This window comes from bacterium (assembly GCA_040755755.1).
Lineage (GTDB): Bacteria > SZUA-182 > SZUA-182 > DTGQ01 > DTGQ01 > DTGQ01.
This window is the reverse complement of the sequence record JBFLZW010000033.1, coordinates 115,344-173,014: the sequence shown is the minus strand read 5'-3', so window position 1 is coordinate 173,014 and position 57,671 is coordinate 115,344. Positions and strand designations below refer to the sequence as shown.

The 57,671-nt window shown below is 49.8% G+C and carries 35 protein-coding genes, 1 tRNA gene and 1 pseudogene (2 of these 37 cut by a window edge); 5 read left to right on the top strand and 32 right to left on the bottom strand.

All coding sequences use genetic code 11. The features are described 5' to 3' along the window. Positions 1 to 199: the 3' portion of a hypothetical protein gene (locus AB1611_11625; protein ID MEW6380239.1), read on the top strand. It extends 1,862 nt beyond the left edge of the window; 199 of the gene's 2,061 nt are visible here — the last part of the coding sequence; its start codon lies off the left edge, out of view; the stop codon is at positions 197 to 199. Positions 200 to 292: 93 nt separating this feature from the next. Here AB1611_11625 and AB1611_11620 read toward each other — a convergent pair whose 3' ends face one another. The 28 genes from AB1611_11620 to AB1611_11485 form a co-directional block, all read right to left on the bottom strand. Beyond that, entirely contained in the window at positions 293 to 853 is a 561-nt protein-coding gene (locus AB1611_11620; GenBank protein MEW6380238.1) for a UDP-N-acetylglucosamine 2-epimerase, read from the bottom strand. A 317-nt stretch (positions 854 to 1,170) separates the two neighbouring features. Continuing rightward, complete coding sequence (locus tag AB1611_11615) at positions 1,171 to 1,887, bottom strand: methyltransferase domain-containing protein (protein ID MEW6380237.1); 717 nt, start codon at positions 1,885 to 1,887, stop codon at positions 1,171 to 1,173. 48 nt (positions 1,888 to 1,935) lie between these two features. Next, the gene (locus AB1611_11610) at positions 1,936 to 3,117 is read right to left on the bottom strand and encodes a hypothetical protein (GenBank protein ID MEW6380236.1); all 1,182 of its coding nucleotides are present in this window, start codon (positions 3,115 to 3,117) and stop codon (positions 1,936 to 1,938) included. Between the two features lie 162 nt (positions 3,118 to 3,279). Next, positions 3,280 to 4,581 (bottom strand): hypothetical protein, encoded by a 1,302-nt coding sequence (locus AB1611_11605; GenBank protein ID MEW6380235.1) that lies wholly within the window; start codon positions 4,579 to 4,581, stop codon positions 3,280 to 3,282. Between the two features lie 2 nt (positions 4,582 to 4,583). Further along, on the bottom strand, positions 4,584 to 6,068 hold the full coding sequence (locus AB1611_11600; GenBank protein MEW6380234.1) for a polysaccharide biosynthesis C-terminal domain-containing protein: 1,485 nt from the start codon (positions 6,066 to 6,068) through the stop codon (positions 4,584 to 4,586). Between the two features lie 13 nt (positions 6,069 to 6,081). Beyond that, on the bottom strand, positions 6,082 to 7,710 hold the full coding sequence (locus tag AB1611_11595; protein ID MEW6380233.1) for an MraY family glycosyltransferase: 1,629 nt from the start codon (positions 7,708 to 7,710) through the stop codon (positions 6,082 to 6,084). A gap of 2 nt (positions 7,711 to 7,712) precedes the next feature. Then, entirely contained in the window at positions 7,713 to 9,314 is a 1,602-nt protein-coding gene (gene xrtD, locus AB1611_11590; GenBank protein MEW6380232.1) for a VPLPA-CTERM-specific exosortase XrtD, read from the bottom strand. Between the two features lie 13 nt (positions 9,315 to 9,327). Next, positions 9,328 to 9,861 carry an acyltransferase gene (locus AB1611_11585; GenBank protein ID MEW6380231.1) on the bottom strand — a complete coding sequence of 178 codons (534 nt, stop codon included), beginning with the start codon at positions 9,859 to 9,861 and terminating at the stop codon, positions 9,328 to 9,330. Positions 9,862 to 9,875: 14 nt separating this feature from the next. Continuing rightward, complete coding sequence (locus AB1611_11580; GenBank protein ID MEW6380230.1) at positions 9,876 to 11,036, bottom strand: glycosyltransferase family 4 protein; 1,161 nt, start codon at positions 11,034 to 11,036, stop codon at positions 9,876 to 9,878. Positions 11,037 to 11,039: 3 nt separating this feature from the next. Beyond that, complete coding sequence (locus AB1611_11575) at positions 11,040 to 12,167, bottom strand: glycosyltransferase family 4 protein (GenBank protein MEW6380229.1); 1,128 nt, start codon at positions 12,165 to 12,167, stop codon at positions 11,040 to 11,042. A 22-nt stretch (positions 12,168 to 12,189) separates the two neighbouring features. Beyond that, a complete protein-coding gene (locus tag AB1611_11570; protein ID MEW6380228.1) occupies positions 12,190 to 12,879 on the bottom strand; it encodes a polysaccharide biosynthesis tyrosine autokinase in 690 nt (229 codons plus the stop codon). Between the two features lie 32 nt (positions 12,880 to 12,911). Continuing rightward, the gene (locus AB1611_11565; GenBank protein ID MEW6380227.1) at positions 12,912 to 14,696 is read right to left on the bottom strand and encodes a hypothetical protein; all 1,785 of its coding nucleotides are present in this window, start codon (positions 14,694 to 14,696) and stop codon (positions 12,912 to 12,914) included. Between the two features lie 15 nt (positions 14,697 to 14,711). Further along, entirely contained in the window at positions 14,712 to 15,929 is a 1,218-nt protein-coding gene (locus AB1611_11560; GenBank protein ID MEW6380226.1) for a hypothetical protein, read from the bottom strand. Between the two features lie 13 nt (positions 15,930 to 15,942). Continuing rightward, positions 15,943 to 16,536 (bottom strand): polysaccharide biosynthesis/export family protein, encoded by a 594-nt coding sequence (locus AB1611_11555; GenBank protein MEW6380225.1) that lies wholly within the window; start codon positions 16,534 to 16,536, stop codon positions 15,943 to 15,945. Positions 16,537 to 16,560: 24 nt separating this feature from the next. After that, a complete protein-coding gene (locus AB1611_11550; GenBank protein MEW6380224.1) occupies positions 16,561 to 18,897 on the bottom strand; it encodes a tetratricopeptide repeat protein in 2,337 nt (778 codons plus the stop codon). A 98-nt stretch (positions 18,898 to 18,995) separates the two neighbouring features. Further along, positions 18,996 to 19,661, bottom strand: coding sequence for a CpsD/CapB family tyrosine-protein kinase (locus AB1611_11545; protein MEW6380223.1), 666 nt, complete (start codon positions 19,659 to 19,661; stop codon positions 18,996 to 18,998). A gap of 6 nt (positions 19,662 to 19,667) precedes the next feature. Further along, entirely contained in the window at positions 19,668 to 21,431 is a 1,764-nt protein-coding gene (locus AB1611_11540; protein ID MEW6380222.1) for a GNVR domain-containing protein, read from the bottom strand. 18 nt (positions 21,432 to 21,449) lie between these two features. Beyond that, complete coding sequence (locus AB1611_11535; protein MEW6380221.1) at positions 21,450 to 22,067, bottom strand: PEP-CTERM sorting domain-containing protein; 618 nt, start codon at positions 22,065 to 22,067, stop codon at positions 21,450 to 21,452. Positions 22,068 to 22,105: 38 nt separating this feature from the next. Beyond that, the gene (locus tag AB1611_11530; protein ID MEW6380220.1) at positions 22,106 to 22,876 is read right to left on the bottom strand and encodes a dockerin type I repeat-containing protein; all 771 of its coding nucleotides are present in this window, start codon (positions 22,874 to 22,876) and stop codon (positions 22,106 to 22,108) included. Positions 22,877 to 22,945: 69 nt separating this feature from the next. Then, positions 22,946 to 24,412, bottom strand: a complete 1,467-nt coding sequence (locus AB1611_11525; GenBank protein ID MEW6380219.1) for a putative porin — start codon at positions 24,410 to 24,412, stop codon at positions 22,946 to 22,948. 10 nt (positions 24,413 to 24,422) lie between these two features. Beyond that, a complete protein-coding gene (locus AB1611_11520; protein ID MEW6380218.1) occupies positions 24,423 to 34,187 on the bottom strand; it encodes a filamentous hemagglutinin family protein in 9,765 nt (3,254 codons plus the stop codon). 66 nt (positions 34,188 to 34,253) lie between these two features. Further along, the gene (locus AB1611_11515; GenBank protein ID MEW6380217.1) at positions 34,254 to 35,906 is read right to left on the bottom strand and encodes a POTRA domain-containing protein; all 1,653 of its coding nucleotides are present in this window, start codon (positions 35,904 to 35,906) and stop codon (positions 34,254 to 34,256) included. Continuing rightward, on the bottom strand, positions 35,888 to 37,885 hold the full coding sequence (locus AB1611_11510; GenBank protein ID MEW6380216.1) for a thioredoxin family protein: 1,998 nt from the start codon (positions 37,883 to 37,885) through the stop codon (positions 35,888 to 35,890). The genes AB1611_11515 and AB1611_11510 overlap by 19 nt, the downstream gene beginning before the upstream one ends. A gap of 129 nt (positions 37,886 to 38,014) precedes the next feature. Further along, positions 38,015 to 39,220, bottom strand: coding sequence for a hypothetical protein (locus AB1611_11505; protein MEW6380215.1), 1,206 nt, complete (start codon positions 39,218 to 39,220; stop codon positions 38,015 to 38,017). A 99-nt stretch (positions 39,221 to 39,319) separates the two neighbouring features. Next, entirely contained in the window at positions 39,320 to 40,021 is a 702-nt protein-coding gene (locus AB1611_11500; protein ID MEW6380214.1) for a hypothetical protein, read from the bottom strand. Between the two features lie 363 nt (positions 40,022 to 40,384). Then, positions 40,385 to 42,610: a choice-of-anchor U domain-containing protein gene (locus AB1611_11495; GenBank protein MEW6380213.1), complete on the bottom strand. Its 2,226-nt coding sequence runs from the start codon at positions 42,608 to 42,610 to the stop codon at positions 40,385 to 40,387. A 25-nt stretch (positions 42,611 to 42,635) separates the two neighbouring features. Next, complete coding sequence (locus AB1611_11490) at positions 42,636 to 42,872, bottom strand: hypothetical protein (GenBank protein MEW6380212.1); 237 nt, start codon at positions 42,870 to 42,872, stop codon at positions 42,636 to 42,638. 9 nt (positions 42,873 to 42,881) lie between these two features. Continuing rightward, complete coding sequence (locus AB1611_11485) at positions 42,882 to 45,263, bottom strand: tetratricopeptide repeat protein (protein ID MEW6380211.1); 2,382 nt, start codon at positions 45,261 to 45,263, stop codon at positions 42,882 to 42,884. Between the two features lie 514 nt (positions 45,264 to 45,777). Between AB1611_11485 and AB1611_11480 the strand changes: the two genes are divergently transcribed. Continuing rightward, positions 45,778 to 46,209, top strand: coding sequence for an arsenate reductase ArsC (locus tag AB1611_11480; GenBank protein MEW6380210.1), 432 nt, complete (start codon positions 45,778 to 45,780; stop codon positions 46,207 to 46,209). 473 nt (positions 46,210 to 46,682) lie between these two features. Further along, positions 46,683 to 47,519 (top strand): annotated as a pseudogene (locus tag AB1611_11475) (tyrosine-type recombinase/integrase). Positions 47,520 to 47,563: 44 nt separating this feature from the next. Here the strand turns inward: AB1611_11475 and AB1611_11470 are convergent. After that, positions 47,564 to 47,639: transfer RNA gene (locus tag AB1611_11470), tRNA-Arg, on the bottom strand. A 127-nt stretch (positions 47,640 to 47,766) separates the two neighbouring features. On the opposite strand from AB1611_11470, the gene AB1611_11465 reads away from it, so the two are divergent. After that, positions 47,767 to 48,099, top strand: coding sequence for a hypothetical protein (locus AB1611_11465; GenBank protein MEW6380209.1), 333 nt, complete (start codon positions 47,767 to 47,769; stop codon positions 48,097 to 48,099). Here AB1611_11465 and AB1611_11460 read toward each other — a convergent pair. Next, complete coding sequence (locus tag AB1611_11460) at positions 48,096 to 48,764, bottom strand: hypothetical protein (protein MEW6380208.1); 669 nt, start codon at positions 48,762 to 48,764, stop codon at positions 48,096 to 48,098. The genes AB1611_11465 and AB1611_11460 overlap by 4 nt on opposite strands. A 147-nt stretch (positions 48,765 to 48,911) precedes the next feature. Further along, positions 48,912 to 54,866 carry a carboxypeptidase regulatory-like domain-containing protein gene (locus tag AB1611_11455; protein ID MEW6380207.1) on the bottom strand — a complete coding sequence of 1,985 codons (5,955 nt, stop codon included), beginning with the start codon at positions 54,864 to 54,866 and terminating at the stop codon, positions 48,912 to 48,914. Positions 54,867 to 55,159: 293 nt separating this feature from the next. Between AB1611_11455 and AB1611_11450 the strand changes: the two genes are divergently transcribed. Next, entirely contained in the window at positions 55,160 to 55,291 is a 132-nt protein-coding gene (locus tag AB1611_11450) for a hypothetical protein (GenBank protein ID MEW6380206.1), read from the top strand. Between the two features lie 294 nt (positions 55,292 to 55,585). On the opposite strand, the gene AB1611_11445 is transcribed toward AB1611_11450, so the two are convergent. Continuing rightward, positions 55,586 to 57,671: the 3' end of a carboxypeptidase regulatory-like domain-containing protein gene (locus tag AB1611_11445; protein ID MEW6380205.1), read on the bottom strand. It continues 2,876 nt past the right edge of the window; 2,086 of the gene's 4,962 nt are visible here — the last part of the coding sequence; the start codon falls outside the window, past its right edge; the stop codon is at positions 55,586 to 55,588.

The following is a 57,671-nucleotide window of genomic DNA, read 5'->3' as shown; positions in this document are numbered from 1 at the left end:
GTTCAAAATATTGGATTTACTCAATAAAGGAGAACAAGCCTTTTATCAATTAGAAAAAAGTGATTATGTCCCCTGGAATGGGGGCATCGATTTTCTTGGATGCAAGGATAACCTTATTGATGAATTAAACAAATTACCAATTCCACCTGACAGGCCCAAAAACGTTATCCTGAGATATCTGCAAAGACGGCTTCATTGAGCTTGACAGAAAGAGTATCGTTGGGTGCAGGTAAAAACGATCATTTGTGGAGCTGTGTTTCTGCCTGCATGAGCGGGATCCTTGAAAATGTCATCATGCCCATTGTTCGACAATGGCGGCAATGCGCTCACTCGCCTTGCCATCCCACAGTGGAGGCACCGAACCTTTTCTACCTGTCCCGGATAAAATTCTCTCCACCTCCTCCTTAAGACGGCTCATGTTCTGTCCTACCAGTACGTTTGTGCCAATGGTGATAGTAACCGGACGCTCAGTATTCTCCCTGACTGTCAGACAAGGTACACCAAGGAAAGTTGTCTCCTCCTGGATCCCTCCTGAGTCGGTAATAACTAGCCGTGCCTGCCGCTGCAAAGCCAAAAACTGCACATAGCCGATCGGCTCAATCAGTTTAAGACGCGGACTGTCAATGGTAATACCCAGGCCCTGCAGCCTGTGCTGAGTTCGGGGATGAATTGGAAAAATGACGAAAAGGGACTGGCTGATCTCCTGAAGAGTCTTCATGATATTAGCCAGCATATCAGGCTCATCAACATTTGAGGGCCGATGCAGAGTGACCAGGGCATAAGAGCCAGGACAACAGGATGATCCATTCAGGGCAAGTTCATTCAGCACTACTTCATTATCCGCTTTTGGCAAAAGCCTCAGCAGCGTGTCAATCTATAATATAGAGAGGACACAAAGCACACAGGGAAAAAAGATCTCCCGCAGAGACGCAGAGACGCAGAGAACAACCAATCCGGCAAGGTCCTGATGAAAGTCGGGATATATCGATGTGTCAACGGCCTGGAAGCAAGCAAAAAGTAAAAAGGCACAAGGAGGAACTTATTTTACTTTTACTTTTCAATGATATCCTCTGCGTCTCAGCGTCTCTGCGGGAGAATTACTAATTCTTATGTAAGTGCCATTCTCCTTAAGCGTAATATGTTGACACGTCACTCTGCACGTTAGCAAAATTACTTTTTAACTCCTCGTATCACATATACACCGCATTGGAGATTTAATAATGGGATTATCTCGATAAGAGCTTCCATCATATAATTCACTTTGAGGAGAAAGTGAGGGGTATGGGAAAAGGGAGAAGTAAATAGGATATGTTTATGCCTGATATCTCGAAAGTCAGTCTCTTTGAATAGTCTCCGGATCTGGTACACGCTGTAGAGCTTCTCTCTCTTGGATCCGAAATATATAAATCTCACAAGTTCGGAAAAGAAACTCAATTTATTATGGTCAGAGATTACTATTGTGCCACCCCTCTTTATGACCCGAAATACTTCTCTGAGCACCGCTGGCAGATCCTCAAGGTGATGTATCATTTCATCAGCTATGACAAGATCAAAACTTCCATCCGGAAAAGCAAGAAATTGAGCGCTCATGGGTAAAAAGCTGATGTTATTGATGCCGAGACTACCGGCAAAATTGTTTGCGTTCCGAATGCGTTCGTAATCCACATCGATCCCGACAATCGATTTTACTCCTTTTTTCGCAATACCTGCTGTCCTGAAACCCATACCGCATCCGATATCCAGTACACTTTTCCCTTCAAGCCCCTCTGCCAGGTTTTCAATTGTTTCCAATCTGCGCAGATATGTATGTCTTGCCCGCTCAGTGCCCATTACTGCCTTAAAATAGGCATCGTATGCTGTTGTATTATTTATAGATTCAGAATGCACGATGGCTCCTCACTTCTTGTTATTGAGCGCAAACTTCCGTCAAGGTGCTCAGGAATTTCCTTTCCTTATCTCTTTCAAATGACTTTCCCCTACACCAATAACTGCCCCGGTTAAAAGCGCCCAGGGCACCAGGGCAATGATGCATGACGAAACATTTGCCATATTGAGGCTTAAAAAAATAAAAAACCCGCTTATTGCAAGCAAATTATAAGCTATCAAGTCTGAGCTCTGGGCCTTTTTTACTCTATGCTGCAAAAGCCTGAAGATACTGAATAAGATTGATACATAGATTAAAAAGCCGACGATTCCACATCCGGTCAGTATTTCCGCAAAGTCGTTATGGACGAATTTCCGGGTTCCCAGAAAGGAATATGTTGATCCCAGACCCGCTCCAAAAATTATTTGCGCTTTCGAGGCCTTGTGGAAAAAATAGTCATGAAAACTCATCAATCCGCCAACCCGGCCAGAACCTATCTTTTCAATCTGTCCTTCTGAATAATTTTTGCTTATTTCAACCCAGCGGCTCATATAGGGAGATTCATGAAAAAATTTAAATAGTAAAAAGACACTGGATGTTAATAAAAATAACAGCGCTAGTGCCATCAGGGAGCTTTTTTTCCCATAACGTGCACTATAATATTGATAGGCAACATATCCTATTAAGAGAGCAAAGATCGGCGCTCGGGTGAAATTGAGAATGATTACCACCAAAGATAAAAATATCAACAGCTTTGAGATAAATTTGTCAATAAATGAGTTACTTACATTTTTTACCGCAATGACTGGTATGGCAAACGCCAGGTAATACCCAATTACCTTCACATTAGCAAACCCGCCGGAATATGATTGAACGCCTGTTTCGTAAGTCACCTGTTTCCCGAAAAAACCTGATCTTGACAGGATAAAGGACACTATTACCAGCATCGCAGCAATGGCGACAGCGTTGCCAATCTCACCTATTTCCTTTTCTTTTTTGAAGATTTTTGATGCGGATAATAATACAAAAAGCCAGGTGGCAATTTTCAAACTCCACGATATGCTTTCAAGAGGTATGGGAGAAAAAATGCAAATTACCAGAGAATACACCACAAACAATATACCTGCGATCTCCAGCCAGGAATTTTTTGAAGAATACAGGAAAAAATCAACAGCCGTTACGCCAAGAACGATAAACCCGAAAATCATGGATGGGTTTAACGATAAACCCAGTATATCGACCTTGGCATTCATCGATTGACCTATAATGGGATAGATGACGATAGTCGAGTAATAGTAATATTTCCTTTTGATGACGTAGAGAAAAGGAGGAATAATAGAGATGAATAAAAATATGAGCAAAAGTATATTTTGCACTTTGAATGCCTGCCGGTTCTTATCTAGGTATCTCAATAATCAATGAGTCAGCAGTCGGTCGCACAGTGCTGCAAGCTTTCCAGTTGTAAAGTATGATTCATACTCCCTGATGTTATCTTCGGATAAGGTATAGGGGATTTTTTGAACAGAGATCCGATTATAAAGCTCCTCCAGGGTCCGGGCTGCCTGGTTATGATCCCGAGGATCAACAGTCGTGCCTGCATGAGTTTTTTGAACTGCTCTTTTGAGTGCTCCATCCTCTGCAAGACAGAGGATTGGTTTGCGTATTTTTAAATAATCGAAGAACTTAGCGGGGATGAATATATCATGGCCAGGACCGTAGGAATTTATCAGTAAAAGCAGGTCAGCTTCAAGAAGCCTTTGCACTAATTCGTTCTGAGGGATTCTGGGGCAGAGGTTGACCAGGGAAGTGATCTGTAATTCATGAATGATTTTTTGTACACCCTGATGGTCATAATTCCCATAGAAGTAGACCTTTACCCGGTGAGCAAAATTTTTATTCCGTGTTGCAGCTAACGAAAGACCCTTGAGGAATATTTCCGGATTTCTGGTACCATAAAAATTACCTGCATGAACAATAACAAATTTTTCCCTCTGCGTATCTGCCTGAGTGTCTGTTTGAATGTCTGCCTGGTGTTTAAGAGAATTTCCTTCGAAAGAATTCGTAATGACATGCAGCTTATCTCTCCCGATACTGTTTTTAAACCCATGATATTGAAAATCAAGGGCTTCGTCAGATACTGCCACGACAGCATCCGCCTGCCTGAGTACGGCTTCTTCAAGTCTCCTTTCACATTCCCGCCGTATTTTCGACCCTTTATAAAAAGGGTTCAATATCCATGGATCCCGATAATCAAGGATTAATTTAAGATCCCTGTTCTGCGATAGCCTTTTGATAAGACAGGCGATAATAAAGGTCGAAAATGGCTGGCCCGAGGCAAAAACTACTTCTACCCCTTCTTTTTCGACCAGGCGTAAACCCTCTAAAGTTGCACTTGGAATCCAGGAAGCAGCACCGTCCGGGAGAGCTATCCGGTTCCATACACGCCAGAGAAGTTTATGCAACTTTTGGGATTTTTCCATAGGCAATTCTCTCAGGAAATTAAAGGGCAGCAGGAAAGATGACCGGTAAACGGTACACTTTTTTCTTACGGCATTCTCCGCCTTGCTATCGTAAGAAAAATACACTCCGTTGCGAGGGGTGAGGACAATTGGATACCATCCAAACGTTTCCAGGTTTTTGATAAACTTTACCGGGCGGTACGAGCCTACATCATTGCAGGGGGGAAACTGGTAGAGTACCATCAGGAGTTTTTTCATATTCACCCTTCACTCATTACTCTTCGAGTGCGCATTTTCCTGGGTATCAGTGTATTGGCCAACATGAGGATTCTTCTTTCCAGGATTGAAATTGAAAATACATAGACAAAAAATCCGATACAAATTTTATAGACAAGTGATAGAGCGTTCCACTTCAGGCCAGGCAGGAAGTAAATGACCAGGCTCATGATACAACAGGCGATGATGGCCCTGGAGCCGATTCCCCACGGAAACTCCCATGCTATTAGTTTCCGTCCGAACTTTACGGATAGTAATAAGCTGACAAAATATGCGGCACAGGTGGCGACTCCTGCGCCTTTATTCCCCAGGGATGGTATTAAGAGGAAGTTTAACAGAATATTCACCAGTGAAGCCACGATTAACAAATAGAGTAGCTTGAGGTTTTTTTCTTTAAGCTCAAAGCTTTTATTAAAATACAACCCGAGTCCCTCAAAAAATATCCCGGCCGATACCCAGGGAATAATTAAATATGCGTCGAGGTATTTTCCTCCCATTACAACTTTGACGATGTCCCTGGATAAGGTCGATATTCCAAAGACAATCGGCAGCATCAAAACCAGAAAGCAGCTCAGGAGGTCTTTCATCAATGCCTTGGTTTCCAATTCCCCCTCCTGTTCAAATGTCTTAATGAGTACCGGAAAAGAAGCTAACATGAGAAACGAAATAAAGAGAAAGACACTCGTTTCGGTAAATCTATAGCCGGCTGAATATACACCGACAGCAGATGGCCCATGGAAAAAATTAATGAAGTATCGGTCGGATGATGAGAGGATAATATTGCCTCCGGCAAAACCGACAATAGGAAGTCCATAGAGGGCAAAGGACTTTAAAATATCTCTGTTGCAATATCTCAAATGCGGCCGCCAGCTTTTCGATAACCGGAAAAGCTCAATGGTGAAAACAAAAGCTCCTGCTGCGGTAATGCCCAGGAGAATACCCTCTGCGCCAAATCCGAAAAAGTAAATAAGCCCTACACCACAGAGCAGTCGTATCAGGGCATCGATCGACTTTTGAAAAGAATATCGCAAGCTCTCTCTCTGCGCCCGCAACAGGGTATACATCAGGTTGCTGCCCGAATCAAAAAAGATTACAACCGGACCGAGGAAAAGTAATTTCCAGAACCTCAGATCGAAATAGTTTGCAAAGACCCGGAGAATTACCAGCCAGGCAATTGAAACTCCAGAAGCGATCGAAAGAAATCCAGACAGGCAGCTCGAAAAGTAAGTTTGAACATTGTCTTTTTTGTACCGCTCATAATACCGTAACGATGACTGATCGAGCCAACTGAATGAAAACGTTTCAACAAATATAACCGTAGTAAAAATGAGGCTGTAAAGTCCATATTCATCGGGAGATAAGAGCCTCGTATACAGGGTAACTCCGATAAATCCCAAAAAAGAAGGAATAACTACCGATGGAATATATCGAATCAGATCACTGAAGGTAGACTTTGTCGATTGCCGCATTGATTACTCCCTATCATGAAAAACAGAAGGCCAGGGTACCTGTTGCCATGAGAGTCAGGCAGATAGGCCACAGCAGCTTTCGTTCCTTGTACTTACTAAATATTAATTCAATGAAAAAGAAGGTAAAAAGCGTATGGTTTACAATGCTCTCAACACCAGCGAGCCAGGGAAAGGTTTTCGAGAGGAAGAAGACCAGAATTATCACCCCGAAAAACAGGCAATCCATATTAAAAAAGGGGATGCTCTCCACAGAGGCGATAATATACACGAGGTAACAGATGCCCATTCCCATAAACAGGGTATTATAGAGAGACAGCATGGGCCTGGTCTGGCAATCCAGTGCGTAAACAAGATACAGACAGATAAAATAAGCTGACAGCTTCAAAAGCTGTCGAATATATTTTGAATTCATCCGGTTGAGGAAGAGAATACCAGGAATAAGGCCCAAGGATATGAATCCGATATCTTTGGGTATACTCGATCTCACTGCCAGAAGAGCTGACAGGCAAAACAGGAACATCCCGCCGATGAGCGCATGCCAGGCCACGGAACTTACGGTATTCCTTGAGAGTAATTGATGATTCCTGTGCTCCTGCTTCTGTACCTGCTCCTGCTTCCCGTGTATCCGGGGAATGGTGATCTCTTTTTTTTTAAATGCCAGCAGAAAGAGGACGGCCGTAGTAATCAGGAAAAGGTAAATACCGAGCATGACTCCATCCGGGGTCATCCACAGGAGCCAGGCCAGAACGATCATAAGAAGCTGCATTCCATAGATGATCATGACAGCCTCGTTATGTTTGAACCCGATTTTTAACAACCTGTGGTGGAGGTGGTTCTTGTCAGGCTGAAAAATTGGCCGCTTGTCCATGTATCGGTCGAGAATTACCAGGGAAGTATCGATAATGGGAACACCGATGATGAATAGCGGGGTGATGGGACTGGTTATTCTATCGATTGCATACAGCAGGATCATGCTCACACCCACGGCATAGCCGAGAAATAAGCTCCCGGTATCACCGAGAAAGACAATGGCCGGATAGGTATTGTAGCGCATGAATCCAATCAGCCCGCCCATCATGCACATGCACAAAACAACGACCAGGTAGTTTTCTGAAATGAAGGCAAAAAACGCCGTACAGCAGAAGATAAGCAGGCAGATACCGCTGGCCAGACCATCCAGTCCATCGGCCAGGTTGATGATATTGATCGATGAAACCAGGAACAGAAAATAGAAGGGAAGACTCAACAGCCGGAAATTTATGCTCAGCCCGGACCGGAGCTGGATGCTGATAGGGGTCCTGATCCGAAACACCAGGAGCGTGATACATACTGCAACCAACTGCCCCAAAAATTTCCACCGGCAGTTAAGCTCCCGGATATCGTCTATTGCTCCGACAACGAAAATGCAGCCTGCCCCCAAGGCTATACCCAGCAGCAGCCGGTTCTTGGGGGCATATAGGGCAAAGGGTATCATGCTTCCGAAAAAGACCGCGAACCCGCCGGTTCGCGCGATCGGATTGGTATGCACTTTTCGTGCGGTCGGCTTGTCGATTATCCCGTATTTTTTCCCTGTCTTTATAAAGAGCGGGACAAGGACCGTGGTCAGGAGGAAGGCGAAGGATAGGAGTATGAAGCAGTCCATGTCTATGTCCTGCTCTCGGTCTGGTTCGCAGCGAGAAACCGGCCAAGAGTTGTGATCGTTTTTCTGGTAAATCCATCGAGATACTGCTGCGCATCCTCCGGTTTCTGGTCATGCCTCAGCGGGGATATCAGCCTGAAAAAAATATCATGGGTGTTATCTCTGGCCAGAGCGTGCAGCGTAAGATGCCAGCGGTTAATGTTCACGTCGCATGCAGTACGGCTCCTGGTCTGGAACCAGTAATACACCAGACATCGCTCGTTCATTTTCTCAATCAGCATCTTGCGAACTGCAATGGAGCCGAATTGCGGGACATCAGTGATCGTATGAATGCTACTGGCGAGGACTTTCCATCCTGAAGAGGGTAAACAGACATCAGGGCTGTGAAAGAAGTTTTCATTTTCAGTGAAAGGAGATCCACGATAGCCGAGATAGAGGGAAACGATATTTCCCTCCGGTGATCGATACGTTCCACTGAAAGAATCTTCAGCCCCGGATTTCTCCTCGATCTCAGGTTCGATATAATCCATTCTGCCGTGCCATTCCTGAATGGAAAGCGGAAACGAGGAGAGGCCATTCCGGATAGCGAGTCTTGGGAGTGCTGCGGCCGCAAATCCGAGCATTGCTCCGATAGAAAGCAAAGCTGCGGTCAGGACTGCCGGGAGCAGGCTGCACTTTGAGCCGGGCGTGTTCCCGTTGTGTTCTTCTGTGCTCCGGCTGTTATCTTCTGTGACCGGGGACGGGACTTCTATTTTCGCTGGCCGGTGAAAAAATACCTTCAGTATCCGATGGAAAACAACCAAAACGACCAGAGCAAACATAAATACAATCCATCCGGAGAATCCGTGAAAAAAACCCTGTGCTACTTCCGGCCCCCATTTATCAGCAAGAATACCGGTTAAACCAATCCGTATACCATTGACTATGATGGCAACAGGGACTGTAATTGCCACCAGCGGTATCCGCTTGAGTGTGTTCTTCTCAAAAAAATAGGCAAACAGGACCCCGATGGTAAGAAGGGGTAATATGTAGCGAAGCCCGCTGCAGGCATCGACCACCTCAAGCTTGGTAGAGCCAAGATCGATGATATTACCCTCGACAAATACCGGTATCGAGAAGATTCGCAGAATCAATACCCCAAGCATGGTAGATACCCGCTTGAGATGTACCCCGACCAGGGAATGGAACATGGTTGGCAGGGGAACCATGAAAAAGAACAGCGATAAGGGAAAAGCGAGATTGCGAAACATCACCCTGCCGGTACAGAACAGGGCTATCGACAGAATCACACAAGGGAGCGCCATCCTCACGGCAGAAGGGCTTGAGCCCAGGACCCCATAGATGCCTGCCAGAAAAAAGAGCACGAACAGCACTCCACCCGGCCACCAGGTGCTTATGGGTGTCGTGGCAAGCTTTTCCCTTTTCTCCCACAGGAGATAGCCGGTAATGAAGGGGATCAGCAGGGCATAGGAATAATCCCCTTCCTGAAGCCAGATACTCCACAGGCCCTTGAGTGTCGGGAGATAGCAGGCAAAAAAAGCGATGGTTACGAGCAGGAAGCCGATGAACAGCTTCCTGGTACCACGAAGTGGGGGAGAGATTTCCATGATAGTATTCCCTTTATCTCTGGGTATTGAAAATAACCTCTTTTTCACTGAACGCTCTGGTAACCCGGGCGGGAATTCCCATGGCGATCGAGTACCCGGGAATATCCCTGGTCACCACCGAACCGGCGCCAACGATTGAGCATTCTCCTATCGTCACACCCGGCATGATGATGCATTGGCCCCCGATATAGCACCCTTTTTTGAGGAGAACGCCGGATCTGGCCATGTCATCTTTTTCCAAAACCTTCTGCAGATGCCGTGGAATAAAGGTATGGCCGATAATAAATGTCCGGGAAATGATGGTTACCCAATCCTCGATCACGATACTTTCCGGATAGGTATTATCGATAAATACATCCGAGCCGATAAAGACTCCCTCCCCGATTTGCACCCCGCGCATCCGATGAAGGGCTACCCTCCAGGCGGGGAACATGGGAAGGTGCCTGGCCCCGGCATGCAGCAGCCTTTTTGCGACCGAATGGACTGCTCCCAGGCCCCTGAACTCCTCTTCAAGCGGGATCGGGCCCATTAAATTCGATTTGATCATGGTACTTCTTCCTTTCACTGGTCACCTGGTCGGTTCCTGTTGCCTGACAGGTTTTCAAAGAGGGCTTCCAGCCTCTCTGCGGTTCTTGCCCAGTTAAACTTTTCCGCGACATGCATTTTTGCCTGGGCACCGGCGGCAGTTATCGATTCTTTTGGCTTCTGGATCACCTGCTTCACGATATCCATAAAGGCATCCTTATTATCTCTGGGGAAAAGAAATCCGCTGATCCCGCTCTCGATAACCTCGTTATGCGCCGGAATACGGGATGCGATGCAAAACCTTTCATAGGATAAAGCTTCAAGGAGCGTAATAGGCAGCCCTTCATCCTGTGAGGGTGCCAGGAGGGCCAGACAGTTGCTGAGTAATTCCGCCTTTTCCCGGCCCGAAACCGGCCCGGTGAAAATAACCTGAGAACAGGCGGCGGATCTCTGCCTGAGGCTCTGGAAATAAGCTTTGGTGGCAGGATCCTGCGCACCGCCGGCAATGACTATTTTCACCTCTTTCGGTAATACCTGCGGTAAATCCAAAAGCCAGTCCACTCGTTTTATTGGATCGATCCGGCCGAGAAACAGGAGATAATCGAGCCCATCGAGCCGGTATTTTTCTTGTATTATCTGAGCGGGACACGCCACAACATCGTCCAGGCCGCTCGGCATTACCTGGGCGTCAACGGCAAAATCCTTCCTCAGCTTCATTCTCAGGTGGTCGGCAACCGTAGTCACGGAATCCGCCTGCGTGACACCCACCTTAAAAGCCTGCCTGATAACCGAGCGCTCCAAAGAACCGTACTTGGGATTCATCCACCCTGATTCGACACCATGAGCCGTCACGACCGTGACTTTTCCCGTCCGCCGGATGGCAGGAAGGAATACGTAGGAAGCATAGCCATGAAAATTGGCAATATCGTAATCTCCCAGAGCAACGAGCATGCTGGCCAGGAAGGCGTTCTGCAATGCGGCTGTCGCTTTGAGGGGAATAACGGGAAGAGCCTTAATCAGGATCCCGTTGCAGGTTGTTCCGCCATGATCGCGGCAAAACCATCGTGAGCCAAAAACCGTTACCTCGTGTCCGCGCTCGACCAGCCGTGCCCCCACCTCTTCAATATATTTTTCGATCCCGCCCCATTTGGCAGGGATCCCCTTGGTGCCTATCATGGCGATCCGCATCCTGCCCATAAGCTACCTGCCCCCATCCTGGTCGATGATCTTCAGCACTTCCTGCTCCCAGTCAAAGAGGAAATGCTCACAGCGTTTTTGGGATAATATCGCAACCCTCCTCCTGAAGGCAGCATCGAATCTCAGGCGCTTTATCTTGCCGACAAGAACCTCATGGTGATCGAGGGGGAAAAGCAGTTCCTCGTAGTGCAAGACCTCAGCTATCTCGTCAATCCGAGCGCCCAGGCAGGCGACGCCGCATCCGAGGGCCTCGAGCAGGGCATTGGGAGAGCCTTCGAATCTGCTGGGGAAAACAAACGCATCGGAACTTGCCACCAGGGCAGATGGGTCGCTCTGCCATCCGCAAAATATGACGGATCGATCGAGCCCCAGTCGATGGGTGAGGTTTTTCAGCCGTATCCTTTCACCGTTTGGCACAACCTCGTCCCCGATAATCAGGAGCTTGATGCCATATCGATGAAGTGCTTCCATCGCTTCGATAAGATAGCTGAAGTTCTTGCCCGGATTGAATACACCGGCGGTGGATACCAGAAATTCCCGTGAATGAACTCCCATCGATTGCCGGATATCTTGTTTTGCTTCCTGACTGATGGAGTATCGACCGGTAATATTATTGGGGATAAAGTGAATCTTGTCTTCAGGAATGCCATATCGTGCCTGATAGGTCTTGATCAGGGTGTGACTGTTAAAAACCACCTTGTGGCTGATTCGTATCCCGGCCCAGTCAAGACCGTAAAAGAACAAATTTCTCACCGCATTCCGGCTGTGTTTCATGTTATCCGCCCGTACAAAAGTTATGGCCGGAATCCGCCTCAGTTTGATGGGCACAAGGCAGAGAAAGGTGTAAAAAGGCCCGAAATTGACAATGGTCCGGACATGGTGTTTCTTCGTTATCCGGTAGCTCGCAAGGAGCGATCCGAAGATAAAATACAGCCAAAAAGGTTTATTTCCCTTGCCGGTGAGAGGAGACGACACAAGGCAGGGTTTAATGTGCTGATGAATGACGGGTAATTCTTCGGAGGAAAGATAATACAGGTCATGCCCTTCCTGGGCCAGAGCCCGGTAGAGGGAGTAGAGCCTCCGGGTGAATCCTCCCTCTTTATGCTTATAGAAAATCGATAAGATTGCCAATTCGGGAACTTCTTATAACTTCTTAAATGACAGCCTTATTCAACACGGTACCGATCAAATTGCTTCCCTGAAGAAGCTGAAGGGCTTTTTCCAGTTGATCGCGAACGGTTTTCCCATACTCTACAACCAGAATAACCCCATCGACGTACCGGGAGAGGACCAGGGAATCGGCATAACCGATGAGGGGAGCTGAATCAAAAATGATATATCTGTCGCCATAGCGGCTCTTCATCTCCTCCACCAGGTGTTTCATTTTCGGGGAGTTGATTACCTCGGCGGAATTATCGAGGCTCTCATGTCCGGGAAGCAGCGTCAATTTATCGATGCCGGGTGAAATGAGCAGTTCGGCGAGCGGCGCTCCTTCGAGAAAGAAATCGGACAGCCCCTTGACCTGATGGAGACCGAAAAGAGAGCGCAGGGACGGCATCCGCAAATCAGCATCCACGAGCAGGACCGTATGGTACAGCTCCTTTGCCAGACTGATGGCCAGGTTGGCTGCCGTAAGACTTTTTCCCTCTCCTTCGATAGCGCTGGTCACCAGCAGGGTATTCAACCCTGGGGGTTTTACTCTCTGGAGGATTTGAGTTTTGAGTACCTTGTATCGGCTGGCCACTGGTGAGTCATCGAAAAGAGCTATGAGCCTTTTCTCTTTCAGGATATCCTGGGGTATTTCAACTCTCCTGGTCTGTTCACGGCAGGATGGTTCAATCATGATATTGTTTGTCCTCCTGGTATCTTTTTCAGTTACTCCCTGAATGTCAGGGAGGACAGGGTCTTCTCTGCGAAGCGGAGCACTTTTACCCACAATATGTCGAGGTGGATAACAAACAGATGGGTAAGCACGGTACAGAGAGCGATCATGCTCAGGGCCGCGAAAGCTGCCAGTGCATAATTTAGCCGCCTTTTCCTTCTGTCCGCTTCATTCTCGATCAGGGGAATAGTTGTCAGAACCGGCACATGAGTGATCGTGCTCAAGGCCGCTTCGGAAAGAATGGACTTATCGGTAAACTCTCTGATGCAGGCACATCCCAGGCCCATTGCAGAGGCTAAAACAGCCCCTATCAAAAGGATCGCCAGTCTGTTCGGCTTGTAAGGCTCTTCGGGAAAAATCCCCGGGTCTATGATCGTAAACCTTTCACCTATCTGTTCTTTTTCCAGAGCCTCGGCCGCTTTTGCTTCCATGAGTTTTTGCGTTGTTTCGCGGTAGCGGGCCAGAGCGTTGTCATAGTCACGGGTGAGCAGCTTATACTCCTGCTCTATCTGGGGTGACAGTTCCACTCTCTGCTGGTAATGAACGAGCCTGTCCTTGAGGTCGGCTTTATCAGCTTTCAGCGCTTCCAGCTCAAGATGCAGAGTTTCGATTTGAGTGCTGATATTAATGTAGGCAGGATTATCCGGTCTTTCCTCCGATTCTTTCGAAGCAGCGGCTTTCTTCTCCATATCGGCAATATCCTCTTCCAGGTAGGCGATGGCTTTTTTGAGGCGAATAACATCCTGATGCTGATCCGAGAATAAGGCCTCCTTTTCTTTGAGTGAGGCTTTCATCTCCTGAAGTTCCCCTTCCTTGATCCTCCGGTTCTCCTGAAGGCTTACCTCTGCTTCTTCGTTCAGCAGCCGGATCTCCTTCTCCAGTTTAATCAGATCCGGATGGTTTGCTGCATACGAAGCCTTCATCATTTGATACTCGACATCGAGCTGGGCCAGCCTTTCCTGAAGGGCAACCGAGCGGCCGGTTTTTGTCCTGAGCCCCGGCAGATGCGGATCAGTCACATTGAGCTGGCCCTGCAAATAAACCTCCCGCTCCTTCAAACTCTCTATCCGTCTGTCGATATTGTCCATCTCTGCCGTAAGCCGATCAAGGGCCTGCATATTAACCTGACTCATCTCAGGCAGGCTGGTTAAATACTTTGATTTAAACTGGGCGATTTTCATTTCCGACCGGGAAATGGTTTCGGTGAGCCTTTTCAGCTCTCCTTCAAGGAAAACGGAGGTTGTCTGTGCTTTCTTTTCCCGTATTTTCAGATTTTCTTCCAGATATAAAGAAGCCAGCAGGTTAACTACTTTCTGGACTTTTTCCGGGTCCCTTCCCTCATAAAACAGCTTAAAGGCAATCGTGACCGTGCTCGATCTCCCGGTTCGCTGGTCAGCGACATCTGCACTGATCATCTGGAGGGAAATGCTTTTTCTCATTATTTCGATGATTTCCTCAGCAGTTTTCCTCTTTCGCAGCATCGGGTATAAATCCAGCCGGTTGATGATCTCAAGGAGCCTGTTTCGGCTGGTAATCTGCTGGTTCAGCATTTCTATGGTCTGCTCGGCATAGGAGGTAACGGTGCTGCGGATGAGATCAGAAGGGACCTGCTGTCCCTCGATAAGAACAGTACAACTGGTCCGGTATACCGGGGGGAGGAGAAAAGCCAGCAGGCTCGATAGCAGAAAAATGCTGATTAAAGGGATAAACAGAAATTTTTTCCTGCGCTTGATAATCGCTGAATAGTCAAATGTATTTTTGTCAATAACTTCTTCCATAGATGCCCTTATACTTTAGAGTTTAATGCCATGATCGACTCCCAGCCTGAAGAAAATGCTCGTTCGCTTTCGTTCTTCCTCGATCTCGATGTCCGATGCCTGTATGGTACGGCTGCTGAATTGAGGCCTGTACATCAGCTCAATAAAGGCGTGTTTCCTGAACCTATACATAAGAGAGACAGCCCATTCATAATAATTTATGGTATGTTTCTGAGATAGATTGAAAACATAATTATCTGTTTTCGAGCTGTTCCTCGTCAGGTTGACCTTGCAGCTCAGGGTTCGGAGGAATTGATAGTCAGCAGTGAGGTAGAGCTTATCCTGCGTTATTACTCCATACGTTCCGGAGGGAGTAATGTCTTTGCTCAAACCGCTGGTGATGGTGCCCCGCGAATGCTGATACTGAAAACTCACCTGGCCAAATCTGCTCCTCTCGGTGGTATGGTCATTCTGCTGAAGGTCATCACCCTCTGCTGTCCCGGTCTTACTGAAGCGGATACCTCCATCAGCCGAAATAGTAATAAGCTCACTGAACCGATAATCCGCTCCAAGAAGAGAATGATAATTGTCCGTAAAATGCCGGTCTCGGGAGTAATAATCATACCGTGTATAACCATTTTTCCACCTGAAATTAACCCTTCCATCGTGCATCCGGTGAGAAATAAGGAGGGCTCCTTCATTGACATCGTATTCGATATAGCTGGAGCTGGTATAGAAAATTCCGGAGTAATTATAGGAGAGGGAAGCTCGAGATTTTTCTGAAAGAAGCCAGGTTAACCGGGGACTGACCGTGTATTTTTCCCGGGCAGCGTGGCTGTAAACGATGCCGGTTTCCTCAAGATCGCTTTCAAGTGTGGTATCCTTGAAGTAAGTCCCGGTCAGATTTCCCTGGAAACGAGGTGTCAGGTCCGTATCGTAGGCTATCCAATAGTGCTCTGAGCGGCTATCGAGCTCGTCATTTCGCCGGTATCGAATGAAATTCAATCCTGCCTGCGCACTCACTGCATCGCGGGGAAATCTCTTCTCCCACGTGAACGAGGGAGAGAACGAGAACACCCGGTCTTTTTGGGGATTCCGGCTTGTCCAAAAGACATTGCTGTTATATTCTTCTCCCATCAGAAAACGGCTATGCAGGCTGTGTTTGCTTCCGGAACTCTGATAAGGAGAGAATGCCCCGCAGAAAACCACCATCCAGAAGATAGTGACTACTCTTTGATATCCCTTAAATTTCACTTCCAGCTCAACTTCATGGCACCAGGATTACGTCACCGCTTTTCAGGAGGATATTCTGTTCAAGGGATTTTCCTTTCCTGATCTTCCGGTAGTCGAACGCTAATTTCGCAGTCCGGCCTTCATTGTCTCGAATGATGGTAATTCTGTCTTCCCGGGCAAAGGGAGTAAGCCCGCCAGCCAGGGCGAGTGCCTGAAGCACGTTGATCGATCTTCCCAGAGTGTAGACCCCAGGCCGGGCAACCGCGCCGAGAACATAGACATTCATGCTTTTTGCCTGCACAAGCATGACCGTAACCACTGCTTCGGGAATATAGCTGCTGATGGCTTTCTTTATTTTCTCCTCCAGTTCTTTGACCGTGGCACCTTTGGCCGATATTTCGCCCACAAACGGGAAAGAAATTTTCCCGTCCGGCGTTACCACCACCTGCCGGGTCAGGTTCGGTTCCTTCCAGACAGAGACTTCCAGGATATCTTCAGGTCCAAGGTAATAGGGCTGATCGCGCCGGTCCTCGCTTCCAGCCTCCTGCGCAGACAATACCGGAGAAAAGAGCAAAAGATGCAAAGCAGCAAAAATAAAAAATACGGGGAATTTTTTTATCGGAAACATAAGCAATCCTCAACCTCAAAAAAATTATGATTTCTTACCCTGTTTGTTCCATTCTTTCCGTAATAAGACAGCCTTATCACGTGCGGGAGGGTCTAATTGACATCTTACCGCTTTTTCCAGATAGTGGAGCGCTTGTGCCGTTTCACCCCTCGTATGGAGAATTATGGCTGCGTGCAGGTTACAAACACCCTCATCGGGAGCGATGGCCAGGGCTTCCTGAATATAATTCCAGGCAGCATCCATTTTGCCCTGCTTATAAGCTACCCAGGCAGCGGTATCTTTATAAGTAGGATTTTCCGGCTTCAGGGCAAGGCATCGGGCTGCCATCTGCGCCGCTTCTTTCATCCGCACCTCATCCGGATAATATTCTGCATAGGAAAAGGCCAGATTGTTCAGCAACACGGGCAGGTCGCCATTTCTTTCGAGCATATCCTGGTATACGGCCACCCCGTCTTTCCAATTGCCGCGGGATTCATACAGCGCTGCCAATTGCAGGCCAACCGGCAAAGCCGGGTGATTCTCATAGGCCATTTTGAGCTCATCCAACGCCTTATCCGGTTTTCGCTGCCTGATGTACAATTTTGCCAGGGCCAGACAAGGGGTGCTCCACTGGGGAGCCAGTCTCCTGGCAGTCAATAATTCCCATTCGCCATTTTCCCATGACTTTTGGGCCATGAAGGCTATTCCAAGATAATAGTGGAGGATGGGGTCTGAAGGGGTATCGTGCAGCCGGGTTTTTACCAGGGTGGTCATGGTATCAAGCTCTTTTTTTTCATGGCAAACTTTCAACAAGGGCGGGAGAGCCTGTTCCAGGCCGCCTTTCCGTGTCATGGCCTGTTTATACCAATCAATCGCTTCATCGGGCCTGGACTGCATATACCGCAAATGGCCCATTTCCAGATATCCCAGGAAAGATGCAGGCAGCACCCGGATGACCTGATTAAAGTCTTTCTCCGCCCCGGTATAATCTTTTTGCGCTCTCTTGATTGCACCCCGCTTGCCGAGAAGATTGGCCTCATCCGGTTTCAGGGCCAGGCCATCATCCAAAACCTTTATTGCCTTCTGAGGATTTTCCCTCTGGAGATAAACATCGGCAAGCTCCATCCTCACGGTAAGATCAGATGGGTTGAATCGAAGAGATTTCCGGAGCGTTTCTTCCGCCAGGGAATCTTTCCTGCTGGAGAGCTGACATTGAGCCAGGAGAACCTGGGCTTCCCCAAGCTCAGGGCGCGCCACAACAACCTGGTTGAGGTGAAGCTCCGCCTGTTCCATCTCCCCAAGCTTCAGCAGGATCTTACCGAGGAGAAAACGAGCGTCCACATTGCTCTGATTGCCCTGCAATACTGTTGTGCAGATGGTTTTTGCTGTTTTGAGTTTTCCCTGAAGGGCGGTCAGGGTGGCTTTTTCGAGCACCATGCGCTCCTGATCGGAATCGGGTAAATCGAGGGCAATCGTTGTATCTAAAAGCTCAAGTGCCTGGTCAAAACGACGCCTGAATCCGAGCATCCGGCTCAATTGGATGACAGCATCTCCATCCTGTGGTTTGTCGGCAATAATTTGCCGCAAAATCCGCTCGGCATTTTCCTCATTTCCGTGCCTGAGGAAAAAATCCGCTTTCTCCCGGAGCAATTCAGGCTCGCGGGGAAGCGCTTCAAAGGCAGCTTGCGCTTCTTTCAGCATTCCAAGCTGTTCCAGTGTTCTGGCCCGCAGTAAGGCGAAGTCAGCCTGATTCGCAGTATTTTTTTTCACCATAGCATCCAGCTCCCGAAGGGCCTGCCGGTTATCTTTCACCTGGTGGAAATACCGGGCCATAAAGATATAGGGCAAGGCTTCCGAAGGATCGAGCGCCTGCCACTTTTGGGCTGCCTTCTTCATCTTCTCGAAGTCTCCTGTTTTCCGGTAACAAAAGGTTAACAGGCGCTGGATATCCAGGTTTTTTTCTTTATCCCGGAGGGGAGAAAGGATAGCAAGAGCATCCCTGATCTGCCCAAGGTTGAAGCAAGACTCTGCTTTGACAATACTGAAGCGCGGTTCATAATCTTGAGGTTTTTTCAACCGGGCCAACTCGCTCAGGGCTTTACGTGCCTGTTCCTGGTTGCCTCTGGCCAGTAAAGCGGCTGTTTCAAGCCGGGCTTCATCAGATTCAGGATCAAGCTCAAGGGCAGCGGTAAATTGCCGATAACCTTCTGGATACTGCTGCTGAGCACAATAGCACCTCCCCAGGGATAACCTGACTCGCACACTCTTTGGATCAAGCTGCAAAGCGTTTTTATATTGCAGAATAGCCCGTGTCGGATCTCCCTCAGCCATGAGCCGGTCCCCTTTGGCCAGGTAGCTGCTCACCCGGTCAGCTCTACTCATGCATCCGAGGATCACCAGGGGACAGAGTATGCTCAGGGTCATCGATATTTTGAGTTTTGGGGAGTAAGACATAGACATAGGTTCAGGAGCTCGGCCTCTCACCCGTCATTAAACACAATCCCCAACAGTTTTTCGCGGGGCAGCAGACTGATGGCTCTCTTTACTTTCCCGCGGGGTATCCTGCCTCTTCTGGCTACCAGGAGAATCGCATCGACATATTCAGAGAGGATCAGGGGATCAGGGTATAAGGAGACGGATGGAACGTCAAAAATCATGAAGCAATCTCCATATTTCCCCTTCAGTTCTTTTATCAGCGTCTTCATGAGCGAAGAGCCGAAAACCTCCAGGCCAGGGGAAGCTCCGCTGCCGGCAGGCAGGATGGCAAGGTTATTGATGCCAGGATGTATGATAATCTCCTCCCATGATTTTTTGCCGAGAAAATAAGAATTCAGTCCGGTGCCAGGGACTTCGGGTTCCAGCCCCAGGGTCTTCTGGATCGCGGGCTTTCGCAGGTCCAGATCGACCAGCAGGGTCGTATGGCTTGTGTCTTTGGAAAAAGTAATTGCTAAATTGAGCGCGATGGTGCTTTTCCCATCGCCGGCGCTGAATCCGGTTATCATCAGACTGCTCCAGCCATTTTGACTGAACCGCTGCACGATGCGGGTTCGAAGCAGCCTGAATTCATCACTGACTGCATGGTTCTCTTCTATGGCCATGATCTTATGGCTGATAAGGGTTTCAGGAGTTGGCCGAGTTGGAAACATATGATGTCAGAAAATGAAATTTGATCTCAAAAAATAAGCAAGCCTGGAATATACAATATAAAAATCAATCAGATAATGATGAGCAAGGTATGCGGCAAGGGCCAGGGAGCAGAAAACCATGACCGCCGCCATCACTTTCCTTTGTCTCTCATGAGCAATATCCGCTGGTGATTTCATGGCTGCAATAGTGGCCAGCACCGGTATGCCGGTTACATCCTCAAGGGCGGCACTGTCTCTGATATTTTCATCAGTATATTCACGGAACGTGACCAGGAAGAGAGAAAGCCCGCATCCTATCAGAAACCCGAGAGCTATAATTACCGTTCGATTCGGTTTATACGGCTTGTCAGGAAGGAAGGCCGGTTCAACAACGGTAAACTTCTCTCCGAGCTGCTCTTCTTCCATACCCTGAGAGATCTTCGCGGCTGAGAGCTTCTCGGTGATTTCACGGTAGCTGGCCCTGGCAGCCTGGTAATCCCTGTCAAGCTCATTGAACCTTTTCGCCACCGAAGGCATTGAGCGCATTTTCCCCTCGATGTCTCTGATCGTTTTTTCGATCTCGATCCTTTCAGCCTTCAGAGAGCCAATAGTGGCATCTATGCGCTCCAGCTCCGCCTGGAGAGAAATGGAGCCCGGATTGGCTGCGGCTGCCGCAAAGTCGTCTTCCGTGTCCGAGGGTTCATTATTGTTCCGGCTTTCCCCGGTGTTCTGGTGCAGGGTTTCGATTTCTTTTTCCAGCTCTTTCACTGCCGGGTGCTGCGGAGAATATGCCGACTTGAGCTCGATAAGCTTTCTTTCAAGCTCTGTTAACCGGTCCCCATCCTTCCCTGCTCCCGGTGCTGCTGTCCGGTTCCTTTCCTTCAGGATATCTATCTCGCGGTTTTTTGCTCTGACGAGCGGATGGTTTTCAGAATATTGAGCAAGCAGTTGCGCCCGCTCAAGCTCCAACTGCGAGAGTCTTTCTTCAGAGCTTATGATTTTTTCACTCCCCTGGGATTTGAGCAGGGTTATCCGGCTTTTCAAGGGAACTTTCTGATTTTCGAGTGAATGGATTTGCATATTGATCCGGCGCAGTTCATCGTTGAGCTTTTCTATCTTTTGCATGTTAAGGGTCATGAATTCAGGCAGTTCCTCAAGGTGCTCCTGCTGAAATCTGGCTATCTGGGCCTGCAAATCAGACAATTCAGCCTTTGCTTCCCTGAGTTGTTCATCGAGGAATTTGGTCGTGCTCTGAACATGTTTTTCCCGTGATTCCAGATTCTTCTCCAGGTAATAGGAGGAAATTTCATTGGCCACTGCCTGGGCCTTTCTAGGATCTTCATCCTGAAAAGAAAGGCTGAAGGCGATCGTCAGCAGAAATGGACGGTTTTGGGCCTGATGGTGGATCTCGGCATTGATGGGTTCAATGGAAATCCGGTTTCTGATTTTTTCAATGAGGGTGTCTGTAGTGAGATATTTGCGTTTCTTCGGAAAAAGGTCGTAGTTTCGAATGAGACCCAAGATCCGGGAACGGGACATGACTTCCTGGGTAATAGTCTGAATGCGCTGCTCTGCATAGCTCGTTACCGGCGATGACACAAAGGATTGAGGGATGGCTTGATTCTCTATCAGAATGGTCGAGCGGGACAGAAAGATATCGGGCAGTACCAGGGCGATGATCACACCGAGAGCGCTTACCCAGAAAATGGGGAGAATGAACCACCATTTGCGCCGGACAAGGATCGTGAGCAGCCGGGAGAATTCCTGCTGTTCTTCGATGGCAGTAGACATGGAGATACTGCTTCTTACCTAAGACCTTTTCCTGTTAGGTGCCATACAGCACCGGATTTTCAAAGCACAGTAGCGGAAGATGGCAAGACAGGTCAGCCCTAAACCAAGAAGAATGAGGCTTGAGGGGAGGGGGACAGGATTCGTGGTATACGTATACAGCATGCCCTGCGGAATTTCCTGCGAAACCATCCGGTAGGGATGAGGGTAGCTGCCATCTGAATCATACAAAGATCCCAGAAGAGGATCGGTAATACCGAACGGGCTTTCAGCTTCCAATGACATCAGCAGTCCCGGTGTCAGTGGCGTGAGAGCCGCATAATTTGTGCAATAACCAGCCACGCCGTTTGACGATGCAGTCTTGTAAATCTCCCAGTATTCATCTCCTGGCGAGGAAGGATGCGGGATGCTGCCATTCATGGTAATCCCATCTATGGTTACCGACTCTGACTGATGAATAGTCGACGAAGCGATATCATCCACGTTCATGCCTGTCACACTGAATTCAAAAGCACTCAGCCTGGAAAAATCAAAGGAATTGTCCACCCCAAGATAAACGGAATAGGCATGTACCGGCAATACTCTCAAGGCAAGAATTACCAGAAGCGACAGGATACTATACCAAATTTTGCCTTTCATCCGCATTGGTCCCTTTCTTACTGTTCTCTTCATAGTTGTTACCTCGCATTCGTCAGTTTATTTTGAATACAGGCAATATCAAGGACATTAACTCTTCCATCATTATTGCAGTCCATCCACTCGTGGGCATTTCCTCCATCCTTCTGATACCGGGTAATGGCATCTATATCAGTGGCTTCAATACTCCCATTGCCATTGGCATCACCACGCTGCACAATGTTGCCGCCAAGCCCCACTGGCCCCACGTGAAAAGATCCGAAGGTGACACAATCATGGTCCAATACTTTTCCCTCAACCGTAACAAAATTACAGTAACTCCCGCTTCGTGCGTAATCGAGACTGACCGTTGATACATCCAGAATCGGTGGCACCTTGGGATGTTCATTCCGTTCAAACTCGACTTCAGCCAAAAGCACTCTTTCTCCGCAGACCCCCTGGGAGGGGTTTGAAAGATCGAGCTTCCCTGCAATGATAATCACCTCGCCGGGCTTACTGATATCGGGCTCCATATAAGGAAATTTTGCTCCTCCATCACTGATGGACCAAAGGCTCTCATTTTTTGTAACCCTGATCACGGTTAATCGGGTTAGATCGTAGGAGAGTTTCACCCCGGCACTTGCCATCTTGAAAGTATCGGTATTCGCGTATATCTGCACAATAAGAGTATCGTCCGTATATGCCCCCTCGACAAACACCTTGAATTCCGCTGACCATGCAGAGCGAGTCAGCATGAAGGTACTGACAAGCCACAATCCTATCAGACATCCTGCCAGAACTGCACAATCCTGCCTTTGTATGTTCGTTCTCATCTTTCTCTTCGTTCTCCCTTATTTCACCTGTTAACTCTATACTGCTTCAGGCAGATCATGCCCTGCCTCCTAGAAAGCGGCATTCAAATCGATCTGCATTACATCAACTGCCAGGGGCGGGCCGCCGATCTCATCCGCGGTCAGCCAGTTGAAGGATAACCATGCATTCTTCCCAACTCCCAGTTGGACTCCCAGGATCCAGCCCTCGGCATTGGTTCCGCCAAGATGGAAATCGGAGTCGGTAAAGGCGTCAATCACGGCGTCAGCTTCCAGATGCCTGAAAGACAAAGAACCGTTCCATTGCCACAGGTCTTTCACTTCCCGGTGTCCAACGGCTACGCCAACCTGGTATCCTTCGGTCTCTTCAGGAACCTCGACCCCGGTTCTCTCCCGTACTTTGTCCTTGTCAAATCCAAGGTTTTTGACATAATCAGCCATGAGCTGGACAGCAATAGTTTTTATGGCAATCTCGATCGAGGAATTGATGTCCAGTTGATTGAAATCGGAGGCCAGGGCGAGTTTCTTCGCAATCTCGCCTTTGTCATTCATTTTCGTATTGATATTAAACAGGGTATTCCCTTTCTGCTGGAAGGCGGGCAGGGTGTAATCCGTCTCATCGCCAGGACCTGCGGGATCGTTGAACTTACCTTCGATATTCCGGTAATCATAATAGGCAACGGCAAGCTTCAATCCCAGGGCTGTTACCGGCTTGTACTTCGCTCCGATCTGACCTCCATACAGGTACTTGTCATCCGAGAAGTATTCCAGTTCCTGGAGCGGGAAAAAACCGGCGGTGACAGAAAGGTCCCAATTTTTTTCAACCAGGGCTTTCGGGTCATTGGCAGTAGCGGTAAGAGCCAACCCCTCCAGATTAAGATCCTTATCCCAGACAAGATCAGTGGAGTCGAATGGGTTTGGCATTCTTCCAAACCAGAATGCCGCCCTGTTGACCGGCCGTATCTGCAGATAAGCCCTGTCAATGACCAGGCCGTCTTTGTTGGAGTAATCTCCGAGTGTCTCATTGGTCGAGACAGGCTCTTTTTCGTTACCGGTCGTCAGCCGGGCGCCGATCTCCATCCGATCGTTCACCTTGGCTGTCAATCCCAACCGGAAACGGATGCGGAGCCGGTCCCGGTCCTCCTGGGTGTTCATAATGGTGCGGGGATCATCCGGTTTGAGCAGCTCAGGATTATCCTGGCCAAACATATCGCTTTGATAGCGCAGGCGAAAATCACCGCTCAATTTCACCTTTTTGACCCACTCCGGCAACTTGCCTTCATTGATCATCGTGTTCAGCAGACTCCCCTGATCCGCCAGTATCTGCTCTTCCGCTAACATAATCTTCTCCTGAGCCTCCAGCTTGAGCTCGATACTTTTCAGCCTCTCAGAAAGGTTTTCACCCTGTTCGGCAGTCGATTCATCGCCACTGTCAGCATACGCCGGTGGTGAATTTTTGTCGGTACAGAATCCCGTGCCCGTCGATAAGCAGATGAAAGTCAAAGCAACGATTATTCCCAAACCCTTTCGTCGTTTCATGTACCTTTTCCTACTTGCCACCTTTCTGTTCCTTTCTGTCATCCTTATCTTCTTCCTTATCCTTTTTCTCTTTTTTCCCTTCCGATCCCTCTTCAAATCCGATAACTTCCACGTCGATATCTTTATTGAAGGAGAAAGCCTCCTCTGCCTGCTTTATACTGCTCGCCAGCCTTTGGGCAGGCGAATCCGTAACCGAGGACTCTTCGCTGAGCTTTGTTTGAGGTGCAAGATTCCCGGCCCCGGTCAGAGCACCGATGTTGGCAGAGCTTTCTCCTGTCGATGGAACTCCTATCGAGCCCTCGGAAAAGCTGATATTCTGCACGTTCTTATAGCTTCGTGCTGCCATGCTGATGTTTCTGCCCACAATTTCAGCCTCACCGGCATCGATTTCACCGGTCGGGGCAAACAGGAAGACATCTCCGGCAAGCGGCGCTTCAAGGGGGCCTTCAAATCCATCGGGATCATAAGTTAAAGTGCGGATACCACTCCCGACTGCGGGAGGCTCGAATTTTACTCCAATGATTTCACCGTTTTCGTCGATATCGAGTTTCGGCGGTTCGGTATTGATCGCCGTCTTCGAGCCCCTTCCGGCATTGATATTTCCCAGATCACTCCAGGCCAGGATATCTCCTCCCCTGAAGGTCATTAACCGGGATTCATTGACATTAACATCACCCCCGGCAAAAATATTGATCATGCCACCTGCTGCCGTATAGATACCGGAATTCTTTGTGCTTTGGTTATCAGTGGGAAAGGTTGTTCTGCCTATATTAATATCTCCCCTGGCTATGATGGCCAGATCTCCCATTTCTCCGCTTGCATTGATCTGTGAGTCAAACATGTTAATATGACCATCTCCTGGCTTGGCCGATTGCAGGAAGGGATCGATAAGTCCTTGCCGTATTTCCTCCAGCTTCAGGGCAGCCCGATTACTTCCCTCCTCATTGAGCAGCCTGCAATACTCGGTAGCCTTGGTTTTTAAATCCTGGAAAAAGGTACTGATTTTATCGTTATCCAGATCCAGGGAATACCCGGAGACAACAGCCAGTGAGCTCTTTCCCAGACCAAGAGCAGGGTTATAATAGTGCCCCACAGACTGAATCCCTTTACTGGCTCCCAGATCGATGCTGTTTCCCGCCTGGACCAGCAGAAATCCCGGACCGCCATGCTCGATCCCCGTGCTGCCGGTAACAAGCGACGATGTACTGAACAAGATATCCTCTCCTGCCCTGATGCGGGTTGCATCAGTTGGCAGAATGCTCTGGCCGATATACTCGATGTCTCTGATATCCCCGGAGGCAAAAATGTCCGCTTTTTTCGGCAAATACAAACTCATGTCCTTAAGGTCACGGCCAGCATGGATAGTGACCGCAGCAGTATCGTTTCGATGAACCGGATTGGCCGCATGTAAATGAGAGTTGACGAGATTATTGAGTATAACGCTGCCGATATTGATACCTTCCTCTCCTGATTGTTCGCCGTATACCGTTGATGGTTCAAGGTCCGAGAGGAGAATCGATGACCGGGTGAAAGTATCCCCTGTGGAATATAATCCATCGATATCTCTTCCGGCTATCATTTCGAGATTCCCCGTTTCCGAAGGTGTCAGCGTAACGTTGCCTGATAAATGAATGTCCCTTCCGGCATACACCTTGAGGGTAGGGGGAAGAAGAGGTTTTTTCGATTTATCGGTGGGATATGTTATCGACAGGTTGCCGGTTTTCCCGGAAATGCTTACATCCCCGCTCTCAGCTCTCAGGGTAACCCGCGCATCAGGAGAATAGGTAAGGTTCCAGAGAGAATCAACATTGAAACCATCCCTCACGGTAGTGGGATTGACAATTGTACCCAGGTGGATATTCCCCTGAGAGGTTACTGATATTTGGGAATCGAAAACTTCAAAAGTCAGATCCTGGATGTTGCCACCGACATTTCCCATTGCGGAGAAATACCCTCGTCCCTCTTTCACCAGAAACTTTCCGTCGATATCTCCCCCTGAAAAAACTTCACAATCCCCGCTGCCGAACGTTCCAATCTGACAATACAGGTCGCTGCCCGCAAAGACTTTTACATCCCCCCCGGCCATGGCCGCCAGCCCCTGGGTGGGCAGGTCTCTCTCGTAACTTGCCGACCACGCTGTCCTGGTTACCTTGTCTCCGTTATCATCGATAACGATATAATTGTTTGCCCAATCCCATGCGTCTTTATTAATCAATTGGAGAGCTCCGACAGTTCCGCCTGCCTCGATGCTGATACCGCCTCCATTGGTATATTCCCAATATGCCTGGCTTGGAGCAGGTGAAGGATGCTCTCCCAGAGTACGGATTGAACCTAAGACCGTTTTACCTTTGGTGTCAAAATATGAATCCAGATCGAGATCGTTCCCGATTTCAACCTGAATATCACCCGTTCCGGTTTGAATGGCCCCGCCTTTCAGAATCAGCGAGCCTTCCACTGTGCCCTGTATCCGGCCACTTTCTGAAGCCATATTAAACGGAATCCTATTGAAGGGAATTTTCTCTACTTCAATGTCTTTGAATACTGCATAACTGCTGCTTAAATGCCCTATGGTGGTATTATTGCCCGAGGCAAAGGAAATGGGTGCGTTTTCCGTGTAAACTGCTGTATTATCGGTAACGTTCAGGTTCCCCGTTCCTTTGATAACCGCCAGAGGATCTGCGCTGTCCCGATCGGATCCTGCTGCCAGATCAAACCGCCAGGTGGAATCATTCCCTTTATCCAGGAGATGACCGGCGATGTTCAGATCATTGCCCGCCCGCAAAGAGAGACTGCCCGGCTCACCATTATACCGCCAGGCAGTAAAATCCCAGTCTGAAGAAAGGGATAACGAACCTTGATGGGATATTTCGATGCCGGGGCGAATATGAAGCGTGCCGCCATCTTCGAGGGACAAGCCTGACATGAAGGTTGCCGTATCTTCACGCATCTTGTCGATATCCCCGGCACCGATAACGCCGGAAGCGAAGTCATACGCCTTGACAGCCTCGACTATGACTTCTGAGGCTCCCTGTACCGTCGCCTGGCTGTTCAGCAGGTTATCCAGGTTCTCCCGGGGAACACGGATGGTAACCGTGCCACCGCTCTTCTCTCCATCATCCTCACCGCCTACATCGATCAGAGCTTTTTCCCCTGGTTCAACCCCTCCCAGAATCACTGTCCCTCGGGCCGTGCCGAGGATGACCTCCCCAGCCGGAGCGTATATCCCGGTTACTTCATCGCCAACCTGGTTACTGGCATGCAGGGTAAGGTTATCACGGCTGTACAATTCCACCCTTCCGGTTTCCGTGTTCCCGGCAGGGGCCTCGATAATGCCAAAAATATCGAGGTTGCCGCCATCGGCCACGAGCTTGACCGAATGGGCGGAAAGTTGCTCGTTCTCCGGCAGCGCTATATCGCCAGCCCGGAAACGAAGGTCAATCGCCCGGTCGAATCCGCCTCGTTTTAGCTTGCCGTTCAGTTGGGCAAGATTCACCGGCCCATCCTCTTGACCGTACCGGGTGGTATCGAGTGTGAACCTGCCGCCGCGACCGCGCCTGGCCTCGGAATCCCTGGCATTTCCTTTGATTTCACCATCCAGAACGACTTTCCCCTGGGGTGCATACAGGCTGATAGTTCCCGCATCGCCCTGATCACCTGCCGAGACATCGACGAGTGCGCCATCCGCAATATCTATTTGCCCCGCTTCGGTGGAGAGGGAAACCTTTCCCCCCGGAGCATAATCGCTTCCCTGAGCCAGAATCTGAGATCCCTGGTTGAGGAAAATTCCACCGGCTTCTCCCCTGCTATCAAGGGCAATCTGGCCGCTTTGAACCTCGATAAGGCCATCCAGGATGATATTCTGAGCTGCAACGCTCAGGCTTCCCCCTGGAGTGGTGTTCTCCCCGGCTGTGCCCTGACCGTTCCTGGTTATCGCTACCCGGCTGTCCGGGGCGTTGACCGTGAACCGGGCAACTTCGTAAGGTACGCCGGTGTTATTCGGGGAATCTGGTTCCCCGGCCTGGGAGGAAGATGCAGTCACCCGTGCGGCTTTGATATTCAATTCATCTCCGCTGGCTGCAAGGGAGCCCTTTCCGCTGAAGACCAGGTCCGTTCCACTGGTAAGATTGATTTTCCGAAAACCGTCAAAAGAGATATCTCCCTGCCCGATAACGAGCTCGTCAGCCGTAAGGGACAGGGTAGCGGTATCCGGCAGCTCGCTCTCTTCGCCTGGCAGCCCGGTATTCAAAAGGCTGATTCTTTTCGAGGAGGTGAGAGAAACGGCATCGCCTTCACTCAGCCCCCGGCCACTCATCCTTGGCGTGTTCAGAATGAGGAAAGCGTCACCGAAATCAAGGTCGAGCGCAGTGTGAAAAACCACCTCCCTGCGGCCGGTAAGGCTCAGGTGAGTAAAACCCCTGGTAATATCGGCAAGCTCCTGGGGAGTGAAGACCAGGCTTGACTCATTCTGCGGGTTAAGCGGGTCAGCCGTAACCTCGATCCGCTCTCCCATCAGGTTCAGCGTGCTGTTATCCACCTGAATATCGCCTGAGGAGGCGATATTTTTACATTCCAGGTTGAGGACATTACTGGCATGCACGCTGGCGTTCTCCTCGATAGTCACCCTGCCCTTGGGGGATATCAAACTTATAGAGCCTTCACCTTTCGAAATCTCTCCTTCAGCCTGAAGCAGTGCGCCTGACTGAACCGTAATGTCCTGCGTTGCCGCCAGGGTAAGATTCGTTCCCGCAAGGTGCGCCCCATCCTGGATCGTGATATTAGCAGTTCCCTGGTATTCCTTCCCGTTCAGTTCCACACCGCCCAGGACGATTTCTTTAAATCCCTTTCCTGACAGCCCCCCGGCATCGATGTAGAGTTTGTCCTTCAAAAACGCAGGCATATCTTCGTCAAAGGAGAATCCAGGCAGAAGCGCCTCGGAGAACTGCCCGACGAATACCGTTTTGCCGCCCAGTTCTATCCGGTTTCCTTCAAAACCAGGGAGCGGTTTTCCACTCACTGTTCCTTCCAGAACCGACGTATTCCCCCTGATCGTTACTTCACCGGCATTTCCGGCTGTCAGGTGAGCGAGAGTAAAATTACCCTCCTGCACTACCTTTTCTGCCGGCCTTATCGAGTAGATATGCGGGACCGTTGCTGTGAAGCCGGTGTCCCGGATAGTCGTAAATCCCCTGGTTACCGGACTTCCTTCTTTGGACAGCATCAAGGTATCGATGGTGTAATGCGGACCAAGATCCGTGATAACCAGAGCACCGGGCATAAAGGCAAACTGCTCCGGCAGCAGGGAATATATCCCTTGCGGCACTCCCTCGACACCCTCAAGGTATACGGCCTTTCCCGGCAGCACAATGCTATTGTCAGGGAGAATGACAGAACGCCCGCTCGCTGATAAGGGATTACGGGAACCCTCGATACCCGGCAAAAACTGATAGGCAAAGATTTCCCCCCCGCCATCGGCTGAGATCAGAGCGTCCTTGTCGAAAATAATCTCCGAGCTGTTCAGGGATACTGAGTTATGCGGCAGGGTTGCAGCCTGTTTCTTACTCGGTTCGTTCTTATCGCTCTTGTCGGGAATAGTCCATGAGGTATTGCTGAGGTCTCCGTAATTAACCGAAGCTTCACCCGTTGTGGTGATTTTGCTTCCTGCCGCCAGGTATATCCGGGACTGAGAGATCTCCCCTGTCTCTCCATTCTGACAGAGGGCAATTTCACCCATCGGCGCAGCCAGTGTTCCCCTGTGCTCGATACTGTCCGCTTCGATCGTCAGTTTTCCCCCGGCAGAATAGATAGTACTGGAAGGAGTGTTTTCTCCGGGCAGGATGGTAACTTTGCGGTCTGAATGAATGGTAACCTGGGAAAGAGTGGTCGGATAAATCCGCTCAGCCCGCAGGGTCAGATTACCGGCGGTATTCAATTCCCCCTTCCAGCCGAGGTCAAATCCCAGGAAAACGGTATGCCTGTCGCTCAAGGTCAAATCATGTTCGGCGTTCAATTGGACATCCTGGAAGCCGGAAAACTGAATGTCGCCCTCGGTGTCGATCCAGTTGGCTGAACATTGTATCATTGCCTCTCCCGTTTGTGAGGGCTGAAAATTATATTGAGCGCTGTTCACCAGGCGAAGCCAGGGAGCACGCAGATAGACCTGCTCCGCTCCTGCTGCCTTGATCAGCGGAGCATCGAGGGTAAGGCTTCGCTCCGGGGTCAGATTCAGTGATTCGGCAAACTCGATCCCGCTCCAGCTCCTCAATTCAAGGGCATCAAATCCGCCGCTTTGATCGGGAGAGCTTTTCTGCACGATGCGTTTCATGTCATCAGCATAAATGTTCAACCCGCCCGTAACGTCCTTTCGCTCGATGATGAATTTCCCCCCGGCTGCTCCATCCATTTTCCCGTGTCCGAGCAGTGTCACGCCATCCAGCCTGCCCTGCACGGTTTTTTCTTCGGAATCTATCCGGGGATTCAGGTATCCGCCAAAGGACAGGGTAAGGCTTCCGGCATCACCGGCAGTGGGCACAGTTGTAAAAGACCCGTCAGCGTTTTGTATCAGCGTAAAGGCAGGTGATGGTCCTGAAACATCGATCAGACATCCATCCTCCAGGATCAGGTTCCCGGTTGCCTCCAGTTTGACACTTCCGCCGGAGAGCGAAGTAAATCCTGTCGGCAGACCCTGGGCGCGGGGTTTTTTATCCGGTTTATTAAAACCGGCGGCGGTAATCCGGCCGGTCTCACCGATGACAAGGTCATTGGCCGAAGCAGAGATAGTGCCTGCCGGGGCTTCCAGGCTCCCCGCTATGGTGATCGAGGGAGCTTTTACCTCGACCTTCCCGCCGATCGAGGTCTGTATCTTCGCCCCTGAATCCACCGAGACGGCAGCCTCGAGATTGATATCACCGGTGATGCCGGTTCTATCCACCGGCACACCGGCTTTACAGGTCACGGAAGATGAACCAAGCTCATCGAAGGGTACGGTGATAAAGGACAATGGAGTGAGATCAGGTTTGTTCACCGTTCCGATAATAGATGCCTCAGGGGAAAAAGGAGTTATTCTCGGCAGAGGCTGTGCCAGTTTTACCTGTGAGGGAGCAAGAATCGATCCCTCCTGAATATGAATATCGTTTTCGCTGATCAGGCCGATATGGGTAAAGCCTGTGGAAGCCCAAAAATTATCCGGCAGGATGCATTCCTCTCCGGTATTTTCCTGATGGTCTGTACTTTCCTGTTGGGAACTGGTATTCGGAACTACCCGGATATCACCGGTGTGGAGAGAAAGAGTACCGCCGGTCTGACCGTACAGAGCGTGCCCCCGCAAATCACCCGCCAGGGAAAGATGCAGGCTCCGCAAATCCAAAAGCCCGGCCCCGCCGCCGGAAATCTCTCCTTTCGGGGAGGTGACATATCCGCCGCTGACATCGAGGAGGGCTCCCCGATCGATATGGATACCGCCCTGAGAGCTTGTTTTATCAAAAATCCGGATGTCTCCACCCTCCGGTAAGCCGCTCAGGGCTGGTGGAAGCAGATAATCGATCTTCTCTCCAGCCGCAGTTACGATACTTCCCTCTTTCAGATGAATCCCTTCGGGCAGATGGCCCGGCAAAGGGATATAGTGATTATTGGGCTGACCCAAGGCGGTGGTTTCAAATGAGGTAATGTTATCGTCATTGTCGAAACGGATAAAACCTCCGGGGGCGGTTATTTCCCCCTGATGGACAATGCTTCGCGCCGCGGCCTGGAAACTTCCGCCGGGAGGAAGGGTGATGCGGGTGTCTTTCCCGGTAGTTATGCCAGTATTGCTGTAAAGTTTAATATCCGCCAATCCGGCAGTGTTCAACAGGTATTCCGGGATATACGTAGTGGAAAAAGTCCCGGACAGGGAGTCGCCTGGCGCGAAATCCTCCGCCAGGGGCTGCACCTGGGACTGGACAACGATTTCATCCGTATACAGATCCCTGTTGTCGATACCGGTCTTAAAATCATAATAGCCAATCTCAAGGGTTCCTCCTTTGGGCTGGACCACTCCTCTGGTGGTGGTAAAACCGAATTCATCCAGGGGTTGGGAAAACTCGGTCTGAAAAATTCCCCTGAAGGCTGAACCATGCAACTGTCCATCTAAAACCAGTCTTCTGGCTTTCAGAATTAACGATCCTGCATTACCACCTTCGATGTAAGAGGGCTGGTATTCCATAACGGGTGCAATCCCGCCATAATAGAGGCCCTGATAGTCCTTCCAGACTCCAAATCGTGGATACTCCTTGCGGAAAAATCCCAGCACTTTGTCATATTGAATCCATTGGGGAGCAGTGCTGATATCGTAGACAGTATGCCCGGCTAACAATTTCGTGGTCTCTCCAAAGCTCCGGCTATACAGAGTTCCGCCCCCGGAAAAATCGACCAGGGATCCCTTTCTCAAGATAATATCCCCTGAAAAGGATTCTATGGAGATATCCCCGCCCATTGAACAGCGCTCAAGAGCTGTCTGCTCTTCAGAGCTCAGGGAGCCGGAAACATTGCCGATCGATGAGCCGCTGTTGGCATTGAAGGTGATCGTTTCTCCCTTGAGCGGGCCGGTCTTTTGCCCAAAATCATCCCTCAATTCGACACTGTTCAGTTTTGTCTCGATCAGGTTCGTTTCACCCGGACGTCCGACCCACTGGCCACTGACATCGATCATGCTCTCCTCCCCCAGGTAAACTCTCGTATCTGCGGTGATATTCACCTGTCCTGCCGGGGCTTCGATACTCCCCAGATGTTCGACCGTGTTGACCCGTGCCATTCCGCTCCCGCTGGCTGAATCGATGGATGGGTCCCAGCCTCCAATGGTGATACTGCTTTTCATGAAAGGGAAAGATTGATGAACCTTTTCCGATGAATCACTCACCGGACAGGCAGTGATACTTTTCGCCCCGGTGGCTACTTTATCAGTAGCCAGCAATTCGATGTTTCCATTTCTCTTCACCGCGGTTACAGACCGTATTAAGCCCTGCTGGTTGATTGTCTTGCCATACATACCTGCCAGGCCAAGATCCGCACTGATCCGGCCATTCTCGAAATTCACCGCCGTACCCGGATTGACGCCAGAATTTTTTACTATCTTGCCAGGCCGCGATGTATCCAGGCCGGATGGGGTAACAAGCTCAATCGCCGTTCCGGCTGCAAGGCCAACTTGTCCCATCGGACAATCGATGGTCCCGCTGTTTTCAACTGATGTCCCGAATAAGAAAACAGAGCCTCCATCAGGTGTTTCTATATTCCCATGATTGGAAACAACGGCTTTAGAAGAAGGATCAGCGTTGAATTTCAATATGCCCTGCCGGAAATCTTCATCATTGATATTTAACGAGGAGGCTATCAGAGAATGGACATTAACCCGGGACCCGGGTCCAAAGAGAATACCGTTCTGGTTGATCAAGTATACCTTTCCATCCGCGGTAAGCTGTCCGAAAATCTGACTGGGTTTATTATCATGAATACGGTTCAAAATCGCCCAGCCGGTCTGTCCCTGCTGATCGAAATGCGTATACGATTCCCTGCCGATATTGAAGGTCTCCCAATCGATAATAGCTTTTTTGTCATTCTGGTGGATGATAGCCTGATTGTCAGCCGGATACTCCACGCCGGATACACCTTCTGTTTGTATGATACCTCGGGGCACGCAAACAGGATCGGGAGGACGGGGCGTGAATTTCACCGGATCGCCGTAGTAACCGGGAATCAAAGGCTCTCCAAAGGCGGGAAGGTGCAGGAGGCAGAGATGGAAAATCATGAGAAAAACCAGAGATTTTTTTCTGAACTTTTTCTGTCTGAAATCTGTCATCATTCAGGATTTCCTTTAAAATTGATACAGGAGATTAAAGTACATCCGGGTATCTCCCTTTTCAGTCAAATCCGTATCATTGAGAGCCACTCCCCAGTCAAAACCATACTTGAAGTGATTACCAATCCCACCCCGCAAACCGGCACCCACACCCTGAAGGGTAATGCCCGCATTTTTACTTTTCACGGTGCTTCCTTCGCTATCCTCGCTCAACCGGTCAAGCACCTGCAGAATCGCTCCGTCATAGAAAGCGTGGAGCGTGAGATTACCCGCTTTCCGGAATCCCAGCCGTTGAAAAAGGTTGGGACTTTGCATCTCCAGGGTGAAATGAATCGCATTATCACCAAGCTCTTCGCTTTCCTTATACCCCCGGAGGTTATCAACTCCTCCGGCAGGATATTGTTCGTTGGAAATCAATGGCTGATTGGCCAGTTGTCCATCCAGCCTGAGCAGGAGACCGGCATCCCCGGGCAATTTGGAAGACCGCTCGGCTTTGGCGGTCAGAAACAGATAGTTGCCTTTTGCCTGATAGCGTTTGGCTTCGAATTCTTTTTGTTCGGTCAAAAGCCCCCGGAAGACCATGTTAAACGAAGTGCTCAGGGTCGTTGAGCCATGCGAATCCGGGAGCGATGCACTGTAGGATAAGAAGAGGGGAGCATACTGGATAGGAGTTTTCAAATTATTGTCGTTATTTTTAAAGCCTATGGTCTCGTCAAAATCCTTATAATCGATCCCCAGGGAAGCTGTGTGCTGGCAGCGCTCGGAGGCAGGGAAGGGTATGAGATATCTGAATCCGGTAATCCTCCCTTTTCCGAGAACCTGAATATCCCCTGCCGTGGTTGTCTCGCTGTCTGATTTTATATGGTAGAAGGCCATTCCCTGCCGGTAATCCCAGGGAGGTGAAAGGACATAGGAAATATAGACGGACTGAACCTCATCCGGCTCTTCCGGTGAGGTCTGGTATTGAACAGCCAGGGAATGGTCCTGCTGCCAGAGATTGTCGTACCGAAGCGATGCCGTGGTCCGTAAATCGGGAGTGGTATGAGTCGAGCGGTTATTCAGCTCGAAAGACCCGTGAACAGGAAGCCGGTCTTGCACTTTCAGCTCGACATCGATAATGTCTAATTCCCTTGTCGGTATCAGGACCGGTTTCACCTGAAGGTCAGGATTGCTGCTGATGCGGCCCAATTGCTCCTGCACCGTGGGCATATACAGGATAGCGCCGGGATGGAAACCGGATAATTGCCTCAGGATCTTCTTTTTGGTGACGTACTCGTTTCCGGTGATTGTCACCGTGCCGATCCTGCTTTCAATAACCTCGATCCTGATTACTCCTTTCTCTACGGTTTGTTCCGGGATATTTACCAGTACGGTCGGATACCCTTTCCGGTGATAGAGGCTTTCGAGGTCTGACCTTGCCCGTTCTACATCTTCATCGGTTTTGTTTTTTCCCTTATATATTGAAATTGCACGTTCGATCTCACTGTCATCCAAAAGCGTGTTCCCCTCAATGCTGAATTCCCTGATCTGAAAAGTAACCTTCTCTTCCTCCGGAAGAGCATCCTCCTGCACCTCTGCACCCGCTCCTGAAGATGTGCCGCCAATAATCATGACGATGAACAGGAGGAGCAGGGTCTTACCGATGATTTTTAGTACCCCTCTAAACAATTATCCAGTTCCCTCCTCAATGCAGTTGCTGGAATAAAGCCATCAAATTTTTTTACCATTTTCCCCTGTGAGTCCAAAAGGACAGTCAGAGGAAACCCGTCCTGCTGATACAGAGCTTTATATTTGCTTTCCTTCTCAGAATTAATCTTCAGCCAGACGAATTTATCAGCCAGGGTTTTCATCAGGGGATGCCGGTAGGTTTCCTGGAGCATCTTCTGGCACCAGGGACACCAGTCTGCGTACAGAAACAGTACAATAGGTTTATTTTCCCGCCCGGCAGTGTCAAGACCCTGATCGTGGTTCTCCTGCCAGGGCAGTTCTTCTTTTTTCAGTTTCGATGCTTTGGTGAGAGAAGTTACTTCAAAATCAAGCACGATGTTCCTGCCAGCCAGAGGGTGCCGGAAATCGACGGTAAAATTATCCTCATCCGCCTCCGTGATTATCCCTTTCTTCCCTTCCATTTCGAAAGTCGCGCCTATTCGGGGCTGCAGGGAAATTACGACCTGATTTCCATCCAGAAAGACTCCGGTTGTCCCAAAGGGGTCTTCGTACTGCTTCCCGTCTTCAATAACCGCCGAAAGCCGGGCATATTGAGGAGTAACCTCGGTTACGACCGCCTCGAAGTAGGGAGTCAGGGGAACACGGGCATCGAGGCTGGGAAACATCTTGAATTTTTGAACGTACTGCTCCGGAGACAGGTTCATGGTCCGGGGAAGGCGTTTGTTCAGCGGAAATTTTTTTATCTCCTGACTGCCGGGAGGACCAAAAGCCTTATCAGCCGGTATGGTTATTGTTTTTTTCCCATGAACGGGCAACCCCACCGAGGCTTCGGATAAACCCGGAATATCGGATGGCTCACCGGCAATGATTTCCAGCGGAAGAAACTGTCTGGGTTCCTGATACTCCGGCATTTTTACCCTGTTTGGATCATGAGCGACCGATTCCCGGCTCGTACGGTAAACCTGTCCGTCTTCCAGGGAAATGGTATAATCAGCCAGAATCAGATCTCCCGGCTGCACCCTGTTCGGGTCTTCCGGAAGGCCACTTTGATTCAGATGTATATCAGCATTTCCTGTTTCACTCTGCCGCGCCTTATCGACCGCCTGCTGGAGTGCTTGCAGTGCTCTCCCGGATGCGCCGGGGGGATCGACAGCCTCCACTTTGACCTCACAGGTCAACATTTCCCCGCCAAAGGGATGAGCAAAGTCGGAAATAATGACCTGATCGTTTACCTCAACGACTCTTCCTGTATACGGCCCGGCTTTTATCAGGTCTCCAACCCGGGCTTCAATTTCGATCTCGTAATAATCCTCCTTCTCGCTGACCAGTCCCTGGCCAAAGGGAGGTGTGGGGATGCGGGAGCCTGGCTGAGCCAGAATCTTAACGAGGACATCTTTCCCGTCCAGAGAGATTACCTTTCCCCAAAGCCCCGGCTCCACCTCGACCCGCTGGCCCGCTTCAGGCTCAAGACCCTTGCTGAGTTTCAGATAATAATCCCTGGGCATCCGCTTCTCTTTCGGCCTTTTTCTGACTCTGGCCATCTGCAGGAACCGGTCCTCATCTTTCAGATTGGCTGGCGTGTTAGCGTCAATCTCAAAACTGTATTCCTTTCCCACTTCAGTCCCGACAATCAACTGAGAGAGCCTGGCTTCAATGGTTTTCTCAAACTCCTTGAGAAAACCGTCTTCCGAAGTTACAATCTCCTGGCCACCCGTGAGGACGGAAGGGCCATACACCTGGCGATGGGTAAAAACCGGGGATTTCGGATACGAGGTGTTATCCTCGGCGATTCTTTTTGAAGTGGTGGCAACTACGTCGCCATCAGGGACCCGGCAGGTGTAATTCACCCGGGCAAGGTCACCCTTTTTTACGATCAGGTGCTGATGAGCACCGCTGCAGCCAGAGAAGAAGGGGAAAAGGGAGGCGATTAGGAAGAGTGGAAAAACGGGGGCAGAAAATTTTTTCTTTCGGTCTGTCATGCCAGTCCCTCGTCAATGAATCGCGTTATGAATATAACGCTTATGAATATATCATCAGGGCCTCTCCCGTGAGGAGAGGCCCTGACCCTGATGAGTTTAATTCAGTGCTGATGTTTTCAGGCGCAGTAATTATTTGAATTGAGGATAAGCGCGGCAGTTTGCCTTCTCGCAGAGCATTTCAGACTGGGTTGCCCAGTAAGCGGCTTTGCTGGCGGGAAGGTTGGCTGGATTGGAAGCATAAGCAATCAGTTGTAAAACGATAGGATGTGTAACCGAATCATTGGGATTGCATTCATACAGATGCTGTTCTGCCCAGAAATCATAGACGCAGTTGGTGATGTTTTCTTTGGCAGCGGATGCGCCCATATAATTCAGAGCATAGACATGGGGATAGCTTGATGTGCCAACCAGTTGGTCTGCATCGGCATAACCAACCGCAGCAGCGGTATCCGTGCTAAATCCGCCATTTTGCTCGATGCACCTCATCATGTCGGACGATCCGTCATTGAACCACACTCCCCAATCATCTTCAGTGGTGGCCAGAGGCCAGGTATCTGTCCTGAAGACCACATTATCCAGAGTTGCATGGGTTCCGGAACCTGCATGGCGCAGACAGGCAACAATATCCTTTACCGGGTAGGTGGTTGGACCAAAGTCACTCCACACAAAAGCCTTACGGGCGAAAATCAGTACGGCCTGCAGCCTGGTCAGGTTGGAAACCTCGGTCTCAATAGCTGTATTGGCAAAGAAGCCAAACGGTACAACCAGAGGCTTGTAAATGGTCATGCCGGTTGTATCAATTGGCCCGACGTTACGGTAAACATAAGGCTGGTTGGCTCTATCGTAATGACCTTTCAATTTACCTTCGGTATATTGGCCAAAGCACTCACCGCCAACATCTGAAGCACCAATGGTCACTTCAACACATTTAAGGCCATTTACCAGCTTGGTTGCCCAGTTGGTATTATTCTCGTCTGCCATCTCACGGTTGCGGGGGTTGCCTGCACATGAAGGCTGTCCGCCTACTTCCGGAGGAGGCACCTGACCTTTGCAAGAATAAATTCCGTCAAAGGATGCCTTGGAAGAATACCGGATGTAGTAGGTATCGGCACCCTTGGTGCCCTTGGTTATACCATGTTTTTTACTGCTGTCCTCAGCCTGCTGGATGTTGGTGCAGCCGATGCTGGCCAGAAAGTTATCAGCAGCATCGTTCCAGAAAAGGTACTGAGCTGAAGCGCCGTAAATATTAATATTGATGGTAGCGGCACCTGATCTGCCAGCCATAGCTAAAATGGCCATGACGATAACCAATACCTGCAAACATCGCTTAGACATGTTAATCTCCTTGTTTTAACCTGATATTAAAGTGATGCTATGGTAAAGTTACAAAGAAAAATAAAAATTGTGATGAGGTTAATTAAAATTGCTGAAAGCTTAGGCAGAATATCTTCTTTTAATGCCGACAAGGCCAAGAATGCCGGAAGCGAGAAGCAGGAAACCGCCGGGAATTGGAACAGGATTGACAGGATTAATCACGAGCCGGTAATCCGTCCCCTGCCCTGGAATTAACGTAACAGTGGTAGACCCTGTTTTTTTGAACTGATAGAGGTACATGGTGGGATCAGCCTCAGTAAGTGCAGCCTCACCCAATTTACCCTCAGCGTATCCGTTGTTAAAACCGGCAAACTGACCACGGGTAGTCGATGAATCCATTTTTGCCCAATAAGAGTTCGACAAACTCGTTAAGGTCTCAGTTATACCATCCGCGGGTACGTCGCCGAGCTTATAGTTGTTAAGAACACAACCATTATAGCCGCTTACAAAGGAAGATTGGGCCGATCCCTTGACTGACGGTACCATATCTTCAGTAGTGGCAAAGTAGTAATTAATACCGTCAGCATCACTCACACCATCATACCCGAAAAAAGCTACCCAGGCACCCGGCTGCGCCGCAATAGGTACATGTATTGCGGATCCCATTGAGCTGATCGCGCCAAGATCCCTTCCTATCTCCCACCCGGAAACCTCATTGTAGATAACCTCAATAAGATTCCCGCTTTCCCAATAAGCGTTAACCTTGCTGCTCAGGGCAAACAATAAACATACCGCAAATAAAATACTGGCAATTTTCTTCATTCTTTCATCTCCATGTTTTTCGGCCCGTTCTTAATCACGGCCTCTGAGATTTATCCTATACTCCTAACCTGAAATGCCTAATCTTAGCTTAGTTTACCGTTACCTGACCGTTACTGACTTTCTCTTCCTTTGTTATCACCCCCTTTCCCGATAGCCTCTGCTCTCGAACAGCCCCGTGGTTACTGTTTGTTATCGGGCTTATCCAAGAGCGCTCTCTCGGTCTTAGATGGGGCTTCCTGGTCCTTGAATAACAGAGAAGTCAGCAAAGTACCCCTATGGATTACACAAATTATTAATTCATCTATCTTTTACTCTACGGAGGAGATTATAGATCGTATTTATGATGAGGTTATTATCGGTTTATTAATTTTTCATTAATTTTTTCAGGATAGTCACGAAACAGCCACCTGAACCACTTCCCTTGGAAGAAGTCCCTGGTACAGTAGCCGGACCACCGATATCAATAATCTCTCCATTAGCCGAGAGATCGTCATCCCCCCTCGCCCCATCGATAAAATGCAGGGTGACAATATTCCCCTGAATTTGCGCTCCTGTCTGGCCGTCGTATAAGAATTCATACCAATGGGGCTTGGGATTATCGGATGTGGGGCCATATTTATAATACGTATTGGGAGTTACTCCTGCAGGAAGATAGAGAGTTACTGTTGTCGATCCATCGGTATTTAAATTGCCGAGCGGAAAGTTCAGTTGAAATAAACAGAAGATATTAACACCAGGGGGATATCCTTCGGCAAGAGAGTTAAGGTCTACAGCCATCATTTCCGGGGACTGGATTAAGGTTGGGGAGGCAAGAGTGACGTAATACTGGTCATCCCAGGTATACATCGAAGCAACATTTTCTTGCCGGTAATCTGCAATGCCGTCGCCATTACCATCATAATTGGGGTTATCTTTGCCCGGCCCTTTTTCTTCGTCATCAGGCACAAAGTCTCCATCGAAATTCAAAACAGGTATCGGGGAAAATTTCACTGTCACCAGACGATTCCCAGACACGGTTACTGCATTGGTATTGGCTGTCGTAGCGTCATTGTCCGTTCCACACCAGGAATGTATCTGATACCCGCTGTCCGGGGCCGCTGTCAGCATGACCGTGGCGGTGTCAAAATAGGTTCCCTCAATCGGCGTTACCGTTCCCCTGCCCTCCACCCGGATAGTTAATTTGTACGGCAATTTGACAAATATCGCTGTGATCGACTTATGGCCATTCATGGTTAATGTTGCGCTGCTGTCGGTGCCTGACAGATCGCCACTCCATCCTGTAAATGCCCAGCCTGAATCAGGCTGGGCTGTAAGCTCGATCTCATCGCAGCTTATCTGGTTTTCCAGTACCTTGCCATTACCTTCGGTGGTGACTGAGGCGATATATTGATTAAATGGGGGAGGAGTGGAGTTATCCGGACAGCCGGTTCTCCCGAACGATAGAGCAAACAGTGCCGCATCCTCATCATCCAGCTTACCGTCGCCGTTTAAATCAGCCTTACAGTTACGATATTTGACCAGATCTTTTCCATCGACATCCCCGTCATTGTCAAAATCCCCTCCCCAGCATTGATTATCGAGAGTATTTTCCCTGAAGGAGGCGATTACCTCTTTGTGCATATCCATCTCCAGGGTGGTGGCTGGAATGCTAATCCCTTCAAGACCCCCTCCCCATACTTCAAATGTCCATCCTTCAGCCGCTATGGCTTCAAGATCGAACCGGGTACCTTCAAGGAGATTAATGGCAGTGTTTTGGGTATAAGTTTGATTCAGGGGGTGGCCAAGCCTGACGCTCCCCTGTCCGTTGATAGTTAAAGTCAGGGTTAAGGTCAAGGGAACGTAAGGATTCATTACGGTGCAGCCGTCGGCATAAATGCGAATCGTAGCAACATACGGTGTATTCTCACCGGGAATAATTACAGCAGTTTGACTTCCTGTTTTTTTAACTTTATAAAGGTATACATCGAAATAAGGATTCGGACCCGTATCAAAATCAAAACCGTCCGTTACCAGTATTTGACCCGGTGTTTCACCTAAATGTTTTTCACCTATTATTCCATCCAGTTGCTTCAACAGTCCGGCATATTGTCCCGGTGCGCTCTGTGAATCCATTTTTGTCCAATATGAGCAAGAGTGTTGAGCAATACCCTGAACCAGCCTGTCGCTCAGATGGGTTACCTCCCGGAGTCCATAATAGTTAAGCACCGTAGTCTTATAGGCATTCATGAAAGAAGTGAAGCTTTTCTGGTTAATACTGGGCTCTGTCGGCTTCGTGGTTATAAAATAGGCGAACTCGCCACTTTCATTCTTGCTGTAGGAGAAAATACCCAGGTATACATTTTCCCAGCTATTATTGTTAAGGTAGTTAATTTTAAAGCCTTCGCCAGACTTTACCAGCAGGTTATCCTTCTTGGAGATGTTCGGGTCCTCGATATCCCCTAAATCAACACCTACCTCATTATCACCGTCCCGATAGATTACCTGAATCAGATGATGACTTCCAAAGCCCGCCATAGACTGAGAGGGAAAAACGATACTCGTAACTGCTGCCAGGACAAGACAGACTAAAAATGTTATTTTGTTTCTCATCGTTACCTTATCCAATATTTGGTGGTTAATGTTTTAACACCTCTTCAAATTTTTCGACCTTTGCTATGCTCCCTTGGGTAAAATTTATCTTGATATAGCCGGTGAACTTTTCCTCAGATAATCCCCTGAGGTACTCTAAAAGAGTGGTGAATTTTTTTGTGCTGTCCATTCTGCTTTTCCGGGCATCCATGTTTTGGTTTTTCTCACTGGTATTTTTTGGTTTTCTGTTATTACCTTGTTCTGTCACCCTGAAATCCTCCAATGGTCCAGACTACAGCCTGAGCTTCTCCAGTTCTTTCTTCGCCTCCCGGGTTTCAACGACATTCGCCGGGGAGGCGGCAGCCTTTTTCAGGTAGAGACAGGCATTGTCTTTATCACCTTTTTTCAGATAGCATACTCCCAGGTGATAGGCATACACGGGATTACTCAGGCGCGATTGTCCAAACTTCTGGTAAATATCTATTCCCTTTTTGTAATCACCCTGCTTACAGTAAATCCAGGCTAACGTATCCATGGTATTATATTGATAAGGATCATCCTGAATGACCTGAGCGGCCAGTTGCCGCCCCTTCTCCAGGTTTTCTTGTGAGGGGAAATATTCAGCATACAGGTAAGCCAGGTTATTGGCAGCCAGCGTGAACTTGGGGTCCTCCGCCAGAACCTGCTCAAAGACCTGCCTGGCCTTATCATATTCTTTACTTTTTACATGCAGCATCCCGCGGGAAAAATCTGCCAGGGGCTGGTGGGGATACTTCTTTTTCAGCTCCTGAAAATACGTCAGACCCTCACTTTGCTTTCCCTCCCGGCAGAACAGCTCGACCAGGTATGAATAGGGGAGCATCCAGGCCGGCTGGGCCATGATAGCCTGGGTAAAGGATTTTTTCGCCTGCTCTCCATCCTGTCTGGCGATATGGATACGGCCTATCAGGGCATGCACGGCCTGGCTTGGAAACTTCTGGAGATTTTGGGAACAGAGTGCAAGGGCCTCATCGGTTTTTTTCTCTTCGAGAAGACAGATGACCATGCCCTCGAATGCACTGAAAAAGCCTGGATTAGCTGCAAGTGCCTTCTGAAACCTTGTTTTTGCCTCCTGATTGTTTTTCCGCTTTATGGACAATAATCCTGATTGATACCAGGCAATATGATTGTTCGGATCTATGTCCAGAACCTTTTGATAGTAGCTTTCGGCATTCTTCAGGTCACCGGTTCTCGAAAAGGTATCCCCAAGTTTGCCAAGGATATTAATATCCTTGGGATTTTTTTCTTCCAGTGCCTTGAGCTGGGCGATGATATCCTCTACCGCCCCCTGTCTCCGGTAGATGGCAAGCAGTACATCAAGAGACGAGTACAGTCCGGGATTCAGGCTGAGAGCTTTCTTGAGGTAGTCCACCGCAAGTTTCTCTTCGTGGTTGATGAGATGGGCTCTGGCCAGCCGGTCATAGGCCGGGGCGTAATCAGGCTCCTGGTTAAGGCAATGGTTAAACTCTCCGACGGCCTCAAGCCCCTTTTTGTCGTTCAGAAATATCTCCCCCCGCAGGAAATGGGCCTGGAAATCCTTGGGATTTTTCTTGATTACCCGGTTCAGTTCCGATAAAGCTAAATCGGCTCTATTCTGATCACAATAGAGCCGGGCAAGACGATTCGATATTCCCAGAGAATCCACACTCTCCGGTTCAATGGCCGATGATTCTTTCAAAAGCTCAATGGCTTTTTCCACCTGCCGATGACCTCGATAAAATTCTGCCAGAGCGAGTCGCAGCTTGTACCCCGGAGATATCTTCCTGATCCCCTCCTGCAAGGTCTGCTCGGCTTGAGCCTCTTTTTTATGAGCAGCGTATGTCCGGGCTAACAGAATCCGATATTCCTCGTTATCCGGTTTTTCATCGATCAGCTTCCGTAAGACTGCTGTCCCCTTAGCCGGTGATTTGGCAACTTCAAAATAAAACCGGGCAAGGAGAAGCTGATGGCCATTATCCTGATATATTTTCTCCGCTGCCGCTAAGTTATTCTCCTGGATGTAAAAATCTGCCAGGGCGATTGAGAGTGTCTGATTGTCCTTATTCTTTGCTATCCCCTCCCGTAATATACCCTTTGCCCTGTTCAAGTCTTTCTGCTGGAAATAAACCTCGGAAAGCAATAAATAGGCTTCCCCCCGTTTGTCTTCACGGGCAATGACTTTTCTGAGCATTTCCTCTGCCTGGGGATACTTTTTCCTGGCAAGGAAGAGAGAGGATTGGAGAAGAAGAGCTTCAGTGTTCGAGGGTTCCTTTTTCAATACGATGTCAGCCTTTTCCCCGGCTTCATCCAATCTTCCGGCCATAAAATATATCCGGCCCAGGAGATTATGGGCATCCAGATACCCCGGATTCAGCTCAACCGCCTTACTGGCCAGGGCAAAGGCTTTCTTAAAATCATGCTGGTAAAATTCACAGTAAGCCAGGCCATAGTACCCTTTGTCAAACTGAGGATCGATTTTCAGGGCGTTTTTGAATTCCAGCTTGGCTTTTGGATAATTCGATTTTTTTAATAATTCCATACCTCTGGTATGGAACTTATCCTTCATCTCCTTTGGAGAGGAACAGTGGGTAATCCAAAGACTCATGAATAGGATAATAACGATATATGCCTGCTCTTTCCTGGAAATTCTCTTCATTTTCTGCCTCTCATTACTTTGTGTGGCCATTTTTTCCTGCCTGCTCTTGAAAATAAAGCTTCGCCCCGTAAATTCCCAACGCATGGTGGCCGTGAAAATTTTGGAATACCAATGGTAAGATATAAACCGTGTGATCGGCTCTTCGTTCAGAGTTGTGTTTGGTACTATGGTCAGCGCAATCAAGATCGATCGGGGAAATTCTGAGAGTCAAACACTGTTAGTATGATAAACAGCCTTTGCTAGGGAAATATCAAGAAAGTGTTATTTTTTTGTTAGACAATTAATCATGTGAATCTTGGTACTCGGGGCAAGGTAAATTTCTGCCCCTGAGACGGTTTTGCATGAGAAGAGTTAAGTATCAGGTAAGGACGTTACGTATTATGTAAAGGCATTACCGGCACGACTTGCCACTCTTGTCTCTCGCCGATTTTATTAGTATGATGGTATAGTTCAACCTGAAGGAGGATCGGTCTGGAATCACCAAGGCAACACACTCAATAGCAGGAGGTTTATTATGGGTAAAATAAAAATTCTCTTTTTCTGCATTGGCAATTCGGCACGCAGCCAGATGGCTGAGGCTTTGCTCAGAACCTCTGCCGGTGACCGGTTTGAGGTATATAGTGCCGGTATTGAGCCAAAAGGCATCAATCCTTATGCGAAGCAGGTTCTGGCAGAGGTCGGTATTGATCTGAGTGGTCAGTATTCGAAAAGTATCCATGAATATATGGGGAGGATACGTTTTGATTATCTGATTACTCTCTGCGGCGATGCTGATGAAAAATGCCCCGCTGCTGCTTTCCCGGTTGCCAGCCAGAGGATGCACTGGCCATTTGAGGATCCGGCAACCTGTCAGGGATCAGATGAGGAAAAGTTGGTGAAATTCCGTCAGGTCCGTGATCAGATTGACCAAACCATTAGTGCCTGGCTAAAAAGGCACTATAGCTAAAAAGAAGGAAAAGAATCAGGAGGAAAGATTACTGTCTAACTGCATGGATTTTTGTTTCAATTCCCCCTTGATCTTGGTAAGCTCTGACTCAGCCTCCTGTCTCCTGGTTCTTTTCTCCTCATGAATTCGCACTTATCTGTGTGCGCATTTGTGTGCGCTTTTGTGTCCAGGCAGAGAAAAATCAAGATAAACAATGATAAGTTGTGACAGGCAAAAGTACAAGGTTACAATTAGTTAGTTGTTTCTTATGATAGATGAATTAGCCGGGAAACTGCCTACGGATCCGTAGGTCGGGGGTTCGAGTAAGTCCCTGCTCTCTGATTCTGAAAAAGGCGTTGCTCACAAAACAACAATATAAAATTCACACTTTTAACTATTAGCTGAACATGTGCCTATAAAAATAGGCGAAGAAGAGAAAAATTTTACCAAGTTAATTTATATGGTTCAAAACAAAGAGCGAAGCCAAAAAGGCAATGTTAGTCCACAAAGAAGAGGTAAGGAACCCCACTCCGGCAGTAAAGGAGAAGATCGCCATAACCTTCGGCGACCTCGTAGATAAAAGACTGGACTATGTGAAGGCTCATCATACAAAGATCTATTATGATGCTTATATTTATATGGCTCGCCGATGGATTGATAAATGGGATCATATCCCTTGTGACGCAATTGCCAGAAACATGGTTGAGGAGTTTATCTTAGACCGAAGTCTTATTTCAAGCCATGCGGCCAACAAAGACCTTCGATATCTCAAGGCGGTATTTGGCTGGGGAATAGAACAAGAGCTCATTTCAGAAAATCCGGCTGCTAAAATTAAAAAACTCCCTATCGAAAAAAGAAGGAAGTATATCCCATCCAAAGAAGATGTATTGAAAGTAGTCATGGCCGCGGATTCAGATACCCGTGATTACCTGTATATGATTCTGGATACTGTGGCAAGAGTGGGAGAGATCAACAAACTGACGTGGGACGATGTTCATTTCGAGGAAAAGGCCATTACCCTGTATACCAGGAAGAAAAAGGGAGGCCACTTAACCGGCCGTAAGGTGGTAATGACTAAAAGAGTATACGACATCCTTTCCCAAAGGTATAAGGCCAGGGATAAAACCAAATCCTGGGTATTCTGGCAAAGATGCCGGAGCTCCAAGACAGGGGCAATGATAGAAGGGCCATACATAGATCGCAAGAGGATCTTACGTACTTTATGTAGGAAGGCAGGGGTTACCTATTTTCGGTTTCATGCTCTCCGGCATTTCGGTGCCTCAATTATGAAACACAAAGGAGTGCCGACTGGGGCTATTCAGAAAATCCTGAGCCATGAAAAGATGATTTTCCTGAACCCTCTGAATTATTTGAGTGCGCCCGAGAGGACTCGAACCTCCGGCACAGGGATTAGGAATCCCTTGCTCTATCCATTACTGAGCTACGGGCGCATAAACTAAACAATATCTTTTAACATATTCCATTTCTTGTGTCAATGGTTAGCAATCAGGACCCAGGATAAATTGATTCTCCTCCGCTATTGGTGATGAATGTGTTGCCCCCAGAACGAATACGGTTATGGGTGAGGATCATGGGGTTCATGGTTCTGTCTGGACAGATGGACACTTTGCCAGGTTTGATTCCACTGTTTCGGAAACCAACAAAATGACCAGGACCGCTACGGTCCTCCTTTCCAGAGCCTGGCAGAGAGGGTTAGCCGACCGGACCAATCCGTTCGACGAGGCAATCGAGCAAAGGTGGACAAGGCAATGGCTTTTCTTCGCTAACTCCGTGCGGTTTGCTTCAGCCATGCAGGGGCCGGATTACGCTTCCCTGAAAAATGGCTGGTGGGACTTGTCCACCAACCTGGTCGATGTGCATCGCTTCCTGAGCCCTGTGCCGGGAGACTAACCGATCTTTCTCTCCACATACACAGTCAGGACGAGAAGCAGAAAGGCTGCGGCTGCAATCCCTCCCCACCCTGAAAGAAGGGGGACATGAGTTGCTTTCTCCTTTGCCGCTACATGGACGACATACTTATCCCTGTGCCCCGTCCATCGCAGAGGAAAGTCTGATGGGCCAAAAGGTCCCCGGATTATTAAAGATATATCATCCCGGGTAATGATGGTCTCAGTCCTTGAGCTTGCCTTCCAGAATTTAAGGGTCAGCTTGCTGTTGATAATTGCTCCATCGTGCCTGGAAGTGGCGGGGTCATCCCCATAGACTTTCATCACGCCATATCTTCCCCTGACCGTAACGGTAGTGCGGCCTACAAGGAGCCCCCGTTCATCGAATACACCGACCTCGTCGCCGGTAACTGCATCCTGGCCGTCAATGGTAAAAAGCCCGGAAAGATACATCCAGGTCGGTGTAGGTGTTACCTCCTGAAAGTGGGATGCTTCCGCTATCCGGCTCACGGGAAGCAGGATGAGCAGGGTGAACAACAGGAGGCAGCCTGCCGGAGAGCATATCTCAAAACCTTCGCAGCAGGCGGCCTGTACAGATGAAATCAAGCTCTGGGACAACTTCGTAAGAATTAATCCGGACCATGATTGAATCCTGCTTTGCCATCTCATTCCCATTTCCTCATCACCTGAATCGCCTTCTACCTTTTCCAGACAAAAAATCGATAGGCGGGGTTGAAAGGCCCCGCCTATCATGGTAAGAGTATGACTGACTGGCCGGGTTAATTCCCTCTGTCAGTACTTACCGCTACTGAGTATTTAGTATAAAAGATACCATGATTGCAGGTTCCGGGTCCACGAATCTTGGTTATCTGAACCCCAGAGATATCTCGTTCCGGAATTTCCTCCCCAGGAGCCTGTCGAGGAATTAGTCAACCAGGAACTGGCCGCTGAGGAATTCAGGGATGTACCTGACGAAAGATTCAGCAGCAGTCCCAGAGCACTTGTGTTGCCTGGCCAGAATGGCGATGACACGGACGAAGATGACCAGAGGTTCGACGAACCGAAAAGGTTGTTAGACTGAACCAATGAAGAAGATGTCCAGGAAGAAGATGCCCAGGAAGGTGAGGTTGTTCCCCACATGCCGATGCCAGGCCAGACCGAATATCCTGAAGAAAAATTCAGGGATGGCAGGGTTCCCCACAGACCTGCTGTGCCCGTATTTCCTGCGAACAGGTAATTCGTTGCAGTAAGCCCTGTATACCAGGATGACCACGGGGAAGCCACCGTAGTGGCAGCCTGCTCCCTGCCGGGAGTTGCGGTTACGGTCACGCCGGTGCTGGCATTCTCCAGTTTGTCCACTGTCGCAATCCTGAAGGTATACTGCTGATCATTCTTCAGATTCTCCACGGTATATCCGGAAGTGTTTTTTCCAAGGCTGATCACCGTACTGTCCTTCTGCCCTTCCCTGATATACAGAATCTGATCTGCCAGATCGCCATCGCGGTCCGCAGCGGGTATCCAGGAAAGGATGACCTTCCTATCTCCTTTCACAGCAGTCAGACCTTTGACTTCCTCAGGCGGTGTCTTGTCTTCCTCGACCCGCAGGCGGAAGGATTGCGAAGCTACCTGCCCGTTGCCGTTATCGACCATTACCTGAACAATGCACGATCCGGCATCTTTGTTGGACGGAGTCCATTGAACCAGACCGGTATCAGGATCGATGTCCATGCCCTCCGGTCCCAGCAGCAGGCTGTGCTTTAGGGGGGTATTATCTGCTGAGCTTTTCACCTCAACCTTATAGGTAAAGGTGCGGCCTGCCTTGACCCTGTCCACGGAATTTGATGAAGTGATCTCCGGAGGCTGAGTATTGGGTGCCTGTTCCGGTGGGATCGGACTCTGAGCCGGATTTTGAGCTGTCGCGGTTTGAGACGCATACCATTGCGCCTGCCGGTCTGCATCCAGGCCGCCAAGTCCGGCACCATAGCCAGCCAGGCCGCCATAAAGGTCAGAGCTTCCGGTTGCCTGGAGGTAATAGTTAGAGTAACCATAGACCGAGCCTGGAACCGTAGAACTTCCATAATATGCGCCGCTCGTTGATTGCTTCTGACTGCTGCCGGTGCCGGTATAGGTTTCCCCTACCTGAAGCTCAAGGTCGATTCCTCCTCTGACTTCCGAACGGGCGACATGAACGGCTGTGGCTTTGTCCGGCTGATTGACGGGGACATCTTTGTAATATTCCTGGCCGTAGACATGGGCAGGATCACGGGCCATGATCAGGTAATCCCCTTCTTCCAGGCCATTGATGGTGTACCGGCCATCAGCATCGGTGATTGCCTGATACCCGTAATAATATCTGGCGGAAAGATTTGAATACAGCGATGGAATGGCCGTAATCAGTATCCTGGCCAATGGTGTCTGATGGTCGATCTCATCCACTACCCGTCCGCTGATCGAGGCTTTGGGCTGGACAAGGATATCGATCCCTTCCACCGGACCGGGGGCGGAGATGGTGACGGGGCTGGATGCCTTCGGATCAGTACCCGGCAGCCGATAAAAGCCGTCATGATAATACTGGCAGCCGGTAGCCTGAACCAGGCAGGTACCCGGACGAAGTCCCTTGAACTGGTACTCCCCGGTTGAACTGGTAGAGGTGTTCCTGCCGATATCCAACCCCTGCCCGGTGGTTAATCTGACCAAACATCCTGTGGTTATCGGTCTGCCGGTTGCGGCATCCTTGACTACGCCCTTGAGGATAATGCCCGGAGCCAGGCTAAAGTTGATATTCTCGACAACCTGGTCGGCACTGATCTCGATCGGGGTGGCTTCGCTCTCGCTGCTGACACCCGGATAGTATTGAGCCAGATAATTTTTCTCAGTTGTTGAAATTACCAGCAGGTATTTACCAGCCGGAAGCCCTTGCAGGGTGTAATTCCCCTGGCTGTCAGTGGGAGTTGAGTAATAATAAGTAATCTGCCCCGGTATATAGCCGGGATACCGCCCATAGTCGGTCGGCATTATACTGGTCGTCGCCGGAGGAGGCGGTGGGAGCGGTGATATGGATGGAGGCTCTGTCGTGGGTACGATGGGGGGCTCAATGGGCTTAACTACCGTGGGTGCGATTACTGTACCGCCAGGTGTGATTACCGGGCCACCAGGTATAACCGGAAGTATGGGTGTGGCAGATATCATCGAAGCAGGATAACTCCCGAAGGATTCGGCACTGGCGGCACAGAAAGATCCGTTTCTTGTGGCAAAACCAGCCAGATCGTCCATGAGGTTTTCCAGCTCCAGAGGATAACATTGGTTCAGGAGCCCATCGCCAACCCTGAATTTCAACAGGACCAGAAAATCATCTGCCCCTTCCGGGATAGAGCCGGTGAAAGAATATCCGCCGATCCTGATCCTGCCGTGATCGAGCAGGGAAGCATCGAACATGCTCAGGGAAGAAGCCAACTTTGACTTCTCAAAGCCGAGGTATTCCAGAGCACCCGGATCATAGATAACTTCAAAGCCAAGGGAGGAAACCTCATGTGAGCCTGTCTGGAGGACGACCGGAATTTCTACCTCTTCACCTGCCTGTGCCCGGTAATCCTTAATGTAGAGATTCCCCTGGCCGTCATCTGAATCCGGCTCTTGTTGCACCATCGATGCTTCAGGCGTCATCTCTGGAACAGCATAGCCGTATCCGCTATCGCCTGCCGGAGAAACATACGAGGTTCCATAGGTGGCATATCCGGTATATCCGCCGCCACTGCCCGTCTGTTCAGCAGGATAGGAATATTCGCCTGAAGGCATCAACCGGGCCATAACCGTCAGGCCGGAAACCGGCTCACCGGTTGCCTGATCGTAAACCCTACCCTTCACTATTCCACCCCGGCTGAGGCGAAAGTCAAGGCCGGTCTTCTCCTCGCCCTCTGCCCCGGTTACGAGCGCGGGCGAAGAACCGGTCCCATATTGGGCTGACAGGTATCCATTCGTATGATCGACAGCCTCAAGCCGGTAGGTTCCAGTCATAAGGCCGGTTATCTGATAGGTGCCGTCTTTGCCGGTGTAGCCTTGTGCCTGGTACCTCGGAGAAGAATAAGCAGAGCAGGAGTCGTAGGCCCCGGTCTGCTGATTCGCGGTGCGGACAGGTTCCTTGCCGCTGCTGCCTGCCGGAGAGGAATCGAGGGTAGCGCAAACCATGACCTCAGCCAGAGGTGTACCGTCTGTGGAAGTTACCTTCCCGGAGAGAATCAGGCTCTTCGCCAGGATCATATCAGGCGCTGAAACCTGGTCCGGAGGAGAGACGGTAAAGCCTGACTGACAGCCGTCCAGGTATTTCTGATTCTGATCCCAGGCCCGCAGGATATAGGTTCCTTTGGACAGACCGGCCAGGGTATAAGTTCCATCCTGCGCGGTCACGGCATTTGTGCTGGATGCATAGTAATAACTATCCCCCCATTTCTCCGGGTTATAAGAAGAATAGTCTTCAGGGTCTGCGGACATCATGATTCCGGCCAGGGGTCTTCCGGCCTTGTCCACAACCCTGCCGCTGATGGAGGCACCCGGCTTCATGGTGATTACGATGCCGCTGGTGGTGCTGCCTGGAGTAACTTTGAACGTACGCGGCGTTTCTTCCCCTGCATTCTGATCCAGGCAGAATGTGGGCAGGTAGTTATGGGTTCCTGTCTGGCTCACAGCCAGCACCATATACCCGTCTTCCGCCAGGCCGCGGATGACGAATTCTCCATCCGTATCGGTCATATCCTGTGACCCGCCGCCGTAATAATAGCTGCTGGCATAGAGGGGATAACCATACGCTCCCTTATACCCGGTGCCTGAGCTTATGACGCTGACAGAAATTCCGGCTAACGGGGTGGACCCGGCCATGACCTTGCCTTCAAGGGTCCCTCCTTTTTGCAGGGCAATCTCAATCCCTTCGATGGAAGGCTGCTGTGCAGACAGCTCAAGGTAATCCGGGGTATACTCTGACCAGTTGCCCCTGGGATATTCCGGATACCGGGTGCCAAGATATTTGCCGCTCATATCATAGATGTTCAATTCATAGCTGCCGTTTTCCAGGCCGGTAAATTCAAATCTTCCCTGCTCATCGGTCAGGACCGGCTTGAAGCGCGGGTAGTCCAGAGAGGGCAGATAGGAGCGGGAAGAGACTGGGGAATCGAGGGGTGATGATACCATGCCATAGGGTGCGGCGTAACCCAGAAGGGCGGAGGTACTTGATAATGGTGATATTGCAGGTTCATCGGAGGCGGTGACCGTAACTGCCATGCCGCTGGATAGAATCTCGGGACCGGCAGTTGTGGTTGCCGCTCCGGAGGTGGCATACCCCGTCTGAGGAGCGGATGCGCTGCTGACTGCATTAACCGGCGCGGCACCTGACACTGCATCAGCCCGGTTTCTCATGATAACCGCTTTTCCGGGCTCCGGGAACGGGACAGGGTCCACCACCGGGAGCGGAAGCGGAATGGGATTGGCGGAATCGTAATAGGATTTATTCAGGTTGACCTGAATTCCTGCCACCGGAAGGCCGCTTGTCTTATCGATGATCCGTCCCCGGATGATTCCCTTGCCTCCTGTGGGGGTGAGCTGAAGATTGACGGAGCCTGTCTCCTTCCCCTCTTCCACCTGGATTTCACCGGCCTGCTCCTGGTCCTGGGTATTCGGATAGTAGGCACCCTTAAAGCCGGGAGCATACTGAACCAGGGGAATATAGGTGCCCGGCTCAAGACCGCTGATGCGGTAAGTGCCATCGGCTTTGCTGACAGCCGGAGTAGACATGAAATAACCACTTGTTCCCTTGAAGCAGACAACTTCGGCATTGGCAACCGGCTTTCCATCAACCTTGCTGGTGATTTTACCGGACACGCTCCCGCCGCGCCTCAGGGTGATGGTACAGCCGCCTGTTGTCTGACCGGCTGATACGCTATAATAATTACTCATCGACGGGCTGTATAGGGTACTGCTGCCGATATATCCTTCAGCCCCTGCATCCAGCAAGCAGGTTCCCACCGGCAGACCGGGAAAGGTAAACTTTCCGCTGGAATCGGAGAGGGTACAAAAGCCGGGGGGGGTATTCTGGCTCGAAGCCGTGATCCGGGCACCGCTGATCGGCTTGCCGGTGGCTGCATCGGTCACCTGGCCGGACAGTTTCCCGCCCAAAGTCATGGTCAGGGAGATCGGCCCGGCAGTTTGCCCGGCATGGACCCTGATCAGGATGCTGGAAGCAGCAGGGTATGAATAAGAGGACAGGCTGCCCCCTCCCTGACCGGCATCAAGGCCAAATATTGCGGGCGCAAATCCCCGGCCCTGGGGATCATAAGCCCAGAGCCGGTACCTTCCGTCCGGCAGACTGCCGAGGAGAAAGGTTCCATCAGCCTCGCTCAGGGTCTTGTAAACCTGAGGAGGAGTGTATTCCAAACCGGGAGCACCATACGAGCGATATGGATAAAGATAGAGATCGGGATCGTTACTTAATTCTTCTGGCATCCAGGGTGGGAAAGCACCGAGATCATAGGGGAAAGGGGTATACGCGGCAGTGCCGCTTTGCTGCTGCACAGCCAGGACCTGAATATTGGTCAGACGCTGACCACTCTGGTCAGTAATCTTCCCCTGGATTGCACCTGTGGCTGCGCTTGCGGTCAGGCTGGCAGCTTGAGCGAGGCTACGTCCCACGATGATCAGCAGGACCATCAACCAAATACAGCCTAACCGTCGAGCGGCTGTTCTCAGGGAAAAACGTACAAAGTCCTCGGATTCATACATACTCATCGACCTTACCTCCATTCTGCAACCAGGTCTAATGAAAACATGATAGTGTAATAACCACTTAATCCTGAGATTAATACTTATGGGTAGATTAAACTTTTAAACCTCATCCTGATTTAAGCAAGATTCATACCCTCCTTTGCCTGCGGTCAAAAGCCATGCCTGGTGCCGGGCCAAAAGCCCTGCCTGATTATTGATCATCCCCTGCTTTTGTTTTGGTATGATCGCTATGACTTCTGTATAAAAATAACCACGTCTATCCGGAATGGCACTTACAGAAGCTAAGTTTGCACTCAATGCAGGTCTTCTTAAATACGCGGCTAATTATCGTCAACTGCGGCGGCAGCCGCTTTGGACTGCGGTGGCACGACACCGCTTTCCTTGGGGTGCGGCATGCCGGGGTAGTAACAACAGGAGGCTGCCTCTGATAAATTAAAACTGTCCGCCCCTGAAACCCGGAGGGGAGAGGGGGAAAATCGCTGCCATAAGGTAATAATATTGCCCTTGGGTCGAGGGAGAAGAGACGCCCCCGGGTTGGCGAGGGGAAAGAAGTGCCTCCATTATCAGGTAGTTCAGTATGATCACGGGAATCTGGCTGATTTAACATTATCGAGCTATTATTACCAGGGAATATGCCTCCCCTGCATGGCCCAAGGTCCTTGGGCCATGCAGGGAGCATCAAACCAAAACCTCTCAGCAGAGAAAAAGCTTTAATAGAACAGCTACCACCGTGGCTGCATCGGGTCCCGGACCCATAGATTCAGATTGTCTGAATCCCAGAGAGAACCGGAATTTCCTCCCCAGGAACCTGTCGGGGAATTGCTCCACCAGGGACTGAACGTCGAGAAGGAGGAGGAATACAGGGATGTACCTGCCAAATTGCCGCCTGTCCAGAGTGAGGATGACCAGGATGGCGATGACCAGGACGAAGATGACCAGGGGTTCGATGAGCCGAACAGACTGTCAGACTGAACCAGGGTTGTTCCCCACACAGTGTATGTACTGCCAGGCCAGACCGGGTATACCGAAGAAGAAGTCAGGGATGGCGGGTTCCCCCACAGGCCTGCTGTGCCTGCATTTCCTGAGAACAGATAGCTGTTGGATGCAAGCCCCGAATACCAGGATGATATCGGAGAAGCTCCGGTGTCGGCCACCCGCTCCTTGGCGGGAGTTGCGGCTACGGTCACTCCGCTGCTGGTATTCTCCAGGTTGTCTCTGGTCACAATCTTGAAAGTATAGGGCTGATCATTCTTCAGATTCTTCACCGTATATCCGGAGGCACCTTTCCCAAGATTGATCCCCGCGCCATACTCCTGTCCCTCCCTGACATACAGGACCTGATCCGCCAGATCGCCATCGCGGTCCGAAGGAGGTGTCCAGGAAAGAATGACTTGTCCATCTCCTTTCACCGCGGTCAGGTTTTTGACTTCCTCCGGCGGGGTCCTGTCTTCCTCGACCCGCAGGCGGAAGGATTGCGAGGCTACCTGCCCGTTGCCGTTATCGACCATTACCTGAACGATACACCATCCGGCATCGCTGTTGGACGGAGTCCATTGGACAAGACCGGTATCAGGATCGATATCCATGCCCTCCGGTCCGAGCAGCAGGCTGTGCTTGAGGGAAGTATCGGCTGCCTGGTTTTTAACCTCAACCTTATACCGAAAGGTGCGGCCTGCCTTGATCCTGTCCACGGAATTCGATGAAGTGATCTCCGGAGGCTCCGCATTCGTCAACCGCTCCGGAAGAATCGGATACTGGGCCGGATACTGGTTTGTTCCGGGTTGAGGTGTATTCCATTGAGCCTGCCGGGCTGCATCCGAGCCGGTATATCCGGCACCATAGCCAGCAATGCCGCCATACAGGCCGGATTTTCCGATCATCTGGAGGTAAGATATAGAATACCCGTAATTCGGGCCGGGAGCTGCCGAAGACCCATAGGAAGCGGAAGTAGCTGTCGGGTATTGACTGTTGCCGGCTGCGCCGCTGTAGGTTTCCCCTACCTGAAGCTCAAGGTCGATACCTCCTTTGGCTTCCGAGAAGCCCACATGGACGGCTGTAGCTTTGTCCGGCTGATTGACAGGGACATCTTTATAGTACTCCTGACCATAGACATGTGCAGAATCACGGGCCATAATCAGGTAATCCCCTTCTTCCAGCCCCCTGATCGTGTACCGGCCATCGGCATCGGTGATTGCCTGATATGCGGAGTAATATGCATATAGAGAAAAGGAATAGTAATCGGTGGTGGCATGAGGCTTTCCCGATCGTGGAATGGCCGTGACTATTATCCTGGCCAGCGGTGTCTTATCGAGCTCATCCACCACCCGTCCGCTGATCGAGGCTTTGAGCTGAAGCAGGATATCGATCTCTTCCACCGGACCGGGGGCGGAGACGGTGATCGGGCTGGATGTCTTCGGATCAGTACCTGGCAGCCGATAAAAGCCGCCGTAGTAATACTGGCAGTCAGCAGCCTTGACCAGATAGGTGCCCGGCTGAAGTCCCTTGAACTGATATTCCCCGGATGAATTGGTGTAGGCGCTATCGAGATCCGCTCCCTGCCCGGTGGCTAATATGACCAGACACCCTGTGGTTATGGGCTTGCCGGTTGCGGCATCCCTGATCACGCCTTTGAGGATGATGCCCGGAGCCAGGCTGAAATCGATATTCTCGACAACCTGCTCGCTCCTGATCTCGATCGGAGTCGCTGTGCTCTCACTATCGGCACCCGAATAATACTGAGACAGGTAGTTTTTATCGGGCGTTGAAATAAACAGCAGGTATTTACCATCCGGAAGCCCTTTCAGAGTG

Bases quoted from the DNA above. Each gene is read 5' to 3' on its own strand.
- AB1611_11610 (MEW6380236.1), bottom strand. From the start codon at position 3,117: ATGAATGCCAAGGTCGATATACTGGGTTTATCGTTAAACCCATCCATG.
- AB1611_11605 (MEW6380235.1), bottom strand. From the start codon at position 4,581: ATGAAAAAACTCCTGATGGTACTCTACCAGTTTCCCCCCTGCAATGAT.
- AB1611_11600 (MEW6380234.1), bottom strand. From the start codon at position 6,068: ATGCGGCAATCGACAAAGTCTACCTTCAGTGATCTGATTCGATATATT.
- AB1611_11595 (MEW6380233.1), bottom strand. From the start codon at position 7,710: ATGGACTGCTTCATACTCCTATCCTTCGCCTTCCTCCTGACCACGGTC.
- xrtD (MEW6380232.1), bottom strand. From the start codon at position 9,314: ATGGAAATCTCTCCCCCACTTCGTGGTACCAGGAAGCTGTTCATCGGC.
- AB1611_11585 (MEW6380231.1), bottom strand. From the start codon at position 9,861: ATGATCAAATCGAATTTAATGGGCCCGATCCCGCTTGAAGAGGAGTTC.
- AB1611_11580 (MEW6380230.1), bottom strand. From the start codon at position 11,036: ATGGGCAGGATGCGGATCGCCATGATAGGCACCAAGGGGATCCCTGCC.
- AB1611_11570 (MEW6380228.1), bottom strand. From the start codon at position 12,879: ATGATTGAACCATCCTGCCGTGAACAGACCAGGAGAGTTGAAATACCC.
- AB1611_11565 (MEW6380227.1), bottom strand. From the start codon at position 14,696: ATGGAAGAAGTTATTGACAAAAATACATTTGACTATTCAGCGATTATC.
- AB1611_11555 (MEW6380225.1), bottom strand. From the start codon at position 16,536: ATGTTTCCGATAAAAAAATTCCCCGTATTTTTTATTTTTGCTGCTTTG.
- AB1611_11550 (MEW6380224.1), bottom strand. From the start codon at position 18,897: ATGAGTAGAGCTGACCGGGTGAGCAGCTACCTGGCCAAAGGGGACCGG.
- AB1611_11545 (MEW6380223.1), bottom strand. From the start codon at position 19,661: ATGTTTCCAACTCGGCCAACTCCTGAAACCCTTATCAGCCATAAGATC.
- AB1611_11540 (MEW6380222.1), bottom strand. From the start codon at position 21,431: ATGTCTACTGCCATCGAAGAACAGCAGGAATTCTCCCGGCTGCTCACG.
- AB1611_11535 (MEW6380221.1), bottom strand. From the start codon at position 22,067: ATGAAAGGCAAAATTTGGTATAGTATCCTGTCGCTTCTGGTAATTCTT.
- AB1611_11530 (MEW6380220.1), bottom strand. From the start codon at position 22,876: ATGAGAACGAACATACAAAGGCAGGATTGTGCAGTTCTGGCAGGATGT.
- AB1611_11525 (MEW6380219.1), bottom strand. From the start codon at position 24,412: ATGAAACGACGAAAGGGTTTGGGAATAATCGTTGCTTTGACTTTCATC.
- AB1611_11520 (MEW6380218.1), bottom strand. From the start codon at position 34,187: ATGATTTTCCATCTCTGCCTCCTGCACCTTCCCGCCTTTGGAGAGCCT.
- AB1611_11510 (MEW6380216.1), bottom strand. From the start codon at position 37,885: ATGACAGACCGAAAGAAAAAATTTTCTGCCCCCGTTTTTCCACTCTTC.
- AB1611_11505 (MEW6380215.1), bottom strand. From the start codon at position 39,220: ATGTCTAAGCGATGTTTGCAGGTATTGGTTATCGTCATGGCCATTTTA.
- AB1611_11500 (MEW6380214.1), bottom strand. From the start codon at position 40,021: ATGAAGAAAATTGCCAGTATTTTATTTGCGGTATGTTTATTGTTTGCC.
- AB1611_11495 (MEW6380213.1), bottom strand. From the start codon at position 42,610: ATGAGAAACAAAATAACATTTTTAGTCTGTCTTGTCCTGGCAGCAGTT.
- AB1611_11485 (MEW6380211.1), bottom strand. From the start codon at position 45,263: ATGAAGAGAATTTCCAGGAAAGAGCAGGCATATATCGTTATTATCCTA.
- AB1611_11480 (MEW6380210.1), top strand. From the start codon at position 45,778: ATGGGTAAAATAAAAATTCTCTTTTTCTGCATTGGCAATTCGGCACGC.
- AB1611_11465 (MEW6380209.1), top strand. From the start codon at position 47,767: ATGGGTGAGGATCATGGGGTTCATGGTTCTGTCTGGACAGATGGACAC.
- AB1611_11460 (MEW6380208.1), bottom strand. From the start codon at position 48,764: ATGAGATGGCAAAGCAGGATTCAATCATGGTCCGGATTAATTCTTACG.
- AB1611_11455 (MEW6380207.1), bottom strand. From the start codon at position 54,866: ATGAGTATGTATGAATCCGAGGACTTTGTACGTTTTTCCCTGAGAACA.
- AB1611_11450 (MEW6380206.1), top strand. From the start codon at position 55,160: ATGCAGGTCTTCTTAAATACGCGGCTAATTATCGTCAACTGCGGCGGC.